Annotated in this window: 59 protein-coding genes and 2 pseudogenes (2 of these 61 running past the window's edge); 55 read left to right on the forward strand and 6 right to left on the reverse strand. The window is 41.8% G+C overall.

Annotation, left to right across the window (positions count from 1 at the left end; genetic code table 11):
* The 7 genes from V6W81_RS13745 to V6W81_RS13775 form a co-directional block, all read left to right on the forward strand.
* Nucleotides 1-126 carry the final stretch of a Sir2 silent information regulator family NAD-dependent deacetylase gene (locus V6W81_RS13745; protein ID WP_338543763.1) on the forward strand. The gene continues 720 nt to the left of window position 1, outside the view, so the window shows 126 of its 846 coding nt (coding positions 721-846); its start codon lies beyond the left edge, outside the window; the stop codon is at nucleotides 124-126.
* A 46-nt stretch (nucleotides 127-172) separates the two neighbouring features.
* Nucleotides 173-1078 carry a protein-ADP-ribose hydrolase gene (locus V6W81_RS13750; RefSeq protein ID WP_338543765.1) on the forward strand — a complete coding sequence of 302 codons (906 nt, stop codon included), beginning with the start codon at nucleotides 173-175 and terminating at the stop codon, nucleotides 1076-1078.
* Nucleotides 1079-1093: 15 nt separating this feature from the next.
* Nucleotides 1094-1921, forward strand: coding sequence for an SPL family radical SAM protein (locus tag V6W81_RS13755; RefSeq protein WP_338543767.1), 828 nt, complete (start codon nucleotides 1094-1096; stop codon nucleotides 1919-1921).
* A 202-nt stretch (nucleotides 1922-2123) separates the two neighbouring features.
* Nucleotides 2124-3527: a spore germination protein gene (locus V6W81_RS13760; protein ID WP_338543769.1), complete on the forward strand. Its 1404-nt coding sequence runs from the start codon at nucleotides 2124-2126 to the stop codon at nucleotides 3525-3527.
* Nucleotides 3528-3565: 38 nt separating this feature from the next.
* On the forward strand, nucleotides 3566-4699 hold the full coding sequence (locus V6W81_RS13765) for a GerAB/ArcD/ProY family transporter (RefSeq protein ID WP_338543771.1): 1134 nt from the start codon (nucleotides 3566-3568) through the stop codon (nucleotides 4697-4699).
* Nucleotides 4696-5871 (forward strand): Ger(x)C family spore germination protein, encoded by a 1176-nt coding sequence (locus V6W81_RS13770; protein ID WP_338543772.1) that lies wholly within the window; start codon nucleotides 4696-4698, stop codon nucleotides 5869-5871. The genes V6W81_RS13765 and V6W81_RS13770 overlap by 4 nt, the downstream gene beginning before the upstream one ends.
* Before the next feature lie 51 nt (nucleotides 5872-5922).
* Nucleotides 5923-6141: a hypothetical protein gene (locus tag V6W81_RS13775; RefSeq protein ID WP_338543773.1), complete on the forward strand. Its 219-nt coding sequence runs from the start codon at nucleotides 5923-5925 to the stop codon at nucleotides 6139-6141.
* Nucleotides 6142-6156: 15 nt separating this feature from the next.
* Here the strand turns inward: V6W81_RS13775 and V6W81_RS13780 are convergent, their stop codons facing one another.
* A complete protein-coding gene (locus V6W81_RS13780) occupies nucleotides 6157-6504 on the reverse strand; it encodes an MmcQ/YjbR family DNA-binding protein (RefSeq protein WP_338543774.1) in 348 nt (115 codons plus the stop codon).
* Between the two features lie 343 nt (nucleotides 6505-6847).
* Between V6W81_RS13780 and V6W81_RS13785 the strand changes: the two genes are divergently transcribed.
* The 13 genes and pseudogenes from V6W81_RS13785 to V6W81_RS13845 all read left to right on the forward strand — a co-directional run bounded on the left by V6W81_RS13785 (nucleotide 6848) and on the right by V6W81_RS13845 (nucleotide 19518).
* Nucleotides 6848-8431: a contractile injection system protein, VgrG/Pvc8 family gene (locus V6W81_RS13785; protein ID WP_338543775.1), complete on the forward strand. Its 1584-nt coding sequence runs from the start codon at nucleotides 6848-6850 to the stop codon at nucleotides 8429-8431.
* A 19-nt stretch (nucleotides 8432-8450) separates the two neighbouring features.
* Nucleotides 8451-9590 (forward strand): pentapeptide repeat-containing protein, encoded by a 1140-nt coding sequence (locus V6W81_RS13790; RefSeq protein WP_338543776.1) that lies wholly within the window; start codon nucleotides 8451-8453, stop codon nucleotides 9588-9590.
* Nucleotides 9591-9602: 12 nt separating this feature from the next.
* A complete protein-coding gene (locus tag V6W81_RS13795; protein ID WP_338543777.1) occupies nucleotides 9603-10145 on the forward strand; it encodes a hypothetical protein in 543 nt (180 codons plus the stop codon).
* Complete coding sequence (locus V6W81_RS13800; protein WP_338543778.1) at nucleotides 10117-10818, forward strand: PAAR-like protein; 702 nt, start codon at nucleotides 10117-10119, stop codon at nucleotides 10816-10818. Before V6W81_RS13795 ends, V6W81_RS13800 begins: the two co-directional genes overlap by 29 nt.
* 22 nt (nucleotides 10819-10840) lie before the next feature.
* Entirely contained in the window at nucleotides 10841-14164 is a 3324-nt protein-coding gene (locus tag V6W81_RS13805; RefSeq protein WP_338543779.1) for a hypothetical protein, read from the forward strand.
* A 2-nt stretch (nucleotides 14165-14166) separates the two neighbouring features.
* Complete coding sequence (locus V6W81_RS13810) at nucleotides 14167-14655, forward strand: hypothetical protein (RefSeq protein ID WP_338543781.1); 489 nt, start codon at nucleotides 14167-14169, stop codon at nucleotides 14653-14655.
* 158 nt (nucleotides 14656-14813) lie between these two features.
* Entirely contained in the window at nucleotides 14814-14969 is a 156-nt protein-coding gene (locus tag V6W81_RS13815; protein ID WP_338543782.1) for a hypothetical protein, read from the forward strand.
* Nucleotides 14970-15186: 217 nt separating this feature from the next.
* A complete protein-coding gene (locus V6W81_RS13820) occupies nucleotides 15187-15786 on the forward strand; it encodes a pentapeptide repeat-containing protein (RefSeq protein ID WP_338543784.1) in 600 nt (199 codons plus the stop codon).
* A 426-nt stretch (nucleotides 15787-16212) separates the two neighbouring features.
* Entirely contained in the window at nucleotides 16213-16545 is a 333-nt protein-coding gene (locus V6W81_RS13825; protein WP_338543786.1) for a hypothetical protein, read from the forward strand.
* Between the two features lie 210 nt (nucleotides 16546-16755).
* Nucleotides 16756-16911: pseudogene (locus tag V6W81_RS13830) on the forward strand (deaminase domain-containing protein); the annotation flags it as partial.
* Nucleotides 16908-17588 (forward strand): Imm3 family immunity protein, encoded by a 681-nt coding sequence (locus V6W81_RS13835; protein WP_338543787.1) that lies wholly within the window; start codon nucleotides 16908-16910, stop codon nucleotides 17586-17588. The pseudogene V6W81_RS13830 and the gene V6W81_RS13835, both read left to right, overlap by 4 nt.
* Nucleotides 17589-18375: 787 nt before the next feature.
* Nucleotides 18376-18891 carry a hypothetical protein gene (locus V6W81_RS13840; protein WP_338543788.1) on the forward strand — a complete coding sequence of 172 codons (516 nt, stop codon included), beginning with the start codon at nucleotides 18376-18378 and terminating at the stop codon, nucleotides 18889-18891.
* A gap of 255 nt (nucleotides 18892-19146) precedes the next feature.
* Nucleotides 19147-19518 (forward strand): DUF7674 family protein, encoded by a 372-nt coding sequence (locus V6W81_RS13845; RefSeq protein WP_338543789.1) that lies wholly within the window; start codon nucleotides 19147-19149, stop codon nucleotides 19516-19518.
* A gap of 131 nt (nucleotides 19519-19649) precedes the next feature.
* Here the strand turns inward: V6W81_RS13845 and V6W81_RS13850 are convergent, their stop codons facing one another.
* Nucleotides 19650-20924: a stalk domain-containing protein gene (locus tag V6W81_RS13850; protein ID WP_338543790.1), complete on the reverse strand. Its 1275-nt coding sequence runs from the start codon at nucleotides 20922-20924 to the stop codon at nucleotides 19650-19652.
* A gap of 286 nt (nucleotides 20925-21210) precedes the next feature.
* On the opposite strand from V6W81_RS13850, the gene V6W81_RS13855 reads away from it, so the two are divergent.
* The 7 genes from V6W81_RS13855 to V6W81_RS13885 all read left to right on the forward strand — a co-directional run bounded on the left by V6W81_RS13855 (nucleotide 21211) and on the right by V6W81_RS13885 (nucleotide 30847).
* Nucleotides 21211-22371, forward strand: a complete 1161-nt coding sequence (locus tag V6W81_RS13855; protein WP_338543791.1) for a type III polyketide synthase — start codon at nucleotides 21211-21213, stop codon at nucleotides 22369-22371.
* Nucleotides 22358-23089, forward strand: a complete 732-nt coding sequence (locus tag V6W81_RS13860; RefSeq protein ID WP_338543792.1) for a methyltransferase domain-containing protein — start codon at nucleotides 22358-22360, stop codon at nucleotides 23087-23089. Before V6W81_RS13855 ends, V6W81_RS13860 begins: the two co-directional genes overlap by 14 nt.
* Before the next feature lie 155 nt (nucleotides 23090-23244).
* Complete coding sequence (locus V6W81_RS13865; protein WP_338543793.1) at nucleotides 23245-24399, forward strand: NAD(P)/FAD-dependent oxidoreductase; 1155 nt, start codon at nucleotides 23245-23247, stop codon at nucleotides 24397-24399.
* Nucleotides 24400-24567: 168 nt separating this feature from the next.
* A complete protein-coding gene (locus V6W81_RS13870; protein WP_338543794.1) occupies nucleotides 24568-27699 on the forward strand; it encodes a GNAT family N-acetyltransferase in 3132 nt (1043 codons plus the stop codon).
* On the forward strand, nucleotides 27696-28562 hold the full coding sequence (locus tag V6W81_RS13875; RefSeq protein WP_338543795.1) for an amidohydrolase family protein: 867 nt from the start codon (nucleotides 27696-27698) through the stop codon (nucleotides 28560-28562). Before V6W81_RS13870 ends, V6W81_RS13875 begins: the two co-directional genes overlap by 4 nt.
* A gap of 243 nt (nucleotides 28563-28805) precedes the next feature.
* The gene (locus V6W81_RS13880) at nucleotides 28806-29480 is read left to right on the forward strand and encodes a response regulator transcription factor (RefSeq protein WP_056691784.1); all 675 of its coding nucleotides are present in this window, start codon (nucleotides 28806-28808) and stop codon (nucleotides 29478-29480) included.
* The gene (locus tag V6W81_RS13885) at nucleotides 29477-30847 is read left to right on the forward strand and encodes a sensor histidine kinase (protein ID WP_338543796.1); all 1371 of its coding nucleotides are present in this window, start codon (nucleotides 29477-29479) and stop codon (nucleotides 30845-30847) included. Before V6W81_RS13880 ends, V6W81_RS13885 begins: the two co-directional genes overlap by 4 nt.
* 1178 nt (nucleotides 30848-32025) lie before the next feature.
* Here the strand turns inward: V6W81_RS13885 and V6W81_RS13890 are convergent.
* Nucleotides 32026-32481, reverse strand: coding sequence for a VOC family protein (locus tag V6W81_RS13890; RefSeq protein ID WP_338543797.1), 456 nt, complete (start codon nucleotides 32479-32481; stop codon nucleotides 32026-32028).
* A 122-nt stretch (nucleotides 32482-32603) separates the two neighbouring features.
* On the opposite strand from V6W81_RS13890, the gene V6W81_RS13895 reads away from it, so the two are divergent.
* Both V6W81_RS13895 and V6W81_RS13900 read left to right on the forward strand, forming a co-directional pair.
* On the forward strand, nucleotides 32604-33545 hold the full coding sequence (locus V6W81_RS13895) for a helix-turn-helix transcriptional regulator (protein WP_338543798.1): 942 nt from the start codon (nucleotides 32604-32606) through the stop codon (nucleotides 33543-33545).
* A gap of 188 nt (nucleotides 33546-33733) precedes the next feature.
* On the forward strand, nucleotides 33734-34414 hold the full coding sequence (locus V6W81_RS13900) for a hypothetical protein (protein WP_338543799.1): 681 nt from the start codon (nucleotides 33734-33736) through the stop codon (nucleotides 34412-34414).
* A 97-nt stretch (nucleotides 34415-34511) separates the two neighbouring features.
* On the opposite strand, the gene V6W81_RS13905 is transcribed toward V6W81_RS13900, so the two are convergent.
* Complete coding sequence (locus tag V6W81_RS13905; protein ID WP_056691767.1) at nucleotides 34512-35378, reverse strand: MurR/RpiR family transcriptional regulator; 867 nt, start codon at nucleotides 35376-35378, stop codon at nucleotides 34512-34514.
* Nucleotides 35379-35558: 180 nt separating this feature from the next.
* Between V6W81_RS13905 and V6W81_RS13910 the strand changes: the two genes are divergently transcribed.
* The 14 genes from V6W81_RS13910 to V6W81_RS13975 all read left to right on the forward strand — a co-directional run bounded on the left by V6W81_RS13910 (nucleotide 35559) and on the right by V6W81_RS13975 (nucleotide 46973).
* Nucleotides 35559-36578 carry a Gfo/Idh/MocA family oxidoreductase gene (locus V6W81_RS13910; RefSeq protein ID WP_338543800.1) on the forward strand — a complete coding sequence of 340 codons (1020 nt, stop codon included), beginning with the start codon at nucleotides 35559-35561 and terminating at the stop codon, nucleotides 36576-36578.
* 1 nt (nucleotide 36579) lies between these two features.
* Complete coding sequence (locus V6W81_RS13915; RefSeq protein WP_338543801.1) at nucleotides 36580-37575, forward strand: Gfo/Idh/MocA family protein; 996 nt, start codon at nucleotides 36580-36582, stop codon at nucleotides 37573-37575.
* Nucleotides 37576-38070: 495 nt separating this feature from the next.
* Nucleotides 38071-38796 carry a DUF1361 domain-containing protein gene (locus V6W81_RS13920; protein ID WP_338543802.1) on the forward strand — a complete coding sequence of 242 codons (726 nt, stop codon included), beginning with the start codon at nucleotides 38071-38073 and terminating at the stop codon, nucleotides 38794-38796.
* A gap of 367 nt (nucleotides 38797-39163) precedes the next feature.
* Nucleotides 39164-39631, forward strand: coding sequence for a hypothetical protein (locus V6W81_RS13925; protein ID WP_338543803.1), 468 nt, complete (start codon nucleotides 39164-39166; stop codon nucleotides 39629-39631).
* A gap of 147 nt (nucleotides 39632-39778) precedes the next feature.
* On the forward strand, nucleotides 39779-41182 hold the full coding sequence (locus V6W81_RS13930) for a PQQ-binding-like beta-propeller repeat protein (RefSeq protein ID WP_338543804.1): 1404 nt from the start codon (nucleotides 39779-39781) through the stop codon (nucleotides 41180-41182).
* A gap of 33 nt (nucleotides 41183-41215) precedes the next feature.
* A complete protein-coding gene (locus V6W81_RS13935) occupies nucleotides 41216-41632 on the forward strand; it encodes a hypothetical protein (protein ID WP_338543805.1) in 417 nt (138 codons plus the stop codon).
* A 496-nt stretch (nucleotides 41633-42128) separates the two neighbouring features.
* A complete protein-coding gene (locus tag V6W81_RS13940; protein WP_338543806.1) occupies nucleotides 42129-42437 on the forward strand; it encodes a hypothetical protein in 309 nt (102 codons plus the stop codon).
* Between the two features lie 99 nt (nucleotides 42438-42536).
* Nucleotides 42537-43175: an NAD(P)-dependent oxidoreductase gene (locus V6W81_RS13945; RefSeq protein WP_338543807.1), complete on the forward strand. Its 639-nt coding sequence runs from the start codon at nucleotides 42537-42539 to the stop codon at nucleotides 43173-43175.
* 97 nt (nucleotides 43176-43272) lie between these two features.
* Nucleotides 43273-44187, forward strand: coding sequence for a hypothetical protein (locus V6W81_RS13950; RefSeq protein ID WP_338543808.1), 915 nt, complete (start codon nucleotides 43273-43275; stop codon nucleotides 44185-44187).
* The gene (locus V6W81_RS13955; RefSeq protein WP_338543809.1) at nucleotides 44184-44435 is read left to right on the forward strand and encodes a type II toxin-antitoxin system HicB family antitoxin; all 252 of its coding nucleotides are present in this window, start codon (nucleotides 44184-44186) and stop codon (nucleotides 44433-44435) included. Before V6W81_RS13950 ends, V6W81_RS13955 begins: the two co-directional genes overlap by 4 nt.
* 110 nt (nucleotides 44436-44545) lie before the next feature.
* Nucleotides 44546-44890: a YojF family protein gene (locus tag V6W81_RS13960; RefSeq protein WP_056691728.1), complete on the forward strand. Its 345-nt coding sequence runs from the start codon at nucleotides 44546-44548 to the stop codon at nucleotides 44888-44890.
* Nucleotides 44891-44909: 19 nt separating this feature from the next.
* Nucleotides 44910-45584, forward strand: coding sequence for a bacillithiol biosynthesis deacetylase BshB2 (bshB2, locus tag V6W81_RS13965; RefSeq protein ID WP_307216897.1), 675 nt, complete (start codon nucleotides 44910-44912; stop codon nucleotides 45582-45584).
* 455 nt (nucleotides 45585-46039) lie between these two features.
* On the forward strand, nucleotides 46040-46384 hold the full coding sequence (locus V6W81_RS13970; protein WP_338543810.1) for a DoxX family protein: 345 nt from the start codon (nucleotides 46040-46042) through the stop codon (nucleotides 46382-46384).
* A gap of 163 nt (nucleotides 46385-46547) precedes the next feature.
* Nucleotides 46548-46973, forward strand: coding sequence for a MarR family winged helix-turn-helix transcriptional regulator (locus V6W81_RS13975; protein WP_338543811.1), 426 nt, complete (start codon nucleotides 46548-46550; stop codon nucleotides 46971-46973).
* Between the two features lie 206 nt (nucleotides 46974-47179).
* Here V6W81_RS13975 and V6W81_RS13980 read toward each other — a convergent pair whose 3' ends face one another.
* Nucleotides 47180-47746, reverse strand: coding sequence for a cysteine hydrolase family protein (locus tag V6W81_RS13980; protein ID WP_338543812.1), 567 nt, complete (start codon nucleotides 47744-47746; stop codon nucleotides 47180-47182).
* A gap of 164 nt (nucleotides 47747-47910) precedes the next feature.
* Here V6W81_RS13980 and V6W81_RS13985 point away from each other — a divergent pair, with 164 nt between their 5' ends.
* Complete coding sequence (locus tag V6W81_RS13985) at nucleotides 47911-48438, forward strand: RNA polymerase sigma factor (protein WP_338543813.1); 528 nt, start codon at nucleotides 47911-47913, stop codon at nucleotides 48436-48438.
* Nucleotides 48425-49900: a DUF4179 domain-containing protein gene (locus V6W81_RS13990; RefSeq protein ID WP_338543814.1), complete on the forward strand. Its 1476-nt coding sequence runs from the start codon at nucleotides 48425-48427 to the stop codon at nucleotides 49898-49900. Before V6W81_RS13985 ends, V6W81_RS13990 begins: the two co-directional genes overlap by 14 nt.
* A gap of 76 nt (nucleotides 49901-49976) precedes the next feature.
* On the opposite strand, the gene V6W81_RS13995 is transcribed toward V6W81_RS13990, so the two are convergent.
* Nucleotides 49977-50429: a hypothetical protein gene (locus V6W81_RS13995; RefSeq protein ID WP_145047618.1), complete on the reverse strand. Its 453-nt coding sequence runs from the start codon at nucleotides 50427-50429 to the stop codon at nucleotides 49977-49979.
* A gap of 228 nt (nucleotides 50430-50657) precedes the next feature.
* Here V6W81_RS13995 and V6W81_RS14000 point away from each other — a divergent pair, with 228 nt between their 5' ends.
* The 10 genes and pseudogenes from V6W81_RS14000 to V6W81_RS14045 all read left to right on the forward strand — a co-directional run.
* Nucleotides 50658-51554 (forward strand): PhzF family phenazine biosynthesis isomerase, encoded by an 897-nt coding sequence (locus V6W81_RS14000; RefSeq protein ID WP_338543815.1) that lies wholly within the window; start codon nucleotides 50658-50660, stop codon nucleotides 51552-51554.
* A gap of 139 nt (nucleotides 51555-51693) precedes the next feature.
* Complete coding sequence (locus tag V6W81_RS14005) at nucleotides 51694-52611, forward strand: phosphotransferase enzyme family protein (protein ID WP_338543816.1); 918 nt, start codon at nucleotides 51694-51696, stop codon at nucleotides 52609-52611.
* A gap of 20 nt (nucleotides 52612-52631) precedes the next feature.
* A pseudogene (locus V6W81_RS14010) lies at nucleotides 52632-53093 on the forward strand (VOC family protein).
* A gap of 8 nt (nucleotides 53094-53101) precedes the next feature.
* Nucleotides 53102-53644 (forward strand): GNAT family N-acetyltransferase, encoded by a 543-nt coding sequence (locus tag V6W81_RS14015; RefSeq protein ID WP_338543817.1) that lies wholly within the window; start codon nucleotides 53102-53104, stop codon nucleotides 53642-53644.
* Between the two features lie 65 nt (nucleotides 53645-53709).
* Nucleotides 53710-54231 carry a DNA topology modulation protein gene (locus tag V6W81_RS14020; protein ID WP_338543818.1) on the forward strand — a complete coding sequence of 174 codons (522 nt, stop codon included), beginning with the start codon at nucleotides 53710-53712 and terminating at the stop codon, nucleotides 54229-54231.
* A 66-nt stretch (nucleotides 54232-54297) separates the two neighbouring features.
* A complete protein-coding gene (locus V6W81_RS14025; RefSeq protein ID WP_338543819.1) occupies nucleotides 54298-54771 on the forward strand; it encodes an NUDIX domain-containing protein in 474 nt (157 codons plus the stop codon).
* Between the two features lie 69 nt (nucleotides 54772-54840).
* Nucleotides 54841-55281 (forward strand): aminoglycoside 6'-N-acetyltransferase, encoded by a 441-nt coding sequence (gene aac(6'), locus V6W81_RS14030; protein WP_338543820.1) that lies wholly within the window; start codon nucleotides 54841-54843, stop codon nucleotides 55279-55281.
* Between the two features lie 162 nt (nucleotides 55282-55443).
* A complete protein-coding gene (locus V6W81_RS14035; RefSeq protein ID WP_145047789.1) occupies nucleotides 55444-55779 on the forward strand; it encodes an antibiotic biosynthesis monooxygenase in 336 nt (111 codons plus the stop codon).
* Between the two features lie 183 nt (nucleotides 55780-55962).
* Entirely contained in the window at nucleotides 55963-57150 is a 1188-nt protein-coding gene (locus V6W81_RS14040) for a PLP-dependent aminotransferase family protein (protein ID WP_338543821.1), read from the forward strand.
* Nucleotides 57151-57409: 259 nt separating this feature from the next.
* Nucleotides 57410-57671 carry the 5' portion of a GNAT family N-acetyltransferase gene (locus V6W81_RS14045; RefSeq protein ID WP_338543822.1) on the forward strand. 218 nt of this gene lie beyond the right edge of the window, so 262 of the gene's 480 nt are visible here — the first part of the coding sequence; the start codon lies at nucleotides 57410-57412; its stop codon lies off the right edge, out of view.

Below are 57671 nucleotides of genomic sequence, written 5' to 3' on the forward strand. Positions count from 1 at the left end.
CATAATGAGCATGCCACATTGATTCGTTTTAACCTAGATGAGCCAGCAGGATTAGCAGAGAACCAACATAAGACTATCGCCTTTACAGAGGATATGAATCAAGCATTTCAATTGATCCGTACGTAAATGTATGTTTTTCCCTATGAAGGGGACATAGGAAGAAGGAATATAGATGAATCAATTGCCTTTGAGCGCATATGCACATGAAATTCAGTTAGAAAGCACATATGTACCCTATCCTCCAACTGAAGCGTCAAAAGAGGAAATCGTCGATACGTTATTAACGCATCTTCTTGCGGAATTCAATAATCTTCAGCATGTGTCTATTCCATCCGAATATGCAGAGAAGAGGGAACTGCTCAGAGGGCTTATGAACTTAAGAAAACCAGCCCCGGTTCCAGTTGCATTCCAGAGAGAAATGGATTCCCTTTTGCAAAAGGAGCTGGGAGAGAAAGTGATTGTTCGGAGCGATCAGCTTAACCCGATATCGTATCTGTTTCCCGAGTCTTCTATCGAACATGCGGATCAACTCTTTGTTTGGCAAGGGGACATCACGCAGCTCCAGGTAGACGCTATTGTGAATGCGGCAAATGAATATATGCTGGGCTGCTTTCAGCCGTTACATGCTTGTATCGATAATGCCATTCATTCCGCGGCAGGTCCTTTGCTAAGAGAGGACTGCAATCGAATCATGACTATCCAGAATGGGACGGAAGCAACAGGTGGAGCTAAAATTACGCGAGCGTATCATTTGCCTGCAACGTACGTTCTGCACACGGTGGGTCCTATTGTTCCTCAAGGAACAACGCTGACTATACAGCAACAGGAGGAACTTGCTTCCTGCTACCTGTCCTGTCTAGAGCTTGCGCATGAAATTGATGATATCAGAACGGTAGCGTTATGCTCGATATCTACAGGAGTATTTGGATTTCCCAAAGCCGAGGCTTCCAAGATAGCCGTAACAACTGTACAGCAGTGGTTAGATGCTCATCCGGATCATCACTTTGAGCAGATCATTTTTAACGTGTTTAGTCAGGAAGATCATGAACAGTACATGCGGGTATTCCAAGCCCAATAAGGGGGTAACAGATACGTGAAAACCACGGAAATCTTAGCTAAACAGATATTGACGGAAGCAAAAGGCTACTTAAACGTGGGATTCACGCATTCACTTAATCCATATAGTGGTTGTGCCTTCTCATGTCAATATTGTTATGTTCGAGAGATGCCCATTCAGAGGTTTAAGGACATTCCTTGGGGTGAATGGGTCGATGTGAAAATAAATGCAGCTGAGAACTATGCAAAAGAATGGAAGAAGCTTCGTGCGAAGAACAAACCAATTCATTTGTTTATGTCTTCAGCAACAGATCCTTACCAGCCAATTGAACGCCAAGCCGAAATTACACGTGGTGTGCTGGAAGCGATGATGGAATGTCCACCGGATCACCTTCAGATCCAGACACGCAGTCCATTGGTTACACGTGATATTGATCTGATTAAGGAACTAACTAAGCGAAGCAATGTTATCGTTTCGATGACCGTAGAGACCGACCGAGAGGATGTAAAACAAATATTTGCACCCTATGCACCCGGGATTCGATTACGAATGAAGGCTTTGCAGGAGATGCATCAGGCAGGGATACCTACGCAGGCTTCCATCTCGCCCGTATTACCGTTCACGCCAGATTTCCCTAAGAAGCTACTAGGTATCGTTGATCATATCTGGATTGATACGTTAAACATTGGCGATGGTGCAAGCGGTAGACGTTCCAAGTCGCTCGGTATGCCTGAACTTTTTAAAGAACACGATCTGGAGAAATGGTATCGTCCGAACATTCATCGGAGTGTGGAGAAGTATTTCAAAACCGTTTTCCCAGAAGAGATGGTTCGTGTTTCGAAGGAAGAAGCCTTCTTAGGTTAGTCGAGTTTTATAGATTAAACAGCCGCCATAGGGCGGCTTTTTTCTGTTATGCATTAGGAAGAACGTATAGCAATTATCAACATCTCACTCGAACATAGAGAGTGCAGTGAGCAGAAATAGAAGCGTATAAATGTGTTTTCAGAAGGACATGCTGTCGTTAACTATGAATATTTGAATACGTCACGCATCTGGAGGACACACCATGAGCACGTTAGAGAAAACATTACTGACCGGTAAATTAATAGAAGATGAAGCTACTCTGCGCACCACATTTGCAGGTTGTTCCGATGTTATATTTCATTCGTTCCGTACGGCCTGTCAGACTGCTGCGTTATGTGTGTACTGTGTCGGGTTATGTGATACGGATCGGCTAGAACGTCATGTGTTAGGGCCACTTATGGAAATGAAAAGAAATGCAGAGCCTACGCAAGTTCCAATGGCTTCATCTAAGACCATTCTTGCCTTAAGCCAAGCTGTCCAGGCGGTGATGGAAGGACAAGCGCTTATCCTGATGGATGGCGAAGTACCGGGCACACTTTACCCCTTGTACCAAGTTCCCAGCCGAACGCCGGAGGAGCCAGCAGCGGAATCTACGGTGCGAGGTTCACGGGATGGTTTTACCGAATCTTTGAGTACGAATCTATCTTTGCTTCGAATGAGAATCAAAACACCAGCACTTAAGCTACAGATGCGAACCATGGGGGAGTATACAGGCACGCAGGTTACGCTTGCTTACTTGGAAGGCATCATAGATCCTAAATTGTTACAAGAAGTAGAAGCTCGTTTGGCACAGTTGAAAGTACAAGACGTGTTAGAAAGCCAATACATAGAGGAGGGAATCATCGATCAGCGATTCTCGCCCTTTCCACAGATGATTGCAACGGAGCGGCCGGATGTGGTCACTGCTAATCTGTTAGAAGGAAAGTTTGCACTGCTTATCGATGGCACTCCATTTAGTTTAATAGCCCCGGTCACTTTGTTTTCCATGCTGCAGTCCCCTGAGGATTATTATCAAAATATGTTCATGAGTGTATTTGTTCGCTGGCTGCGCTACATCTTCTATGCACTGTCTCTGCTGCTTCCTTCGGCTTATGTAGCAATAACCACATTTCATCAGGAAATGGTTCCAACCGTGCTGCTGCTTAGTATTGCAAAAGCAAGAGAAGAGATTCCTTTTCCCGCACTTGTCGAAGCACTCATTATGGAAATATCGTTCGAAGCATTAAGGGAGGCTGGCATCCGGCTGCCTAAACAGGTGGGTGCGGCTGTGAGTATCGTTGGGGCGTTAATTATCGGCCAAGCGGCTACAACTGCGGGTATTGTCTCAGCTCCAATGATCATTATCGTCGCGATTACAGGAATTGCGTCGTTTATGATCCCTAGATATGCTGCCAGTATTGCGGCGCGTCTATTGCGCTTTCCGATTATGCTGATGGCGGGCACACTTGGCTTAATCGGTGTAATGCTTGGGGTGATCCTAATTGTGATTCACTTAAGCAGTTTACGCTCCTTTGGTACACCGTATCTATCTCCTGCAACACCAACGTCAGCCCAGAAGCTCAAGGATGTATGGTGGCGACCAACGCAAGAGAACAAATCCCGGTAGACTGGAATGGATTACATAACAGGTGGAGGCGACGTTCAATGTTGACCGAGAAGGGGAAAATATCTGTTACTCAATTAGCATTCATGATCTTTCCCGCCATTCTGGCCACATCCATCTTATCCGTCCCTGGAATAACGATGCATTATGCAGGACATGACATGTGGATCTCGCCCATCTGGGGATCACTCGTTGGCCTTGCAACTATAGGGATATCGCTTGGACTTGAACGGCTATATCCCGGTAAAACAATCATGCAGTCTTCTACGCTCATCATAGGATGGTTCCCAGGCAAATTATTCGGGCTGATGTATCTTGGTTTTCTGCCACACTTAACAGGCTTAATTATTCGTGGATATGGTGAGTTTATTGCAAGTAACGCTCTGCCTAAGACACCCTTGTTCGTAATTATGGGTACGATGGTTGTGGTCTGTATGATCAATGTTAGATTGGGTATCGAAGTGGTGGGTCGTACCTCGCAAGTATTTGTAACGTTGGTTGTTGTGCTATTATGCCTGATCTTTGTCCTGCTGACCAAGGAACTGAGGCCGGAAGAAATGTTGCCTTTTATGGAAAGAGGAATAGTGCCAAGTCTAAAAGGAGCTGTCGCGCCTGCTGCCTGGTTCAGTGAATATATTGTATTGGCGTTTATGTTACCTTACGTGAATCGTAAAAAGGGTTTAACCAGAACGATGTTGTTCTCGCTTCTGTTTACAACGGTTGCTATGACGGTGACCAATCTCATCTGCTTATTTCTGATCGGAGACTTAACCGATAGTTTTGCTTATCCTGTCATGGTTGCTGCACGATATATTACGATTGCTGACTTTCTCCAGCATATTGAGTCCATTATTATTGCGATATGGATCTTTGGGATTTTCGTCAAAATCTCTGTCTTTCTCTATATTTTTGCGACATCCACTGCAGAGTGGTTTGGGTTGAATGACTATAAACCTGTTGTAGCACCACTCGCATTTTTATGTATGGTTTTTGCTTATTGGATTGTATCCGACAGTGCAAGTGCTGCCAATCTTGTCAGCTCTTCAGCGAATGTATATACCTTGGTACTATTATTGGTTTTTCCAGCGATCTTGTATGGTATTGCCTTGCTTAAAAAGCTGTGGAAACGCAACCGCGGAGATGGAGCTAAGGCAGATTCGGGGGGAAGAGAATGAGGAAAGTGATATCTATAATCACGATATTACTTAGCAGTATCGTGCTGTCCGGATGCTGGGATCGGATTGAAGTTAACGATTTGGCGATTGTGCTCGCGACAGGCATCGACTATGAGGATGAGCGGTATCAACTAACTTCCCAGATATTTATTCCACGAAAGGCGGGCGGGGGATCATCGGGAGGCAGTGAGGCAAGCCCAAGCGGAGTGACAATGATTCGAACAGCAGAAGGACGTACAGTGGCCGAAGCTCTAAATCGATTACAAAGGAAAGTGCCTCGTAATATGTTCTGGGGACATTGCGAGGTCATTGTTATTAGTGAACATGCCGGCAAACAGGGCTTACGCCAATACATCGATTTTCTACTTCGATATCCTCAATTCCGCGAACATGCCTATGTCTTTTCCACTAGCGATTCTGCTAAGGATATTCTAGCTTTGCTTGATCCCCTCGAGAGAAGCTCGGCAGAATCCTTGCGTGAAATGGCCAATATGAAGCTGGGTACACGGGTGACGGTACTTGAACTCGCCCAGTCCATTGAAGGCCCAAGCCGTTCTGCTACACTGTCGCGAATGTTAATGTTACCACCAGATCCGGGGAAAGATCGATATGATTCTACTCCGTATATCAAAGGGTTAAGCCTATATAAAAATGATCATTATATTAAAACCGTCACGGAACCGATGAGTGTGGGCGTTCTGTTACTTGCTAACGAGCTGGAGAATATTATTATGCCAGTCCAGCTAAAGAATATGGAGGGTTCCTTCTCCATCATGCCGATTGAAATGCATACAGCCTTAACCCCTCAAATTATCAATAATGAATGGCGTATGCAGGTTCAAGTGAAGTCCAAAGGAGAAGTCGTACTTAATACTACCGATGCGAATTTAACTGATCCGACGATGTTAAAAGAACTGGATCGAGCTTGGTCAGAGCATTTGAAAGAGCTTGCGGAGAAAGCTTTAGTCATGGCACAGAAACAGCTAAAGACGGATTTTTTTCAGTTTGCTACTGAATTCCGCAGACATTATCCCAAGCAATGGAACGCGCAGCAAAAGAACTGGGACGAGCTTTTTTCTACCATGGATGTACAGGTGAAGGTGGAGGCACTCGTGACGCGTACAGGAAAGTCCGTAGGTCCTCAAGGTATACCGGAGCAGGGCACAGACTAGCCGTGGATGAACTGTTTATACTGATAAGAAGTGTAGGGAGGAATAGAGCGCATGAAGTTCATATCTGTCGTAGGAATCTGTCTACTGACAGCAGCTATGGTGTATGGGGAGTGGCGCAGTAGCGCACAGAAAAAAGCAAGAATCGTCGCAGGAGGCATTACACTACTGTCAGCGATGCTTGCTCTAACTTTGTTGTTTCTGCCCAGTCTGCCTGGCCCGACGCAGTGGATCAAACTTTTGTTCGGGAAGGTAGACAAGTTCATGAAATGAACTTCGCAGCGAGGACTAAATCCTCATCATGATCGCTTCTCGGGTACTTTTGGGAAGTTTACCGAAGACCAGATCATAAGAATGATCAATCATAGGAAATACATCGGACTCATCCATAGATTCATTGATCAGAACGGTGTTCCAGTGTTTTTTGTTCATATGATATCCTGGCTGTATATTCTCATGCTGTTCTCTCAAATTTTCCGCAATAACCGGATCACATTTAAGGTTTATCGTATGTCTGCTTTCAAAAATGAGTGCAAACATTTTCCCAGCAACCTTGATTACTAGGATGTCTGGTCCAAAAGGAAAGTCTTTTTCTGCACCTTTTTTCGTAAGGCAGTATTTAATGATATTGTTCATGCAAAAGTAGATCTCCTTTATAGGCATCATATATTAGGTTCAAGCTAAAACTCATTAACCATAGTATAACAGATGCTCATCTACTATGAATTAATGGGTGGAAAGACTGGGATAAAAGTGCTAAGTAGGCTGGTTAAAGACGAAAATAATTAAATGGGCAAGAAGAAGGGGCAGTAGTGATACTGCTTCATTTTTGTGCGTGGATACGAATACATCATATGTACATAAAGTCTTATTTTTATCCTTTTTAATGAAAATTAACAAAATCCATTAAATATTTTACTTATAAAGTCGATAAATAGAAAATTAATACAACTAAGAAAATAGGTGGTGAGTGAGGAATATGTCTCTAGTAACAGTTAGTTATGAACAATTGCAGATTCAGCCGTTTGATATCCGAATCCATGAAGTAACTTTACTCATGAAAGTTCATGATCATGGCAAGCTTACTTTCACTGGAGTGATTCCGGAAGAGAAGGAAGAACAGTACGTACGAATGGCGGACGAGAGTACGCCAGTTGAATTGTTCTATACGGACGAGCAGGGTCAAAAGCAACGTTTATTTCACGGAATTATTTTGAAGCTACATGTGAAGGTGGAGAACAAGGTGTACTGGCTTGAAGCGGAAGCTGTGTCCCATTCGCATGCTATGGATCTTCGGCGCAAAACACGTTCCTATCAAAATATAAGTATGTTGATTCCTGACGTTATGCAGAAGATTAGTGGGTCCTATCCGGATGGACAAGTCTTCAACACCTTCATTGAGAAAAAAAAGCTGGGTGCGTATACACTGCAATATCAAGAAACGGATTGGGAATTCCTGAAGAGACTTGCGTCACATTATCATACGGTTCTTGTTCCCGTATCTACGGAGGAACGCATTCGTATCTATCTTGGGCTGCCTGAACAACGGGATGCCGGCAAGCTGGAAGCGACACACTACCGAATGTATAAAGATATGCTCGCTTATCAGAAAGAAGCTAAGTTAGGGACGAGTGATATCAACGAAAAGGATTATATCCGTTATGAAGTACAGGTACGTGATCGGGTGCTCCAGCTTGGGGATCAAGTGCAGTTCAAAGGACATTCACTATATGTGTTCGAAATTCGGACTGAGATGAAAAAGGGGTTGCTTTTACATCATTATGTGCTTGGCCACAAAGCATCTGCATATCGCCGCAAGCGTTACAACTCCCGTTTGGTGGGTGCGTCCATCTCCGGAAATATCATGGGTGTGGTGAGAGACGAGGTTCAGGTTCATCTTGATAGCGATCAGGAGTGGAGCCTGGCGACAGCCTATCTGTTCCCATACTCCACGATGTATGCATCGGATGATCAGACTGGCTGGTATTGCATGCCTGAGAAAGGTGATAGTATCCGGCTCTATTTTCCCAATGCGAGAGAAAACGAAGGCATTGCATTAAGCTCTGTTCGTCAAAAACTACCTGCGGAGAAAGATATGGCAAGTGCGGTGTCCTCAGGATCGGGGGCATCCTCGCATACAGGTGGGAGCGGAAGTGGAAATAGCAGTGGGGCAGGTGGTGGAACGACAACGATTGTACAGCAGCAACAGCTGCAGCCAGTTGTGAATTTTGATAAGGATCTGAAAGAAGATCTGATGGCGAATCCCAATACGAAGTTCCTTCTAACACCGACGGGTCAGAAGATTACTTTTGAAGAGGATCGCATCACGATTACCGGCTCGACCGGAGGGGCAACGCTGACCTTGACCAGTGCTGGAACGATTATTCTTAATTGCGAGAACAAAATCACGCTACAGGCCAGTAAACAAGTGGAATTAGTAGCAGAGACGGTGACCCTTCAGGCGAATCAGATTGATATGTCTACCAAAGACGGTAATGGCGGTTTAACCATTGATCAAGGACAGGTCGTGATCAAAGGAATCGAAATATTAATGAATCAGTAAAAATGCGGAGGATGGACCCATGCATCAGATGGAACTATGGCAGCAGTTTCTGGAACAAGAGGCATTGCCGCTGCGAAACGCCAAAGTACATAAGCTTCATGAATATTACAATGCGAATAAATCAGAGATCGTGAAAGGTTTCGTTCCGCTATTCGGTGCGCTATGCGAACAAATTTTGCTGCAGCAAGAGCGCGGGGAGCTTCAGTCGTGCAGCACCATACACGTATCGTTGATGCGGACAAGGCTCATTCAAGGCGATCCTGCCTACATGCTGCACGCGAGTGACAGACGTCAAGAAGGTGAAGTGCCTGTCAATGGATTTTTATATGATGCGAGCTGGATCTACAGCTTTATGGATCAATGGATTGAGGAATGCGAGGATGGTCGCAGACGGTATATGAATCGGATTGATCAGGCCGCATTAGAGGCATGGCAAGCAAATCAGCTCTATCCTTTTCACGTTTATATGGTTCTTGCTGTTCGTCATGCTATGGATACGATCCGTACAATGGATTCATTTGAAGCAATCAGAAAAGAGGTACAGTTCGAAGTTCGTGTGGGAGAGTATCAGGATCACGAAGTAACGGAATCGGTATATCGTTTCAACGGATTACAGAGAAGCTCTATTGCGTGCAAAGGTTGGCTGGAAAGCAGGCTACCGAATGAATATATCTATGAACATATCGCTGATGTTAATCTCTGTAACGGAAATTATGCAGAACTAGATTTCAATCATGCGAGATTCGAGGAAGTGGATTTGAGTGGAAGCAGCTTTGAAGGTGCAAGCTTACTAGGCACACGATTTGAACGTTGTCAATGTGCACAGTCCAACTACGGGCAAACACTACTTCTTGATACAGACTTTCGAGATTGTAACCTTACAGGTGCCAACTTCGATGGCGCATGGAGTGAACGGGATACATTCATAGAGACGCATGGACTGATCTACGGTATTCATGGACTTCGATTTCAGGGAGCGAATCTAAGCCATGCCACATTTAGGTACGCTAGGATTGCTGGTGATTTTACGGGCGCAGAACTAGAGCAGGTGAATTTTACAGGAGCAGATCTCTCAGGTAGCCGGATGCTTGTACAGGATCGGTTTCGGGTTGAACTGACCTCTGAGCAACGAGCTTCCGTAGAATGGGTTGAGGCTTAGGAGGCTAGCGTTATGGAGTACTATATCATCGAATATGACCGCCGACTCCCGCAGCAAGGGGCTATTCAATGGCCGGAACGGATGCTTCGGGGGTATGAACAGACAGCAGATGAAGAAATGGTGTATGTAAAACAAGGTGAGGTGTTTACATCCCCATGTATCGTGAACCACTATCCTATACAACTGTATGTGGAAGAGCTATCTCGCATCATGCTCAAAATGGAATCAGATCTTCATCGCAAACGCATAGTGGTCATGAATCTGGAGCAGCAGAACCAGACGTTCTATGAATGGATCGAGTTACCTCAAGTGAGCTGGATGGCACCCGAGGCAGTTCAGGTTCAAGCCGGACAAGTGAACGGTATAGATCTTGGACATCAAGGCTTGAGCGAAAGCTCCATATGGTGCGTCCCGTATTACCGTTCATATCTGACGATCGTAGGACTTGAAGTAGCCGAGAAGTTATTAAAAGCAGGAATATACGGGTTAATCGTGAGACCGATTCAGATAACAGGAGGAGAACTAGATGGGGATTATAGATACGGTACTAGATAAAGGTACGCTAGGTGAGTTGCTAAGCTCACCTTGGAGAAGTGAGGATACCTATGTAACCGCAGGTGCTTATATGTATTGTACATTTGGAACACATGAGGATGTGCTTAACAAGCTGGAGCCTAATGGTGTTTATATCAATGGGAGTCCAATGCTAACAGTGGACGACTGCGTGACGTCAACATCGGAGCCAAGAGTTATGCACGGCGTGCCTTGTACCAAGATGGGAGAAAACATTGATGGGAATCTGTATTCTTTCGGATACTGTAGAAGTGAGCTACATCCCATGAAGACAGCGGAAAAGCTAATTGGAGATTACGCTGCCCTTCCACATATCATTGATCCAGATCCACTAGAGCTAACATTCGGTAAGGCTGTATTCCCATGTGCACCAGATTTGATGCCTACAGCTTCAGCATCTGCACCAGCACAAGCCCCGTTTACCGCTCAAGCTACAGCCCAACTTAGCGCTATGGTCTCACTACCCATGTCTAATTCATTATTGGATGCATTGACTGGAGCAACGACAAAGTGGACAAATGGGAGTTCCAATGTATCTATTCAAGGGGTACCCGCATTAACGAGCAAATCTTGCTTGTATTGCAAATGCGGTGGGAAAATCAGCTTACTTACCAATGGCATGGATCCAGCTCCCCCTCAATTTTCAGCTAGGTAGTTTCTAAAGGGGGAGATGAGATATGGAATTAACTTATCAAGGAGATGGCTATGAATTAACATGGCCATATAACATCAAGGAGCTGCGTAGTTTTCGAATTGAGAGAGCCTTTAACACGCATGCCAAATGTGTATTTATAGCTCGCATGAGCGAAGAGGAAGCAGAGCAATGCTTGATACATAGCAGCTTTGAGGATAGTTTGGTTATACAAAAGATTACGGATGCAAGACCGGAAAGCTGGTTTGCTGGGGGGATTATCAAGGTAGACATCCAGATGGAGGATGGCATCCCGCTTGTTGAGGTGCATGCACTTTCGCGTAGCTACGTGATGGATATGACACCCCAGAGCCGTTCCTATCAGAACAAACGTCTGACATATACTGATGCTGTGCGCCAGTTGGCTGGAAAGTACCATGGAGGAGATGCCCAGAACATGGCGACCAGTGATCAGGCATCGATCGGAGCCTTGCTTGTGCAATATGAGGAGACGGACTGGCAATTCATGAAGCGACTCGCAGCCCGTGTGGGTACCGTCATCTTGCCGGATGTTACAATGGATGCCCCTCGTATATTCTTCGGAGTCCCGGATTTATCGTGGGGGCAGGAGATCAAGGCTATTCGGTACACGGCGATGAAAGATCGAGCACAGTATGAGCAACTGAAGGCACATGCGGAAGGTGATGATGCGAAGAAGGTAACTGAGTCTGACTTTGTCCGTTACCGCGTGACAAGTGAACAATTCTGCCAAGTAGGCGATGATGTCTCTTTCAAAGGTCAGATCTGGGTCGTGTCCGAATCCGTCATTAGCTATAACGCTGGCAGAGTTAGATATGAATACTTGTTCGTCCAAAGACGAAGCCTACGACGCAAATCCCGACGGAATGAGCAACTTCAGGGTAGATCGCTGGAAGGGCGTGTCGTGAAACGGGCGAATAACATGGTGAAAGTGCATCTGGACATCGACGACCAACATGATGAGCAAGGCAACTGGTGGTTTCCGTATTCAGGGGAAGGCAACAACATCTTTCACTGTTTGCCAGATGAAGGGGCACGCATCAAAGTATATTTCCCCAGTGGGACAGAGAAACAGTCTATGGCTATCAATTCTGTTCGCGGTGGTAGCGACGATATGAAAAGCCGGACTGTATTCCATAAGCCAGCAACCAAAGTGTTCGAGATGCCAGGCGAAGCGCGTATGCAGCTTGGCGACGATGGCGTATTGTTCAAGAAAGGAAGCGTCAGTCTGCATCTGGATGCGGGAAACATTAGCCTGAACGCGACGGAAGATCTGCTCGTGGTGGCGAGTAGTCAGATTGAGGCGGGTTCAGGTAACGACAAAGGCATGCTGGAATCATTCAAAATTCAAGCAGAGCAGCAGATTGTCTTGCAGACGAATGTGGATCAATATGTCGTCCTTAGTGGCAACCGGGTGGGCATTCAGAGCAAAAAGGTGGATTTCCAGAAGATCGAAGTCGATTTTGCGGAATTGCTGACCGATGAAGAACTGGAAGAGCTGTATCTGGATATGCTGGCAGATGGCGAAATTATGAAGCAGGAAATCGATCTGTCGATGAATTTGAAAACGGCAGTTCAGTTAACAGATGCACAGCGCGCTGATATTCGCAGTCAGGTTGCACAGACAGCTCAGAGTGATCCTGGACTAGCGAATCAGGCGAAGGACTGGATGAGCAGTAAAACGCCGGATGAACAGAAAACGGTCTATCAGAACAAGTACGTGAATCAACCTGCCGCTGAACCCGAAAAGAAAAGCAAAGAGCAAAAACAAGTGGAACTGGCGCAGCAGCAACAGGAATACAAGGAGATGAATCAGAACCGTACGAAGATTTACAATTGGCAGCAACAATCGAAAGAGATTCGGGCAACAGGAGAAAGGGCAGGGAAAACGGAAGCCCAAATCCAAGCGATGCTACCCGCACCTCCGGTACTAAGTGGACAGCGCTCTTCTGGGCAAGGATCTTCAAGTGGGAAAAAGAGTCTGGGTGAGCAGTTCATGGAGTCCACCGGTCTTGGAGATGCCTTTAAATCTATCCGTCCATGGCTCGATCAGATGGAGCTGGAACATGTCATTCCGCAAAAACCGGATTATTTAAGCAAACAAACGCAAAAAACGGTATACTTATCCAGATACACGTTCCAAGTGTTGATAGTAGATCCCCAGATGATGATTGCCCAATTCAATATTATTTTTGGCGTGGTGGCCATCATATCCGCGATCCCATCAGGCGGGCTCTCTCTGTATGTCCTAGCTGCTGCAGATGCAGCTATAGGTGCAACGATGATTGTTGTGAATGTCCAGAAACTGAATGACCTGAAAAACGGAAACGCGTACACCAATCCTACGTTTCTTGGAATGGATCAGAAGATTCTGGATGATCTCGGAGTCGCTCTGATGTTCGTCAATCTGGCGATCTTGGCCAAACATGGGTTGAATAAAGCCGCGGATAAGCTGATCAATAGCAAGAACATGTCGGCACTAGATAGTAACTGGACGGCGTGGAAACAACAAGCGAAGACGAACTTGAATAAAACAGCGGGTAACATCACGGATGTTGCTTCTGATGCGCTGAATCGTGCGAAGAATCGCCTTCCCGGCTCTAAGCTCGCCATGGATGGCTCACCTCATGTATCCTTCAGTAAACCTACCAAGCCTTTGCCGCAAAATAGCCGACAGCAGAACTTCTGGAAAGAGACGGAGGCAGGTAAGGGGGATTTAGCGAGGAAACTGGATGGGGGAACGGGTGAAGATTTAGTTAATATTCCAAAGGTTGATTGGAGTAAATACACTCGTGTAGATAATTACGAACCGACCTTTGGAACTATACCTGATAAAGCAAATTATTTGCTTGCCTCTAAGCACTATGATGAGATTAGAAGTGTGGGTATGGAAGATGTTCAACAGGTTGCAAGAAATACTGGCTTTTCACTAGAGGAAATCAAACTAGTGAAGCAACATATCTTTTTTGATTCACATAAAATACCATTGGATGATAAGAGCTATAGAGTAGGACAGTTTACACCCGATGCGGATTTTGGTTACGCATGGAAGCAAGCACAAAAAGAGAAAGAATTAACACAGTCACAGAAAGAGTGGTTGCAGCAAATGATTAGGCATGAACTTACGGAAATTGAACATATGAAGCAGGGGCATGCATATAAGAATCCAGGTGCATACAATCCTGACGAAAATAGATTTGGATCTTTTCCTCCAGGAGCACACGACGCAGCTGACCCGCAACCTAAAGGTGAGTTTGATGGAGCGTTTAGCTATAATTTAAAAGAACAAGGTAAGATAGAAAAACAACTAGAAAGAGAAAAAGGAGAATAAATGTGAAATATTTAAATCAAGCCATTAAACGTATATCCGTAATAGATTGGAGCTGTCTTGGGGAACAGGAATCTAAGTCACAAAGTTATTTGTGTCGCGAGTATTTGAGAAGAGCAACTATATTTCTAAAAAATCATCCAGGTACTTGTGTACCTCCTTTTATTATGATTTCCAATTCGATCACTGAGCCACAAGAAAACATTGAGATGATTGAAGTAGTCAGTGAAATAGATAACTCTTACCATAGAGCACTAATTACAAGTTATCTCGAATTATGTGCTCTTATTGATGAAAAGAATCCAATTGCTATGAATAATAAGGATTTGTTTGAACCAGTAATGAAGCTCTATGAACGAGGTGGCTATTTCTATAGAAGGGAAGGATTTATTTATATAAACGGTACTTCTATTAAAATTGCAGATGTTGCTTGGGAGGAACAGAAGCCACTAGATATTAGTGATGAAACCTTGGATGCACTAGATAATGGTTGAGCGCAAAATAGTCGACAACAAAACTTCTGGAAAGAGACGAAGGCAGGTAAAGGAGATTTAGCAAGGAAACTGGATGAACGGGTGAATATAATAAATCTGAGCTTTATGATAATAACGGAAAATATACTGGAGGAAGAACTCAAGAAGAGTTAGATGACTTGGCTACAGATCCAGATAGTGGACATATTTTAGATGACCAAGGGAGAAAGGAAAGAGAAGTAGGTTTAGCTGTAGCAGAAAGAGGAGATCTAGGCAGAATAAAAAGTGACTCTGGTGGCACTAAATTTTATGACGAATTATCACCTAAGTTATGATTCCTTCCCTAATGGTTACACCGATCCCAATAAGTGAGCATTTAGCGTAAAAACTACACTAGAGAATATGTATAAAAAATTGAATAAATATATCTATATAATAATTGATTCCAGAGAACTAATCGCAGAGCATATAGAGCAACGAAAAGAGGCTATTGTCAAGGGAGGGTTAGTTGATAAAGTAATTTGGTATCCTTAAATTAAGGTGAGGGATAGAATGGAAATTGAAAAAAATATAATCGCAAAGTTAGAGTCACATCAAATATGGTTGGAATCAGCAGGCGAAGACGGAAAGAAGTTAATACTTGACGAAATAAATTTAGAGTTTATTGATTTGTCAAAGTTCTCCCTGAAGGAAGCTAGATTGATTGGCTGTTCATTTGATAGCGTGAACTTTGAAGTGGGTAATTTCATTTTAACATGGGTTTGTTCTTCAACGTTTAGAAATGCTTGGTTAAAGGATGCTAATTTCTATAAAGCAAATGTATCTTATGCCGATTTTAGTAATAGTAATCTTAAAAATGCTAGATTTACAGATTGTGAGAGCGAAGAGACGGTCTTTTTTGGCGCTGATCTATCAAACGCTGAATTAAATATTTGTTATTTTAGTAGTGTAGACTTTAGAGATTCAGTACTAGATAATGCTAATATTGAAGATTCCTTTTTTGAAGATGTTTTAGTTAATGGAGCAAGTTTTAGAAATGTAAAGGGGATTGAGAAAGCTAATATTATTAGCATAAATATTGGATCTCCCGAGCATCCTTTAACTTTAGAAAAAGAACAAGCTAAAAGATGGATTTTTGAAAATTGTATGTGATGCTCTACTTCACACAATCGATGAGCTAATCCATTTTGCTTTTACTCACATCAAATATTTTATTCTATTAACTAAACCTCGGTTCTCCGTTTCATCAAACAGGTTGATCATGGTCAGACACCACCATGATCAACCTGTTTCTTATGTCTTTATTTCCCATAAAAGTACGCCAATTGGCTGGGAATTATATTGGCGGAGATGCCCAGAACATGGTGACAAGTGATCAGGTAACCATCGGAGCCTCTACTACTGCAATACGAGGAGACGGACTGGCAATTGTATGGAGCGGCCTGCTGGGTGTGGGTACCGTTATTTTGCCAGATGACACAATGGATGCCCCTCGTATATTCTTCGGAGTTCCCGACTTATCGTTGGGGAGGAGATCAAGACTATTAGGTTATCCAATTCAATATTATTTTTGGAGTGGTGGCTATCATATCTGCGATCCCATCAGGCGGGCTCTCTCTGTATGTCTTCGCTGCTGCAGATGCAGCTATAGGTGCAACGATGATTGTTGTGAATGTCCAGAAACTGAATGACCTGAAGAACGGAAACGCGTACACCAATCCTAGGTTTCTTGGAATGGATCAGAAGATGCTGGATGATCTGGGTGTCGCTCTGATGTTCGTCAATCTGGCGATCTTGGCCAAACATGGGTTGAATAAAGCCGCGGATAAGCTGATTAATAGCAAGAACATGTCGGCATTAGATAGTAACTGGACGGCGTGGAAACAACAAGCGAAGACAAAACCTGAATAAAACAGCGGATAACATCACGGATGTTGCTTCTGATACGCTGAATCGTGCGAAAAATCGCCTTCCCGGTTCAAAGCTCGCGATGGATGGCTCACCTCATGTATCGTTCAGTAAACCTACCAAGCCTTTGCCTCAAAATAGCCGATAGCAGAACTTCTGGAAAGAGACGGAGGCAGGGAAAGGTGATTGGATTAATTACCTGACCCTTTAAAGGCTAGTGGAAAAATAAAATTATATACGTGTGCAAGCTGTAGTAGAGTTATTGAGAGGTTTCATAAAGATTACTCAAATATTGATATTGAAGTAATTCATAACGGCGGTGAATTAGTAATTCCAAAGAAAGAATTCTTAAAGGGGACCAAAATATGAAACGAAATTATGAGGCATTATTCGGTGCATTTTATGAAAGATATTTTGATTTCAAGAGTCAGGGAATAAGCAATGCTGAAGCACTCGTCTGTACATCTGAGGCATACTTCGGTGTACAAAAAAGAGGCGAAATGGAGAAAGCGGTAGTTGTCATTGCAGAAGGAAGGATTTATTTAACACATTCAAAAATTTTTATAAATTCAAAAGAGAGGATAGTTAATCTGCTGAAGGACTTAGATTTAGAAAAGTTACAACTTGAAACAACCTCTGATGAGTATCAAGACATATTAGAACGAAGAGATATGGTGCTTGATGGGATAGAAAGTATTCCTGTTGATCATAGTCCGTTTGCAAGATGGTATTACAATGAAATGGAAAAGGAAGTAAAGAACTACTTTATAGAAATTTTTGTTAACACGAACGATGCAAGTGAGATAATTGAGAAAATAGAGGAAAGGTTTGAGCGTGAATGTAGGAGTACGTGGAGCGAGAATATTGTTGTTAAAACAACACTCGCCGAACTGCTCATTAGACATAGCATTAAAACAGAGAATAAATTTTTGAGTTTGAAAATCGAATTAGAGCGGTTTGATATGAACGAAATAGGTCAACTATTAACAGAATCCGAGAAGTTTGATCTTTCTATCCGGATTAAGGAAGTGTTAAGTAAAGTTTAGGAGTTTAAGAACAAAATTTTGGTTCTTAAGAAGAACTTCTCAATTTTATGATTTTTAAATCAAAAACCCAGAACAGGATTGGCAATTTTTAGCGCTGCAGATATGTATGGCATAAAAATACCAATTGATATTTATGCTTACTGCAGAAATGAGTGCGGTGGAGTCAGAAGATATTAGTGATGCTACTTTGGATTACTAGATAATGATTGGTTTGAGACAACTTTACAGTTAACGTCACAATTCAAGCTAACCAACAGGTATGGTTTCATTTTATCCACCGCTAATACTATAAAACGCAAGTTTCGGCTATTAAAATATCTCACCCTCTGCCGAATGAACCTGATATTTAATTATTTTGGTTGTATGCGCATCAATCCTTTAGTATCAAAACCTCAATAAGGTTATTCCGTTGCACTGGTTAGGTCGATCATGGTCAGATACCACCATAATTGATCTGTTTTTCGCGATCTTTTCTCAATATCTTTCGAACCGTATAATCTCCCTATGAACTTAAGATATTGGACATAAAGGTAATATACTAAATACCTGTGTCATTCTATGAAATTGCTACCGTTTTAAGAAACTAAAAGTTTTAGAAAACTAGCCGATAATGAGTTAACAAAAAATAAGCTAATGCAAGAAGGAATACCTCTTCGTAAAATTGAGTCAATTAAGAATAGTAAACCATTAGATGGAGAACCTTCTGGTGTCCATGATTTAACATATCCTCAACCAGGTGACTTTTGAGGGGGATAAGAGAAAGTTTTAGATAGTATGGAGGGAAAAGATGAATAAGGTATTTGAAGAAGCTAAATGTATTATTCAAAATATTGATTGGAGCCATATTGAGTTTAAAAGACCTTCGTATTATGCGTTATTATCTGAGCACCTGAGAAGAAGCTCATTATTTTATGATTATCTTCACAAAGATTCGATGAGAACAATAGTATTTAATGCTATGGAATTAATCGATATGCAATTACCTGAAAAAGTATTAGAAAAATGTATGGAATCACTCCAAAATGTAGAAGGTATTTTTGTCAGAGAAGTGTGTAAACATTATTTAGAATGGGCTTATTTAATAGGGGAGGGTGTACCAATTGCTGTTCAGTTCAAGGAGCTATACTTACCCATAATAAAGCTATTTGAAAGAGGGGGCAGAATACAATATGATAAGGGACTGTTGATTATTGGGGGATTAACTTGTTCGCGATTTGTATCTTCGGAGTCTAGTTTGTTTGAACCAGAGGATATTAGTGAGAGTTATCTAGATGTGATTGATAAAGATGTTTTGAATAGGTGATTATTGTAAAAAAATCATATAATTATCTTTCAATACAATCAATAAAATTCACAATACGAGCTATCCGCCGTATTGTTGTTTCTTTTTTGTACATCACAATAAGCTAAAAATAAAATTATATTAACAAAAATACACCATCCTGTGCCGAATTAACCTAAAATTCGACCCAGAAGATAAACGTTCTTTTACTCTCGTATCAACGCCCAGCAAATGCTTAAGTGTCATCCTACTATTTTAGTAAAGGAATTGGTAACTATGAGTGAAAAATCAGAAGAATTTTTTAGAAAAATCATAGATTTCTTACCGTCAACAGATGCTGCATATAGAGAATCAATTTCTACATACGGTGAAGTACTTGAAACTATAATTATTGAGGATATCTTCATGCCCGAGATTATAAAACTGCTAAGCGAAGAAAGTAACATCAGTTTGTTAGAACGAATTTTTGACTATTTTGAAGAAGTATCTACTTGTGGAGATGCTCACTTGATAAATCTTTTATCAATTACGGCATTAGAGGTACTCGGTAATGATAGATCGATTCTATCAACCGCACAGCAATACATGGGACCTGCAACGACACAACTTCAAATCGAAGCTGATAGAGCCATAGGTAGGAACGTCTAAGGTCGATAGATGCTTCTATGAAATCCACTAACTCTACAAAGTTAATAATACAAAAAAAGAGCATCCCCTCGTAAACAAGAGATGCCCACCGATATTCAATATTACAATCTGTTTACAAGTACCCAAGGCTCTTATTCTTTAACAACAGAAGCACCCACAGCATCTTCCATCTGATCGTTGTAGAGACGGAACAAACCTAGACGCCAGAAGGCTGCGCCTTTCAGGTCATAACGTTTTGCGAGTCCGAGCTTATCATCAACAGAAGATGGGGTTTCACTATTTAAGCTGATACCTAGCAACAGTTTTTCCTTCGGGACACCTGCTTGCAGCGCTAACTCAATTGCTTTCTGCACAAGGCTGTTAGGTTCAGGTACTTGGGCGTCGGTACCAACAGGGTTGAACTGATAAGCCATGATGATCAGATCATCGGCTGTGGCAGCGAGTGTTTTGTAATCATAACCCTTGTATGCACTATTTAATGGAGGCACCGCTAATGATAGGGAGATGTCTGCTCCTAGGGAAGCCTTCAATTCTTTAACATAATTATTCAGCAACTTCTGCTGCTGCACCGGATCTAATTTGAAGCCCAATCCTTCAAAGTCAAGGACAACTCCGCCGAATCCATTCTCCACAACCGCCGTACTAATCCCTTCAATCGACTTCTTCCGCAAACTACTGTCGCTTAATACCTTCGTTAATTCACCGTTACCATCAAGAGCATAAACCATGAGATAAGGTTTAATATCTTGATCTGCCGCATCTGCAACAATGGATTGTGGTGTAATGTCACCGGCTGCAGCAGGGAAGTTGTATTCATCTCCCTGAAGGGTGAATTGTCCTTCACGATCAATCCGACTCCAGCCAAACACAACGGAGTTCATGGTAGACACAAGATCTATTTCATGGAAAGCTCTCACCGCATAGAACGCTCTTAAATGCATCTCGCGCTGCGGCGAGACAAGAGATACGGTTCGTGTGGATTGATCCCATTTTACACCAACCCCGAATTGACTGCTGAATGAGCTTAACGGGATGAGTACACGACCTTCTCTTTGAACGGGTGCAGCAGCGAGTTTAACTTTTTTGCCATTAACCGTTGCCGTGGAACTACCTACCTGAAGCAATACCTCGGTTGTCTGTCCTTTTACCTTGCCAACGGCTTTGACCGTCTGTGACTTACTATTCCACTGAATACCAATACCTAGCGATTCCCCGACTGTCCGGAACGGAACGTAGGTGACGCCTTTTTCTATGCGGGGTGCTGCATCAAATTTCAGAGCGATGTTATCTAGTTTGACGGTGATTGCCGGTGCAGCCGAAATGTTTGATAGATTGGGAAGAGTACCAAGTAACGAGAAGGCAAGCACGGTTGCCGCGGTTGTTTTCATTATTTTCTTATAAAGCATGATTGATTATAACCTCCAACTCTCACATTATTCGTGACAACATACATTAACAAAATCTAGAAATCTAGTTTACCGTAGTATAGCAAAAATTGCATAGAGTTCCAATTCCATACGAGTCAATATTTGGCGTAATTCATATAACTCCAGATGATTCATTATAGAAACGGAATGGAATATGAGGAAAAGGAATAAAGTAGCTGGTATAGGTTCAAGATTACGGCACCTAGGGATTGGGTAATAGGTATTCATAAAAGGATGTATTTCTTCCAATAGAAGGGGGTTCCTCATGAATCATTCCATGAACTTATCCAGTGCAGCTATCCTGGGAATGGGAACGGCATTGCCCGTTCATTCTGTATCACAGACTGATATTGCTGAGCTTATTGCTTCTTCTCTTCATGATCGGCCAGATCTTGCTCGTTTTGCGAAACGGGTATTTAAATCTTGCGGGGTAGACACGCGTTACACCGTTGAACCCAGCTACCTCGGCACACTCGAACATTGTCGTTATCTTCCCTCCACCGATGAATCGGATATTCCCACAACCAAAGAACGAATGAATACATATAAACAGGAAGCTCTTCCGTTAGGCATTGAAGCTGCCCAGAAAGCATTGCAGGATGCGAATATGTCTCCAGATAAAATCACACATCTGATCACAGTCAGTTGTACAGGACAGTATTCACCTGGTCTGGACGTTTTGCTGATTCCACAACTGGGATTATCACCTCGTGTTAATCGGATGCCTCTCATTTTTCATGGATGTGCAGCTGGTTTGAAAGCGATTCAAATGGCTCGGGATATCGTGCAAGGTGCACCCGGATCACAAGTATTAATCGTCTGTGTGGAATTGTGTACTCTACATTTTCAGCCGGTGAAAGAAAGAGAATCGTTGTTCTCAGCATCGTTATTCGGTGACGGAGCATCAGCCTGTATCGTAGGTGCACCACAGTCCCAGGACTTACACTATCTTGATCTAGGAACAGGATATTCTGTTCTTCTGCCAGACTCCACGGAGGATATGACTTGGGAGGTAGGTAACCACGGATATGATCTGTATTTGTCCCCTCGCATCCCTAAACTATTAGGCGTTCATCTCGAGGAAGAACTTAGACAGCTACTTCAGAGCGAAGAATTACCTGAACTCTGGGCTATTCACCCGGGAGGAAGAGGCATCGTGGATGCTGTGCAGAATGTGATGAATCTGGAAGATGAACAAACGAAGTATAGCCGGGAAATTCTTAGAACGGTCGGTAATCTGTCTTCCAACACAATTCTGTTTGTGCTAAAAGCAATGCGCGCAGAGATGGCTGCCGGGCAGAAGCCTTCTACCGAGGGTGTTGCAATGGCATTTGGACCAGGTCTAACCGCCGAGCTTATGAAGTTCACCTACGTACCTGCGTTCTCTCCAGCCGTTAAGGAGGAAAAGGATCATGCCCTTCTTTAGAACATTGTCCATCAGAGCACGTGAGGATGAACTTATGGATGATTTCTCTATGGGTGGTGACGATTTAAGGGAAGCACTCAAACACTTGAGGCGACTGAACAAAATATTCGCTGCTCCTGGTCCCACCCTATTTGGTGTCGAGAAACTATGGAAAGAGATCGGTTGCCCTGATGAGCTTCACATTATGGATGTTGGCGCTGGTTCAGGAGATGTGAATGAGAAGTTACTCCGTTGGTCTGACAAAAAAGGCGTTAAACTGCACATTACACTCATCGATATGACAGAAGAGGCATGTGTGGAGGCAAGGCGACTATTTCAAAATGAACCGAGAGTCATTGTGCAACGTGCAGATGTCATGGATTTACCTGATGGCTCCGCTGACATTGTAACAGGATCTCAATTTGTACATCATTTTGATGGTCAACAATTGATTGATATCGTCTCCCAGATGCTGCGTATCTCCAGATACGGTGTGGTCATTAATGATATACATCGCCATCCGGTGTCCTATACGGCTGTGTGGATTACAACACGCTTAATCTCACGCAATCGCTACATTCGGCATGATGGCCCACTATCCGTTGCTAAAGGTTTCACAGGCAAGGACTGGCAGGAACTGAAGCAGAAGCTCAACCATCATACGATGAGTTACAGTTGGAAACCTCTGTTTCGTTATTCTGTTGTTATTCCGAATGATGCGGTCAAGACACTATCCTAGACAAATTAAAAATGCAAATTATACTGCAAAAACTTGTCCGAAAAGTGTACTCTTTAAATCTTTTGAATGGATGCACATGGATAATACTCTCTACATTTCAGTCATTAATCAAATTAGAGGAAGTGGAACTCTAAGTAGGAAGGGCAGGTGTAATCGTGTCCAAACAAGTTGACGTCATTATCATTGGAGCAGGCATTGCTGGCAGTACGTGCGCACTGCAGCTTGCGAAGCAAGGGCATGAAGTGATTTTGATGGATAGTCAAGAATTTCCCCGTCACAAAACATGTGGTGAATTCATGTCTCCTGAGACCAAGGAGATGTTGGAATACCTGGATATTCATCTTCTAGAACAGAAGCTACAGCCAACAATGATGGATCATGCGCAGATTATTATGCCTGACGGAGGAGAGATCGAAGCGCCTTTACCAGGCAATGCTTATGGCATTAGTCGTTATGAGCTAGATCGTATCTTGCATCAAGCAGCATTGGAAGCAGGAGCGACGATATTAACCAAATCAACCGTAACGAAGATTCAACAGCCGCAAGATGGCTTTTACGAAGTCCAGTTCAAGCAAGCAGGAGAGCTTGTTCAATATCGTGCTAAAGCGGTTATCGGGGCACATGGAACCAAGAAGCCACGGGGAGTTGTTCCGTCTGCAGAGGATCTACGGGATGAAACCGTCTATGTAGGAATAAAATCTCATTTTACTGGCATCACGATCCCACCTAGAGTGGAGTTGTACTTTTGCGAAGGTGGATATGTTGGCATCTCTCCGATTGAAAATGGGAAAACCAATGTGGCGGCTTTGTTGACACTGGAAACGGTACAAGGAAGCGGGACATCTGTGCCTGATATATTACATGCAGCATCGCAAACCAACAACAGATTAGCGGAGCGGCTCGCTGAAGGAGAGGCTGTTCCCGGTACGCAAGTATCCATAGCACCGCTGAACCTCTCTAACATACCAGAGCCATGGTCACAATATCCTCATATCGGTGATGCAATGATGATGATTCCGCCTCTAAGTGGAGATGGCATGTCAATCGCACTTCGTTCTTCATTGTTGTGCGCGCAGTACACAGACCGTTATCTCCGAGGTGAGCTGGATGATAAAGCGTGGGCAAGTGAGTATATTTTGGCAGCCAATCAAGAATTCACTCAACTGCTTAAACGAACAAGAACCATTCAGAAACTGGCTTTTGCTAAAGTTAACGTATACTATCCTAAACTTGTGCAGATGATGCCTAGCTTGGCATCCTATATCGTGCAAGCCACACGTTTACCGCATATGAATACGACGAACAGATAATAGTCATTAACATGAGGGTGGCCTGAGCCAGCCTCTTTTTTCATATTCTTCAAGACATTATGCGAATCTCGTAAATTGAACACGATAACCATAAATGATAGAATACAACAGAATATATAGCAAATAATTCTAGTTTTTCAGACATGTGGATCATGGAGGGGAATACTGATGAGCAAAATGGAAGAGTTTACGATATCCATCGTAGAATATGAGCCACGATATGCCCGTTCTATCGCGGATATGTGGAATGCTAGTCACGAGAGTTGGGGTGGTGATAATTCTCTCCAGACGGAACAGACTATCCTCCAAGAGCATCATCACAGCACACATCTTCATGTGTTTCTGGCACTTGATGGTGAAGAGGTCGTTGGGTACTGCAGCTTCTCTCATTATAAAGAGGATCAAGGTGCGTTGTATATTCCACTACTTAATGTTAGACCCGATTATCATGGATACAAAATTGGAAAGAGACTTGTGTTACGTGCGATTGAACAGACGTTGAAGCTGGGATATCCAAGGCTGGATCTGTATACGTGGCCGGGAAATATCAAAGCAGTTCCTACCTATAAGAAGAGTGGCTTTTTCTGGGAGAAAAGAGACGACACCACACATCTAATGAACCTGATCCCATCGGTCTTACAAACCGAGGCTGTGAAGCCATATTTTGAGCAACTCGATTGGTACGTAGATAGCGTACGTGAGATTCTGGTTGAGCCAGATGGAAGACAAGAGCGTGGTTTTGATTATTTTACATATGAATGGCGTAAGGCAGATGTGAGTTTGAAAATGGAGTATGAACGCACAGGACGAGGCTTAAGACGTATTGAAACAAATGACTATCTAATCCAAGCAACGATTCTGCATGAACATAAACTTCCGTTTGGTGCGACATATAATATTAGGTATGAGGCTGTAAATAAAAGCGGAAAGCCCCTTACGATTGAAGTGAAGGGCGTGAGCAATACCGATATTCAGTTTGATTTACAGGAAGCACGATCTGTAGTTGGAGAAGAACACATTGAGGGTAGTTTTCTGGTTCATCCGATCCAACGAGAACAGGATGCATTTCAGACACACCCTGTGGTTGAAGCGGAAGTGCTCATCAATGGACAAGCAGCTACCTTCAAGCTAGGGATTGAACCGAAGTTCCCTGTCAAGGTTAAGGCGTATGCTCCGGAACGATCATTATATATCGGTGATGGGTTCGAGCTAGATTTCACGGTGGAAAATGAGTATGACGAGGATACGGTATTTGCATTTCAAATACCAAGTGATGATGTCCTATCATTTAGCCAACCCGATGTTCAAATTCAGGTTCCGGCGAAGTGTCGTCTTACAGTTCCCCTCACTGCTCAATTGTTGAGCTATGGGATCTGGCATCATCATTTTGACGTATATCACGTATCTGGAGAGGAACGTTCTATCGTCCTTTCACAAGAGACGAGTCTTGTGTTCACTGGAATTCAATCCGCTTTTGGAGGGGAAACAGAAAATGACTGGGTGATTTCCAATGGGAGATATTCGGTTCATCTTAACAAAATAAACAATAATGTATCGATCTATGAGTGGAAAGAAAGTACATTTACTCTGAATTTTCCTCAATTAGGTCTACCATATGTCTCTGAATTTAAGAAGACGCGTGCAACACGAGTAACCTGCCGTCAAGAACAGGGGATGGTGCTCGAAGCTGAGTATGAACTTGCATCTAGTGAGGTGAAACTAGTTCAGATCATCCAATTATATAGCAATGGAACGATAAGTCGTCATCACATCGTAGAGAACAAGTCCAAGACCGCTCGTGACGAACCTATATTTCTGAAAGAAGGATTTCATCTCGGATTTGGGATTAGTGTTATTCCTTATGAGGATCAATTCGTCGATGTAAGACAAGGACCAGACGCATCAAACGCGGATTACTGGCAACTGGACAACGTGACCGAAAATTGGATTTTCACCGATGTTGGAGAATCTACGCGGGGCATCACTTGGCCAAAAGATAAGCAGCTTATTGTGGATGGCAGATCCTTTGCTATTGAGCACGAGCTTCATTTCCCCCAAGGAGGCCGGATTGAGACTAAGCCCATTCGTATCGCTCTAGGGACATGGAATAATTGGCGTGATTTCCGTGCCTTTGCCCAAAGTAATGAAGCTGTGGAAGAGCTAGAGTCCATTCCTCAACTTCAGACGAAGGTGAATCAAGGAAATCCCTTTTTACATGGGACGTTAGAGGTCGAGATCTCAGAGCAAAAGAATGCATTTTTGGAAGGCGAGATTACACTCTCTACTGAAAAAGCTAGTACATCAACGCAGAAACAGTATGTGTCTATAGACCAAGCGTTGAATCGCATTGTAACACCAATGACCTGGCAGTATGGACAAGAAGCAGACTTGATGTCAATGCACTTGAATATGGAAACGTATGAGATCACTCGAGCTCGGTTGGTATTTCCCGGTTTGAACCACCCCGTTAATTATCAGTTGGATGAGACAGAGTATGGTGACGTTCTTACGGTAAGCAACGGTGTTCTCCAATTTCAAGCGAGCAATACCTTTGCACCAACCGTATTTTCTCTGAAGCATCATGGTGTAGAATGGCTAGATTCCTCTTATCCTGAACCTGGGCCAAAATCATGGTGGAACCCTTGGCTTGGTGGCATCTCTAGCGAAATACATGGGTTATCAACGACAAGTATCCTTGGAGAAGAACGTGAAGCAAACTTTATAGCGCTTGAGGATAACCTAGGCAATGCTTGGTCAGGAATTAGAATGAGTGTCAGGATTCAAAAGAATGCAAAATTAAGAGGTCTCGTGCTTCATCATTACTATTTAACCCTGCCAGGTGTACCTGTACTTGCTACGACCATTCGTATAGAGCAGAATATGGGTGTGCCGCTGAAACCTTTCAGTTATATTAATCAATCCTTCTACCGGGCAAGCAATGAACTTACGGATACGAGGATAGATGTGAAAAATGATGCTGGCGAACCCATTACGTACAAGGCTGGAAGGGTGCAATACGGAATCGATGTATCAAGCGGAATGATTCAATATAGCTCACAAGAACGCATAGAACGTCTCACCTTCGTGGCACATCCGGAAATGGACGGAGTTTACTTACGAGTTAATAACCATATTGCTTCGTCAGTAGTAGAGGAAGAACTTGAGCTGCGAGATGGTGAGCAGCATTTCAGTAGACCACAGTTCTATATCATTTCAGATCTGATGGCTCCTGAGGAAGCGTATCAGGACTTACGCAATATTCGTTTTGATCCTATGAAGGTAGAAAGGATAATTCCATGAAGATTATAGATGCACATGTTCATTATTCTAATATTGCAGCTTTCAAAGAGACTGCGGAGACTTTAGCAGCGATTGATTATAGTGAAAAAGGTCTGCTACAAGAATTCGATAAGGCAGGTGTTATTGCTGGGGTGGGCATGGGTGTTACCGAGACTGTTCCAGACGCTTTTCCTGATAGCCATGCGCTTAACCCAATGCTGCTTGATCTGAGTGCAGAGCTTCCTAATCATCTCTATACCTGTATAGGAATTAATCCATTAACTCTACATCTAGAGGGTCAGGTTGAGGCAATAGAACAATCGCTGCGTTCAGAGCATGTGGTGGGTATCAAACTATACGCAGGCTATTATCACTTTAATGTTGGCGACGAGATATATGATCCTATATACAAGCTGGCTTCAGCGTACCAGATGCCTATTGTGATTCACGGAGGACTGACATATTCAGATCGAGGGCTCTTGAAGTATTCACACCCGCTCTCGATGGAAGAGACGTTTCTGAAGCACCGTAATCTGACGTTTATGTTATGTCATTTGGGTGATCCTTGGGTGATGGACACAGCTGCATTGCTGGAGAAAAACCCTAATCTCTACACGGATCTATCCGGATGGATTGTGGGAGATGCGGCGAAGGTTGAGCGGCTTTTACAGGAGCAGACCTATACAGATCATTTCCGCCGTGCCATTGTATTTGCTGAGAAATATGATCGGCTGGTGTTTGGAACCGATTGGCCGCTGGTTCAATTGGAGCCGTATATACAATTTGTAAAGCATCTGATTCCTGAGGCTCATTGGGAGGATGTATTTTATAACAATGCACTGCGTGTGTTTCCAAAGCTTGCGAAGATGATGGAAGAGCTGTAGCAATTAGGTATTTCAGGTATAGTGATCTAAAATGACGAGGAGTACCAAGAAGAAGGAATACAAAGCAGAGGAAGTAGAGAGAGTAAGCCGCCTGAAGGCGGCTTTTTATTATACATATGTGAATTTAAATCAGATAAGAAATTGTGTTCGGTAATGTCGAGGTTTGTCGAGGTCAACAATGTTAGGTATAGTATAATCATATTTAATTGAATTATAAGATGTTACATAAGGAGATAGAGAACGATGCCTACAATATTGGTTGCGGATGATGATGCGAATATCCGCGAACTTGTCTGTTTATTTTTACGGAATGACGGTTTCACGACACTTGAAGCAGAAGATGGCCAACAAGCCCTGAAGGTGTACGGCTCAGCACAAGTAGATCTTGTCGTGCTTGATATTATGATGCCGATCATGGATGGCTGGACACTGTGCAAGGAGCTTCGAAGAGCCAATCCGGATCTTCCGTTATTAATGCTTACCGCAAGAGGAGAGACATGGGAGAAGGTGAAGGGATTTGAACTTGGAACGGATGATTATCTAACCAAACCATTTGACCCCCTGGAGCTCACTGTTCGTGTGAGAGCATTGCTGAAACGTTATAAGATTGGTTCAACACAGATGATTCAGTTTGGCAATGTCATATTAGACCGGCAGACGTATAAAGTGACACGAGGTACAGAATCACTAACATTGCCACTCAAGGAATTCGAATTGTTATATAAGCTCGCGGGAACACCGGGACAAGTCTACACACGAGAGCAGTTAATTGATCAGATCTGGGGCATTGATTATGTCGGAGATGATCGGACGATAGATGTACATATTAAACGATTGCGTGAACGATTCGCGACGACAACTGATTTTCGGATTGAAACGGTGCGTGGGCTAGGATACCGACTTGAGGTCAACGAATGATTCGTTCCTTGTACATACGTGTAGTTCTTACCTTTCTCATCTCAGTCATTGCAGGCACAGTTATCTCGTTTTTTGTATCAATATGGATCTTCCAGGAGCAACTTAATGAGAATGCAAATATTAATTTGCGTAACTTTGGTCAAGATGTCGTGCAGATCTATGAGAGGCTACCGTCATCTGAAGCTGACTTATTCGTTAGTCAAATGAAGCAGCTCGAATCCTATTATATACGGATATATGAAGCCACAGGCGAGTTTACGTCATATGGACATTCTGACCGACATAAGTCGGCTAAGATAACGTCAGAGCAACTACAGACCGTGTTAAATGGAGGCGCCGTGCAAGATACACGAAATGGAATTGCTACGGCTCTCATCGGTTTGCCAGTGAAAACGGACATGGGAACCAAGGCGCTGTTCTTTGAAACACTTGCACCGCCTTCGGCTGCTTTTGTCATATCATGGGGATTAATCTTCGCGACCACTTCCTTAATAACGGGCAGCTTGTTGATACTGATTGCTTCCGTATTTCTAGTTAGACCGATTAAAAAGCTGACCCAAGCTACAAAACGGATTGCAGCAGGAGATTTCAATCTCAAGCTGAACATTAAGCAAAGTGGTGAGCTCGGTACACTGGCGCGTAGTTTTGAAGAAATGACGCATGACCTCCAGCAGCTGGAACAGATGCGGAGGGAGTTTGTCGCGAACGTCTCACATGAGGTTCAATCCCCGCTCACTTCAATTTCTGGCTACGCACAAGCACTTAAGAATGTAAGCCTCGAAGAGCATGAACGCACGCGGTACCTGAATATTATTATTTCGGAAGCGAAGCGGATGTCCAAAATGAGTGATAGCTTGCTTAAGCTGAGTATGCTTGAATCACAGTCGCAGCATATGCGACTTCGTACGCTTAGTCTTGATGAACAGATCCGCAGGGTAATTGTGGCGCTTCAACCTCAGTGGTCAGCTCGTAATATTCATTTTGAACTCAAATTAGAGCCTGTCCAAGTCATGGCTGATCATGATCAATTAGATCAAGTATGGACAAATATCATTGGTAATGGCATCAAATTCTCTAGTGATGGCGGCGCAATCCATGTTCATATGCAACAAGAAAGTGATCAAGTGACTGTGCGCATATCCGATGCGGGAATTGGCATTTCTCTTGAAGACCAAAAACGTATATTCGAACGCTTCTTCAAAGCAGATCGCTCCCATAGTCGTAAATATGAAGGTAGTGGTATGGGACTCGCGATCACCAAGCAGATTGTATCGCTTCATCAAGGTGACATTCGAGTTGAAAGTGTACCTGATCAAGGAACGACTTTCATTGTTACACTGCCAGTGGCAACCACTGCAGATCATTAGATTTGTTTTCATATACAAGTGAACTGCATATCGTTCAGCCAATAGAGGACAGATTTGTACATGTTATGGCTCCTATACAAGCATACTTGCGTGGGAGTTGTAGCATTTCATGCGCCCAATAAATCTGAAATCGTGAACTTAATTGGTGAGCAACCCTACGCTCAAGCTTATATTAAAGAGTATTTAAGTGGTGCCTCGTTTTTGTTTGAAAGGGTTGAACCGGTGAGTATAGAGGAATGTAAATCTAGTTAAGTTGCAGGTATATAGTAGGTTGAATATCTGTAATACGAAAAAATCGCCGCATGGGCGATTTTTCTGCTTATTCGCTATGAATCACAGCTGCTAGCATTTTAGTTATTAGCTATTACTGTTTTTGCAGTCTAATTGAGGTTCGTCTGATCTAGAGATTTCTTCTACGATCTATTAGATCTAATATACTCATTACTGCGAAGACAGCCACTATCGTCAAAATATAAACTAAAAATTCAATCCAGTTTACGTTGTCAAGTGTACCTCGGAACAAGTGATACAACACTTTGGTTGTAGTAACCGCAATAATGCAAAGGACGAGAGTAGTTAATTTTTTCTTCATCAACGATACCTAATAGCCCATTTGGCTCTCTTCAAGCCGCACATGTACTACCTTTCTTTGTTATCTTGTGTCTTTTATTCAATGGATCGACTTAGCCAACTCTACGAGTCTACCAGTATAACACAAGATATGGAAGATAGAGGGGGTGATGAATGAATTTCTGATTGAATAATTTTACAATTTGTCTTAAAACGAATAGATTAATGTCCATTAATCTGAAATATGACGAATGAGCAACAAGCATCCATTCCGATGAATGACATCATTGTTTCAGGCCATTCACTGGATCGTCAGAAGCAGTGTAGTCGTTGCTGAACGAATCTGAGAAAGCTTATTCACCCGTATCTCAAACGGATGGACAACATAACGAATCTCAGACACGTTACAGTATGAAAAACCACAGAAAAAATCCGATTCTTATGCCCAAAAGGCATATTAGCGTGTCAACGATTCGTTAGTATTTCCGGAATGCAATTTTCCTGCAAATAAGGCTGACTGAGTTCGTTAGAAACGCCGGATCATATAGTGTCGTGATGGGGAATTCGAATCTTACGCTTACTAAAGGGCATCGACCAACCTCACTGGTTTACAAGGATTTCAATCGATCATCATACATCAGTTGAATCTGAATGCCGAAGGGATCTTCCACAACGCCATATGCCTTGCTAAATACATTACTGGATAACGGGGCAATGATTTTCACCCGCTGATCAGATACAAGGCTATGGTAGAAACGTTCGATTTCTTCTATATCAGCACTTTGAATACATAATGAAGTGTTATTTCCAACGTGGTATGGCTCATTGATATTCATGGGATCTTCCGCAATCATAATTTTGGTGCTGCCAAGCTGTAAGACGGAATGGGAGATATAATTTCTGTTGTCATCCGTAAGTTGTATCGCGTGATCGCGTTCCGCCATGTCTTGATACGTTACCCGGAATCGTTCTTCTGCGCCAAAATGTGTTTTGTAGAAGTGAATGGCCTCCTTTGCCTTCCCGTTCATGGATAGAAAAATGGCTACCTCTAATGTTGCACTCATCGTATGCATCTCCTTATATATCAGTTAACTCAGGTAGATATGATCTAATCGATTTGATATATCTCCTTGAACTCATTATGCTTGATAAAGGTGTCAAAACATGAAACCTTTATAGGGAGATAATGATGAAAAAATCAGAACGATTAAATGACATGCTTAGATTCTTAAACGATCGTGAGTTTTTTAATTTGCATGATCTGATGGAGAAATATGATATTTCCAAGAGCACAGCCCTACGGGACATTGATTCCTTGGAGCAATTAGGTGTGCCGATCTATGCCGAGTATGGCAGGTATGGGCGGTATGGAATACTGCAGCATCAATTGTTAGCACCGATCCTATTCACCATGGATGAGGTGTATGCACTTTATTTTGCGATGCTCACACTAGACTCCTATCAATCCACACCCTTTCATCTAAGTGTTAAGCAGCTGAACGAGAAGTTCGAAGCCTGTCTATCTCAGAAGCAACTACAGCAGATTCAATTGATGAAAAAAGTCCTGCAATTCGAAGTGAGCCAGCATCACCATGTAAGTTACTATTTGGATCGAATTCTGAAGAGTATTCTTCATGAGAATACTTGTGTGATCCAATATGTGAAAGATCAGCAGAAAACGAGCTACCAAGTTCAATTTTACAAAATATCAGCAAAATTTGGGCAATGGTACGCTAGTGGCATCGACATAAAGGCTCATCAGACGAAGGTATTTCGCTGTGATCGAATCACTTCACTCCAAGAAGAGAATAGTGAAACACAGTACTCTATTGATGATTTACTTCACCGTTCGTTAAACGCATACAAGTCCGATAATAGCATTCAGTATGAGGTTGAGATTACAGAACAGGCTAAAGATCTGTTTTATAAAGAGAATTATCCATCCATGAGTATAGAGCTTGGGGAGAGGACGATCATTAGAGGATATTATAACTCTGGGGAAGAGAGCTTTATCACGAATTATTTCATGAGGTTTGGAAGTTCCATCATTGCGGTGAAGCCGAACTCGTTCAAACAGATGATGGTACAACATATGGAGAATCTTGTGAGCCACTACCTCAAACTTTAATGAGTAGTCGGAGTAGTTACATGTGTCTAGATAACATTTTTCTCATATACTTGTAACTTTGGTAATCTAACTTCCGTCATATAGATTGAGGTGAGAGAATGAGGTCGTTTAAATATGGAGTGAAACTGGTTTGTATATTTCTTGTATCCATAATGTTAACCAGCTGTAGCACTGAGGATGATGGAGAAATGTCGTCATTAGGCGCTTCAGACAGTTCAAGCACTTCATCGCCGTGTGTAACAGGAAACATTAATATGGCGGATTTCCTAATGATTAATGATATTACTTACACATTAAATGATCGAGAGTCAGATGCAACTCCAATTGAGCCTGAGCTCATTGGGGACAAGGTTGGTGAAGTTACATTTACACTGAGTGAACAAGCTTGTTCAGATCATGTTGTGCAAAATGGAGACGCTGCATTCCTTTCAGTCGGTACGTCTATATATGAATTAAATGGTTATCGGCCGCAATTTCGTGTAGTTGCCAATGACAGAATGTATCAGGTGAGTGACAATCCTAAGGCAGAAACGATGGGCGATCTGATGGACATCGAATCTAAAGTAGAGAAGATCAGCTTGGAAAGTGGGAATGATGGAAGTGTAATCGGTGATTTCCCTCAAGAAGCAACATCAGAATTTGTAAACGAGTTATTGCCTTTACCCTATGTTGGCTTTGACGAAGTATATAAAAAAGCAAAACATGACTATGGTATCTTCCTGCGTGTGTATCTTCAAGATGGTACATCTATGCGTATGGTGTATTATCCTAAAGCGAATGCATTCTCGGCAGGAGCGTTTGGAACAGCGCGGTTAAATGAACTAATTGTTACGCAAAGACAACGGATCAAATCCGCGGCAGGCATGTAATGGAGCATATGTAAAAGAGGCTATCTCGATCAACGGGATAGCCTTTTTTTTTAATATTTCCTCAATTAGTCGAGTCAGATTAGCGAAGTTTTGGGAATTAAATATCCTTCATCACATTGTTCATTTGGAACTTCTTAAGTGACTCCGTTGTTGTATGCATATTCTTCAAGTAATCAATTTTGTAGATGCAAGAGTAGAGAACGTTCAATACGTATTCAAAAGCAATCTGTGACGAGAATGTACCAATCTTAGCGAGCTTTTCCTCATCATTAGGTACTCGAATGCAATACGTACTGAGTTTGGCTAACTCACTCTGGTTACTTGCTGTAATGGTGATGAACGGGATATTCTCACGGTTGAAGTGCTGCGCCACTTGAACATAATTCGGTGAGATCCCATGATACGTTAGGAAAATAGCACAATCCTTCGAAGTTAAATTAATGGTGTGATAAATCCATTCAGATAACTCTGTCGCAATGACGACATACTTATTAATTTTAAAACATTTATTTTGAAAACTTTTTGCCCGAATTTGTGAATCCCCCTGTGCATAGATGAAGATCCGATTGGCATTATTCAGCAGATGTGCTGTCTGTGATAGGAGCTCGTCGTCCATATATGCAACGTTCTTTTCAATGGTTTCCTTCATCAGCTCTGCAATCTCTTGTGCCACCTGAAGTGAAGATTCACCTGAGCCAAATGGATAGTTAGGATTCACGTTGGAGATGGACTGTGTACTTTGCTGAAACTCTCGGGCAAGCGTAATGGTAAACTCTTTGAATCCCGTAAGACCTAACTTTTGCGTTAGGCGATGGATGGCCGAGTGAGATGTATATGTTGCTTTGGCGAGCTCTTGAATACTTAGTTGGAGAACATGCTCTTTGTGCTTCAATATGTAGGATGCGATGCTTTGTTCATTCGGTGTAAAGTTCTGCATTTCGGATAACTGCATTAGGATGTTCAACAGGATCACTCCAGCTTCTGTAAATTAACGTGGATCAAAGATTAGAGAATAAACATTTTGTTCAGAAATATACCCGTGTAGCTTGTACATAATGATCGAAAGTACCGTTATCGCGTCAAAGTCTTTACGCAAGACCGTCTTATTCTATAATAAATGAAAAGACTCTGAGGAGGAAACCTTATGTTGAACATTGGATACATCGGTAATGGAAAAAGCACGAATCGATATCATCTTCCGTTCTCACTGAACCGGGATGAGCTGAACGTCAAAACCATTTATGCACGCAGCTTGGAGAAAGCAGAATGGGAGAGAGTACCAGGTGTTCAGTATACGGATGACATTTCATCTCTGATGAACGATCAAGACATTCAATTAATTGTCATCTGTACCCATACAGAGTCACATTACAATTATGCCAAGATGGCACTGGATCATGGCAAACATGTACTCGTTGAGAAGCCTTTTATGTTAACAAAAGAAGAAGCCGTGTCTATTTTCCAATATGCAAAAGAAAAGAATCTGGTCATTCAATGTTATCAAAATAGACGGTATGACTCTGACTTCCTGACAACTAAGAAAGTGATTGAATCCGGCAAGCTTGGGGATCTCCTGGAAGTTGAAATGCATTACGATTATTATCGACCTGAAATACCTAACGCAGTCTCCCAGTTCTCCAAATACAATAGTTATCTATATGGACATGGTGTGCACACGATTGATCAAGTCCTCTCTTATTTCGGTAAACCAGACCGTATCCATTATGATGTTCGTCAGTTGTTAGGCCCCGGCAGAATGAATGATTATTTTGATCTGGACTTCTATTACAATTCACTCAAAGTATCTGTAAAATCAAGCTTTTTCCGTCTGAAGCCAAGGCCAAGCTTTGTGGTATATGGTAAAAAGGGTGTTTTTGTGAAGCAAACAGAGGATCGCCAAGAGGAGCATTTGAAATTATTTTATCTTCCTAAAGGGCATGATGATTTTGGGATTGATCTGCCTCAGCACTATGGCGTGCTTACGTATGTGGATGATGATGGAACGTACCATGAGGAAAAAGTAATTTCCGAAAAAGGCGATTATGCTCGGGTGTATGACGATATTTATCAAGCCATCGTAAATGGCCGAGATAAAGTAATCCGTGACGAAGAAACCATATTAGCCATGGAAATCTTAGAGAATGGCATGAAAGGATGTAGCTAAGATGAAACTAGGAATCGTTGGAGCAGGTATGATTGTTCAGGATCTATTGAGTTTTATTAAGGACATTCCTACTATAACGTTGCAAGCAATAAGCTCTAGACCAAGTCATGAGGAAAAATTACGTTTGCTGCAACAACAATATAGCATTGAGCAAGTGTATTCCAATTATAGTGAGATGTTAAACGATCATGACGTAGATACGGTGTATATCGGACTGCCGAATCACCTTCATTACGATTATGCCAAAGAAGCGTTGTCACACGGCAAACATGTCATTTGCGAGAAACCTTTTACATCGAATCTGTCCGAGTTCCTGGAACTGAAAGAGTTAGCTGAGCAGAAACAGTTAATTCTGGTCGAAGCGATAACCAATCAATATTCAAAAAACTACCTGTCCATGAAGGATCACATCCCTCAATTAGGAGATATCAAAATTGTCGAATGTAATTACTCACAATACTCATCACGTTATGCTGCTTTCCAAGCAGGCGAGGTCTTGCCAGCATTTAATCCAGAGATGTCTGGTGGGGCATTAATGGATATTAACTTATATAACATTCACCTCGTTGTAGGTCTGTTCGGCAGTCCTGAGAGAGTAGAATACTGGCCTAACATGGAGCGAGACATTGATACATCAGGCATTTTGTTCCTAGATTACGGTGATTTCAAGTGTGTCTGCATAGGTTCTAAAGATAGCACAGCTCCCAATTCCGTAAACATTCAAGGAAACAAAGGGTATATTCATATGGCAAGTTCTGCGAATATCGTCGATAGCTATAATTATGTCCTTAATAAGCAAGAGCCGATCCGTGTAGATCAAAAAGATCATGCTCATCGTATGTATGATGAATTCGTGGAATTTGATCGAATGATTCGTGAGCTGGATTGGAACAAAGCAGCTCAAATGCTTGAGCATAGTGAAAAAGTAATGCAGGTTGTAGAGCAGGCCAAGCAATCAGCCAATCTTGTTTTTGGTTCGGATCGATTACGCCACTAATAAAGAGCAACAGAGTTGACAATAGATTCAGACGACTTGACCGTATCCTGGTATGTTACCGGGAGCGGTCTTTGTTTTTTTGAAAGTAACAGTGTAAACAGAGGAGTGGAAGTATGATAACTGATCCATATTTCCCTTCGCAAACCTACATCTCTGGGTTATATTAGAGGTTGTATAATATTGGAAAGGTGCCGATTTAGATCTCTTAAGGTGAAACAGACTTACGAACAATAATTAAAGAGGGTGGATTATCTTGAAGATATATCTAGTAAGACATGGCGCGGATGAGGAAGGATATCGCGGTGGCTGGAGCCAACGTGGGTTAGTTGAAAAGGGGATCATACAAGTATCCATACTGTAACGAAAGCAAATGAAGGTTGGAAAATGAGTGAAATGAATATAAGAAATCATTTGAATGGAATGTAAATTTTCAATGTTATAGCGTTCTATCTCACACTACACAGAGTTTCAAGCAACCTTGGTTAAGGAGTATTTATGAATAATAATAAGACAGCTGTTGAAGATCTAAGATTAATTAGTGTGTTGGTGCTTGCAACGCTATGTTGTCTTGGGTTGGCTCATTATTTACGTGTCCAGTCAGACAAGAACATGTTCAACTTCCTGAGCTGGGATGTGTTCTTAGCATGGGTTCCTTTCATTTTATCGACTATTATCAGATATATATCCAGTAAAAAGATAACTAAGCTCAGCCTTATTGGCATAGGACTGCTGAGTGTTGTTTGGCTTTTCTTCCTTCCGAATTCTGCGTATCTGTTCACGGAAATAATACATTCATTTCGATATTTGGATGCACAAGGGGAAGCAAGATTTTGGTTCCAAATGGACTTCTGGTATAGTCTGACGGTAACCTTTGGAGTAGCTATCATTGGTCTATTCCTCTCCATATGTTCAATACATCAAGTTCACCGATTGTTAAATCGAATGATGAGCAGAGTGAGTAGCATGTTGATTATTGCTGTTATTATTCTGCTGAGTAGTTTAGGTGTATATATTGGGCGATTCAATCGATGGAACAGTTGGGATTTATTATCTCAACCTGAACAGATTCTGAGAGATCTCATGACGGATATAAGCTCGGGACGAGGTATATTAATAGAATTTGTTGCTATTCTGTTTACAATCCAAGTTTTTGGATACGTGATTATAGGTTTGTTGACTGCGAGATCGAGTAAGCAAGAAGAGAGATCTAATAATCACTAGAATAATATTTGGCAAACAGTATTGCAGTAACTGATAAACTTGAATTAGGAGCGTGAGTAGATGACGAACGATTTTTATTGTGACGAGGTATTGAACGGTAAAACAAAAGTAACGACCGTAATGGAAACCGAAATCATTAATTAGTCTAATGAAAGAGCAGGATCATATGTTGTTAATTGAGATGATGGAAGTTGTTTCACAGGTTTCTGCAAGATTAATCTCCGAATACGGGGCGAGCAAAATTGTCACGAATATAGGAAAGTATCAAGATTCCAAGCATCTACATTGGCATGTTGTGTACGGAGAAACAATAAGAAATTAATAGAGATAACAGAGGATGATCCAGTGTTGTGGAGGTGAGGGATAGATGTATGCTAAGGATTACCGATATATTGGGATGAAGATCATCGCAGTTTTCGTCTCGACACTAATCTTGAGTTTGTATGGATCTTGGAGAGCCTATACACCCGAATCTGATCGAGTATCTGACGTAGGCTATTATTCCTTCGGTGGAATATTTGCCATCCAAGTCGTTCCGTTATTCTTTGTGTTTATCATTATAGGCTTAATGGTGTCTCCATTTATTGATACAATGATATTTAATAAATTCCATTCTAAAGGTGTAAAAGGGTTATTAACGTTCGTAATCGCTTATCTATTGCTTGGTGTAGTCAGTGGAATAATGATCTCCATTTTCTTTCGTAGAGTGGATTCAATTCTATTTTTCAGTACCCTTTCAATTACTGGTGCAATGATTTTTCTCGTCGTTCAATTAGTATTGCAAGGCATGTTTCATAACCGCAGAGCTATGGATGATCCAAAGCAAAACGTCTAAACAACTTATGGATTTAAAAAGTCACCCAACGGTGGCTTTTTTAGTGTTTTATTTGTTAATTACAAAATTTGCAACTTTATCATTGATCATCGCGTTATGTTTATGTGGTCATATATGCAAGTATTTAGACTAGGAGGTATATCTATCATGTCCAATAAACAGAATCACCGTATGAACTCATTTCGCCAAACACGATTAATTAAGCCTGTCATGGCAGGCGTTACGGCTGCTATGTTTGCAGCTTATGGAGTCCTCGGCGTATTACCAACTCAAGCCCATGCAGAAGCTTCTGATATTTCGGTGCGCAACTGGCATTCATATAATAGCTACTCCGTACCTGAGGTTAAAGCATCATGGAGTGCCAAAGCAGATAATTATCTTAAGATGAACGAAGCTTACTTAGATGGTAGTGCTATTGCCGAAGAGGGTAAGGTATTTACATTTGTAGGCTCGAAGTTGGTTACACTCGATGCCAAAACAGGGAAACAGTTATGGACGTATGGCAAAAAACTAATACCATTCATCACTTACAAGGATGGGACTCTCTACGGATTAAGTGCTGATCATAAACCATACGCACTGACTGCTAAGACAGGTAAGGTAAAGTGGCAGTCTGGCACATCCACGAGTATTGATGCAATGCTGCGTACCGAAGCTTTAATTCCTAAGACGGATACATTCTATGTGATTAATGGAAGTACAACTTTTGCATTTGATATGAAGTCAGGGAAGCTACGCTGGAAGGCGAATGAACCGTTGGGTGAAGGGAATGGTACAGCGTATTTAGAGGAGTCTAATGGGGTTGTGCTGCGAACTTTCAATGTACAAGGTGCACTTTCATCGATTCAACTCAATGCGTATGACAAGAAAACAGGCAAGAAGCTATGGAGTGAATTTGGTCAAGGGGAAGCTCTGCAAATTAAAAATGGTCTTGTGTATTCGATCGACTATTACTCGCCAATGCTGGAAGAATACGATTCAAACCCTAATCGAACCTGGAAGGTCAATGTGTACAATCTGAAGACGGGTGTGTTGAAAGGCAGTCAGGAGTATTCCTGGAAAATGGCTGGAGAACCACCGTATGCGAATGGTCGAGGCAGTATATTGGCGAACCAAGATAAATTGTACATTGAACAGGGGGATAAAATAGCAGAGTATTCGCTAAACGCCTACAAAAAAGGAGAAGCTCCTTTGCGAACATTACAGCGACCTCATGGTGACAATCTAGAGTTGATCGGCATCGTTCAAGAACGGCTGATCTATAAGAACTATACGACAGGAGAACTGACTGGTATTAAGCTGGCGAATGGTCAGGAGGTCAAATGGTTAGGGGATGCACCTATTTCCCAGATTGATGTCTATGGTAAAGGCATGTATCGAGCACAGCGCAACGGTTCCTTGCTTGGCATCGATATGCTGTCAGCGAAGCCTCTTTTCCGGGTAGCAACCGGAGGAGATCTGCATCATAAAACGCTAAAAACGGATGGGATGCTCATTATTCAGACCGAAGGCAAGATTCTCGGCGTGAAATTACCAGCAGTTCTGAAATAAGCTCTCCGAGCCCAATGAAGGTGGATATTTGTATTGAATCGAACCAGTGATGGAATACAGTCTTTTTCACGTTTTCTAATCTCTAATGTAATCGTCACGCTAATCGCTGTTGGCATATATGGTGGAGTCATGTTCACTGACCCTCACGCCGGCGTGGATATGAGTGACCGAGCGAGCATCCTATTTTATCTGGCTTATATCAGCATACCTGTGTTTATCGTATTCGTATTGCTCACCACAGTCCTAGTTTGGTTCAGAGAACGATTACCAAAGAAAAGACACACTTCGAATGTCATCGTGAACGATGTTATAATCGCCGGGATCGTAAGTGTTTTATTTTACCTTGCGCTTAGTGCATTTTATGAAACTGGATTTGTGCTAGCCATATCGCCATTTATATCTACGCTGACCTTTAGTGTTTTATATGAAACATATATTACTAAAACTTAGTCTACGTTCTTGCTCGTCTAAATGTGATGTAAATAACTAAACCGTGGCTCTGAAGTATTCAGTGCTGCGGTTTTTATTCATCGATAAGTAGTAGCGAAGATTGTACCAATATTTAGAAATTGTATTTGCCTTTTCGAATCCAATTTGATTCCAAACATCAAAGTGCAGTCACCTATCCGAATATCTACCATTCCGAAGCTGTGATGACTCAGCTATCTTACTTTGCGCTCCACACCTGGGTCACTAGGACGTTGATGTTTGAGTATGTGGATGATCGCTGGAAGATTAGCCAAATTGATTTTAAATACACATATTTCTAATAAAATGAGAAGCTTACTCAACGAACACGACTGCATTTGCCAGAACTTTGGCTTATACAGTCGTTTTTTTGACTTTAGATTCAGAGAATGAGAAAATGTTGTGTTGTGAGAAATGGATATGGGGGAACAGTCCCTAAATAACCTAAATAAGAAAGCTATATATAGGAGGTCTATAAATGAATCAACGATATCGTATTACAAGAACCATGCAGGAGAATAACGCGGAACAAGCAATCACTTTGGAGGAATGCAAGCAGTATTTTGCGAACAAAGATGAATTTGCGTACTCTGCCGTTTTACATGTAAAAGGGCCTGAGAGTATCATGTCGATTGACGGAGATTTTTTCATGTGGTCGCATGAGGGTAACGAAATTCCATTTCGTTTATTCTCGGGAGATCTGTATGTGGCAATCTCCAATGAAGCAGTCGTTCCGAAGATGATTGAGATCGCAACGGATCTGCGTGCTGATATTGTTGAAGGATAGGACAGTGATTGAACAACATATTAGTTAAGAAGATAACGAGACCACGATGAGATTGAAGAGGATAGAAGGTAGTTATTTTGCAGGGACAGGAGTAAGGTTATGAACATTATTGTTTTTGGAGCCACTGGTAAAACCGGTCGCGAAATCGTCGCAGGAGCACTGAAGAAGGGGCATCAGGTTACCGCCTTTGTTCGCAATCCGTCTAAGCTTAACATGACTCATCCCAATCTTCATGTCCATACCGGCGAGATCACGAATCTTAAAGACGTTGACAGTGTGCTTAAAGCCCAACATTATGATGTAGCTTATTCAGCGATAGGCTCCAAAGGGATGTTTAAACGCGAACCCTTACTCATTCAAGCCATGCATAACATGGTCAAAGCATCAGAGCAGAACGATGTAGGCAAATTCGTTCATATCTCCTTCGCTGGTGTGAGATCAGATGCTGGTAAGTTAGGTTTGTTGTATAAGCTAATTGTCCCTAATGTGATGAGAAATCTGCTTCATGACCATCGAGAGAAGGATGCGGTAATCAAACAAAGTAGTCTAAACTGGGTGCTGGTTCAGCCGCCGATTCTAACTGTGGAGCCATATTCAGGGAAGTATGTGCATGAGGTGCAAATTCAACCCGATAAGTCACGTAAGTTGAAAATGTCACGAGCCAATCTGGCTGACTTTATGCTGAAGCTAGCGAATGATTCTACTTATGATCGTAAAGAGGTTTTTGTCACCGAGTAAGTATTACCCGCGTTAAATCGAACGACCTATATGGCAATGTGATTCTTGCATAATACATGAAACGAAGTTGAGGTGTGAAGTGAGAAGAATAAGTGTAGTGTTATTATGCATTTGTATCATCTATGGATTTTCTCCGCCAGCCCTAACAGAAGCGGCTAAGGCTCCTACAACAATTAAAACAGCGGTACATATGTACAAAGGTCAGCCTTATATCCAGATTAGCGGTGGCAACCCAGCAGTAGCCAAGTCCATTAATAAAATTTTAAAGAAACATACGGTAAAGGTCGTTGACGATAACCGAGCACTGCAACAACACAATCGTGTAGCCTGGTCTAAAACAAGTGTTAAAACGATGTACAATAACCAAAAGTTATTGTCGGTCGTGTATACAGATGGGATAAATTACACGGATGATAACGTAGGAACCTACATATCTTCGACGTACAATTTTGATCTTACAACAGGTAAACGTATGACCCTAAACGATGTTGTTGATACAGAATTCAAAAGAACTAATCTGATGTCGATCATTTCTCAGAGTCTTCAGTTGAAGTATGATAAAGGTGTTCAGATTATGGAGAAGCGTATTTATGAAATTCCGACATATTATGTGTCTGAATTTTATTATTTCAATAAAGGCATTGTCGTCCGTTTCCATCCGACTATTGTGGCAGAAGCATCCGAAGGATTCATTGATGTTACCGTGCCATATGACCAATTAAGCGATCGGAGCATTAGTCAAACTGTACCTAAATATCTAGACTATCTACGTACTCATGTGAGTGATTATATCGAAACTGAGATGCAATACTTTGATGGATACAAAATAGGCAATATTTATGCTTTAAGTAATGGTGAATATTGGAGACAAGTTGAACCCAGATTTTATTCAATACCATCTGACTTGCTATCTGCTAAGGTGAAGATCTATAAAGATCGAACACGGTACTACATGTGGGTTGACGGCACAGATGATGCAGTCGAGGTCGAGAGGCTGGTTTATCCTGAATGAAAACATACAGAGCCTATGCGATATTTAATTTTGCTGCTGATGGGATCAATGTTACCTTTCCTGAACTACCTGGATGTTTGACGTGTGGTTTTACATTAGATGAAGCTTTATATATGGCAAAAGAAGCGCTTGAGTTGTATATCAAAGGTGAGCCTATCGCGGAACTCCCAGCACTAGCTAGCGAGATGCCCAAGTTAACTGACGCTAATGATAGAGTGTATCTGATTGAAGCAAATCATACGGATTGATGCGCCAGACAGAGTCACATCAGGGTTCTACGTCATTTTATGTATATTCTCGCGCAACATATGTTAAAATGGGATTTGTACTATCATTTTTATTAAATAAGGAGGCCAATATGGAGCCGATACAGCCTCAAGACATTCAAAATAGAATCAGCGAACTTGCTGATCAAGATGTATACGTACATCTTGAATTAACGACAGGTGCGTATGCTCAGCACTTGGACAGCACAAGACATCCGGCGTCGGCATTTATTTCCAATGCGGTCATTCGATATACGCAGGGATCAATCTCCGCGACGAGTCCATACCGAGTTGGCTTAAAGACAACTCAAGGATGGATCTATGCTGAAGGACTTACACATGTTGATGAGCAGGACAAAGATCGCTTAATTTTGGCTGGACATGATACTCAAGGAAAGTTAGTTGTAGCGTTACAACTCAGCAGAGAGATGTTCTGATGGAAGTGGAGGAGCAAGCATGAATAATGAACAATACAAACATCAGCGCATTTTAGTTGTATTCCCTCATCCAGATGATGAGGCATTCGGAGTTTCGGGAACATTGGCTAAATACATAGAAGACGGTGCTCACGTCACGTATGCTTGCCTAACCCTTGGGGAAATGGGACGAAATATGGGAATACCCCCATTTGCCAATCGAGTAACGTTACCAGCCATCCGTAAGCAGGAATTGATTGAATCCGCCCACGCGATTGGTATCCAAGACTTAAGAATGCTAGGTTTCCACGATAAAATGATTGAATTTGAAGACCCGGATCTGTTGGATGGCCGGCTTATGGAGCTGATTGATGAGTTGAATCCGTCGCTCGTCATTACGTTCTATCCAGGTTATAGTGTGCATCCCGATCATGATGCGACGGGTGCTGCTGTTATCCGCACAATTAGCCGAATGCCAGCACAGAACCGTCCGGTTGTACATTGTATCGCATTCGCCAAAAACTATGAGCAGGCTATTGGGAAACCTGACGTTCTCATGGATGTGAAGGCGTTACTGGCGAAGAAAATGGCATCGATTCGCGCACACCGTTCGCAGTTCCAAGCGGCTGAGCTTGTCGGTAAAAGCGAACTGAATGATAAGGAAATTCAGAAACGCTTCGGAACCGAAGTGTTCTGGACCTATCGATTTGAATAAACGCTGTGGATCAGGCGGTAAAATTATATTTTAATATTAGATATGTCCCACATAACAGATCTGTGTGGTCATAAAAGTCGCCTTCGAGGCGACTTTTATGTTTTATAGCGAGATAACGTTGAGGGACAAGAACGTAATACAATGCACACGAGCTACTTTAATCAAATAATACAATAATAATGAACTAAATCTCATGGGAGTCAGATGTATAGGAAGTGAGTCTAGCTCGTTATTATTATGAAACAGTGAAAATTACCTACAAAGTTTTCTATAGAGGTTGACAAAGTTATTAAAATCAAACAAACTATATGCTATAGCATATAGTAATGAAACATAAGTTTGAGTTGTAAGCGAAATGTATAGTTTTTTGCAATTACACACCGTTGCAGCCCAAATACATGGTATAGCATGTTGTTTTAATCCTATATGCAATACGATATGAAAGAAGGGTAGATATGTTGATTTTTATTACGGTTTTACAGGTTTTATTAGGTCTCTTTTTCTTGTTTACAGGTAGCAAAATTATTTCGGGTAAAATGGCCGAAGAATTCAAACGCTTTGGATTGCCCTCTTTTTTTAATGTCTTGACCGGTTCGTTTGAGATTGTGGGAGCCATCGGTATGATCGTTGGGATATGGATACCTATTGTTGCATTTTGGGCGGGATTACTTCTGGGAGGAACGATGCTTGCTGGAGCATTCACTTTGTTGGTTTTAGCTAAAGATCCAATACAAAAAGCTATTCCAGCAATCGTATTGTTTGTTCTTAGCTTGATTGTGTCAATGTATCATTTCTTCTAAAACTTGCTAAAGCCATGTGGGGGTTATGATATCATTTTATATTCCTTTGGGAAGCCCTCGAATAATAGTCTTTAGATGTCTCATTCTTCGGTGAATGTAGTTTGTAACATTCATTCAGATCACCTATAATTGGTGTAAGAAAATGACGAATGAGGGTACTACAATGGACTTATACAATGTGACTGGCTTTTTGATCCATAGGACAGATGTCAAGCTTACCAACTATTTTACCAAACAGTTGAAACCTTATGAGGTCACACCTGAACAATGGAGTATTATTTCCTATCTGGATATAGACAAAGCTATGACACAAAAAGAGTTGGCCGAGGCAATTGATCGGGATCAAACCACTGTCGTGAGAATGATACATTCATTAGAACGTAAAGGAATGGTTCGACGTATCGTTAATGATCAAGATAAGCGTTCCCATCATTTATATTTGTCTCCTAAAGGAGAAGAAGTAAAACAAGGGTTGTTGTTAACGGTCAAAGAAGCTCATAACTACGTTACACGAGGTTTAGAGCCGGAGGAACTTGATCAGTTAAAAGTCATATTAGAGAAACTATATACGAATGTGCAAGGAGATTAGTTGGATTGTAGGTGAGCATGAAACTCATCAAATACATGCTATAGCATTTACTTTTCTATATCGAGGAAGACGCATCACAGGATGTAGAAAGTTTTATCTCAACTTCATAAAGCCATAAACTAATAAAAGCAAAATAAGTCGGTTATTCCGATTTATTTTGCTTTCTGTTGTTGTAAACTGAAATATTGTCCTTCTGTAAATATACTCTAACTAATTCCATTCATGATGTCTAATAACTCATCTGTCGTTAGAATCGTGGCGAATTCGTGATGTAACGTTGCAAGCGAGATCTCATGAATTGTCTCGGCAGTATGATAGGTGCCATGTTGGTCATATAAACCAAATGCGGCTACTGCATCTGAAATAAGAGTTGTATTAAATCCTAAGTTACCGCTCATTCGAGTCGTTGTAGACACGCAATGAGGGGTGGTCAACCCTGTTATTACAACATGTGTGATATGATTTTGTCTCAGATGTTCTTCTAGAGGTGTGCCGATAAAACTACTATTCACCTTCTTCGTTAGAACGATTTCCCCTTCGATCGGTGTAACAACTTCTTTAATACGGAAACCTTCATTTGTAGGATGAAATAGAGAATGAGGATTGTCGGACGTATGTTGGATATGTATGATATGCCACCCTTTGTCTCTCCATGTCCCAAGTATTCTACTGATATTTTCTTCTGCTGATGGATTGTTCCTTTCACCCCACTTTGGATCATCAAAAGCCTTTTGAACATCGACTATAATTAGAGCTGTATTTTGATTCTCCAATGACAATTCCTCCAATCCTAATTTTGGGATTAAATCACTTTTATTCTAATCTCTGATTCTGTTTTGCGCAAATTCATTCGATAATAAATATCGGTACTTGTGAACCAAACAAGGTCTTCGATGATCTAATGAATAGATGAACCTAAGAGAAAGGGGAGCCATGTGTGGATTTATCTGAGAAAGTGACACTTGCAAGGCAAGGAGACCAAGAAGCTTTTGTATATGTAATACGAGCTATTCAGCAAAGCTTATTTGCCATAGCCAGATCCATTGTGAAGAACAACGAAGACTGTGCTGATGCCATGCAGGAGACCATTGCCAAAGCGTATTCTAATATACATACACTGAAGGAGCCTACGTATTTTAAAACGTGGATTATTCGTATTTTGATTAATGAATGTAATCGGATTATTAAGAAAAGGCAACGAGTAAGCCCAGTGCCATATGATACAAGACAGACATCCTATACGGGAGATTATGAACAGATCGAATTGTTTGAAGTGATTGATCAGCTGGATGAACAGCTCCAGACTATCGTGATGTTATTTTACATTGAGGACATATCGGTCAAGGAAATAGCAAAATTACTTCATGTTTCGGAAGGAACAGTTAAATCACGTTTGTATAGAGCCAGGCAGCAACTATCTGAGCTTGTACTAGGGAAAGGAGAGGACAAATATGAATCATCCTGATGCAGTTGATCGCGAACTCAAATCATTGTTGAAGTCCAAAGCAGAAGACGTGGCTATTCCTGAGCCAGTTCAGAATGCTGTCGAAAATGTATTATCTTCTCTACCTAAACAGAAGAGGAAGAAGAGATTTCCTAGTACCCGGTGGAGATGGTTAGCTGCGGCTGTTGTCTTTTTTGTTCTTCTCAGTGCAATTTCGGTTTCAACTGTGCCGATATTTTCTGAGATGCTGCGATCTTTATTCGCCAAAGATAATCCGGATATCGGACTGTTGCGAGCACAAGAGTTAGGGTTGGTTCATAATCCTCATATTAAAGTAAAAGACAAAGGTTACACGCTCGTAATCAATGAAGCTGTGGCGGATCCGACACGGGTGACAATTGCTCTACAGCTATTTGATCCCAAAGGGAAGCATAATCGTGACAAATTGGTCATTGGCTATGAGAACCAAATTACGATTATGGATAGTGAAGGAAATCAGATAGACACCATGTACGATATGGGATACACGAATGATTTTTATTACTTAGTCGCCTTTTTCAAGGAGCCTTTACAGACAGATCGGATTACCGTTGAAGGACATGTTCAGAAACTGGGTCAGCGGAATGAAACACCCATTGAAGGGGATTGGAACTTTAGTTTCGATATGGATATGAAAGAGGCAAATAGCAAGACTACCATCGAAGAGTTGTCCGGAAGTTATACAACACCACATGGAATGACGGTGACGTTGAAGCGGCTGACGAGAATGGTACAGGGTGTGCGTCTAGAACTGGAGACAGAGCTTAGTGATGAAGCCATGGCTAGATCACCCGGAGATTTATGGGAAAACCAGATGCTGAGCTTCCATTTTGAGACGATGGATAAGGAAGAGATTCATGCTGTGAATCCGAGAAAACAGGGTTTTATGGATAGTTTGATGACATCTGATCATACGGTCATTGGTAATGGGAAAATGCACTGGAGTTACACATTTAAGTACTTACCAGAAGAAGAATCTTACCGTTTTGTCTTAGATGCCTACTCCGTTGCAGAGCAGGATGGAAGCCAGATTGCGTTTAAACCCGCTGAATTAGTAGAGCCAAAAGGGTATCAAGTATTGAATGATCACTTTGAGTTGAACGGGACAGCTCTTGAGGAATCCGATATGGAACAAGACACAGATGAAATGGTCATTTCTTTCTATGCAGAGTTAGAAAATGAATTTGACAACAATGTATGGAAGGCAGTCGATGTATTAGGCAATGAGTACGAAGTAGACCGCCGCGGTGTATCGTTTTTAGCTAATACTTTGCCTGACAATTGGCGTGAAGGATTGATTAGTATGGGAGATCGTGGGATGAAGCAACCATATCATTTTGAAATTAAGGGATTGAGTCATATTCCTGAGCAGCTTACTCTCATTAGAGAAGTCGTTGATAAACGTTATCAAGACCCCAATTGGTCTGTTCTTCTCAATCCATAGAGCGAGAATGAAACGAACAGCCGAACACGCAGCATATGACTGGGACGTTCCTATTCTCGCCTTGCTCTATAGATTTTTATGAAGTCCCTGCTTGAGCAGAGCCATTAAAGGATACAGGGCCAATAACAGTTACAGGGTCTACTGATGTGCTTCCAACAAACATCGTATATCGAATTTGACCAGTTGCAACATTAATTGCCGGAGGGAAATCACCAGCAGCAAAACTAAATAATCTACCGCCAGGACCGGAGGATAAGTCGATTGTTGAATTGAAGATAATGATACCTGAACCGAAAGCTCCGGTACCTCCTCGGACAACATAAATATTGACTACGTTTGAAGCAGATCTAAAAACACCAACTGTTCCCCAGAGTTGAATGCGTACGTCACTTTGATTGGGAGTTCCTATAGCTGCAACCGTTTGAAGACCGATATCGCCTACTAACACAGGCGTTGTTGATAGTATTTCAGTACCAGAGCTAAAGGTGTTATGAAGGGACAATCGTGAATCTAGGAATTGAATCGGCATGTTTATCACCTCGCTTTCAATCTATTCACATTTTATGCAAGGAGCCATAGAATGCTTGGACAAGAATCAAAAGAGGCATTCCATCATACAGGAAGCTGGAGAAAGATTGGTACGTCAATTGGGAAAAAGTTCGCTCATGATATTGGTAGAAAAAGCACAGCTCAAGTATAATTATGGAATTCAAAGAACTTTTCGTTAATCAAAGAAACTTTGAAAGTGGGAATAGTCATGCCTACAATACAAGTTCTACATTACGATGCATTCTCTTCAGAACCTAATATGGGAAACCCGGCGGGAGTTGTTTTGGATGCGGATCACTTGTCTGAAAAGGAAATGCAGTCCATTGCACGTTCTGTTGGATTTAACGAAACGGCATTTGTTCTAAGATCAAGACAAGCGGATTATAAACTACGATATTTTACACCAGGACACGAGATTAATTTATGTGGACATGCAACGATGGCTTCGATGTATTGTTTGAAGACACGAGGACATATTGAAGCATCCCTGAATGCTGTAACGATTGAAACGAATGTCGGAATCCTACCTATAACGTTTGATTACATCAATAATGAACTGATGGTAACGATGAAGCAGGATCATCCTCAATTCGTTCCATTCCAAGGGTCAGTTAAGAAGCTGGCAGAGAGCCTAGGCTTATTGGAAGAAGAGATTGATCCCACTATGCCCATCGTGTATGGAAGTACAGGAACATGGACGTTGTTGGTGCCTATTAGAAATTTAGAGAGCTTCAGTAGAATGAAGTCTAATAATGATATGTTCCCAGAGATCTTGGTCGAGAATCCAAGGTCTTCTGTGCATCCTTTTGGATTAGTAACAGTTAAGCAAGAGGCACTGATGCATGCTAGACACTTTTCTTCACCGTATTCAGGTACGATCGAAGATGCGATAACAGGAACCGCATCTGGCGTGATGGGAGCTTATTATTTGACATACCTTGATCAAGAAGCGTCTAACATAGAGTTCATCGTGGAACAGGGTACAGAAGTGCACAAAGATGGACAAGTGTTGGTAAATGTAAACCGTGAACAGGATCGTATGGATGTGTACATCTCGGGAACAGGCGTCTATGTTCGTGAGATTCATGTTGAATATGATGGTTAATTGATGACTCTCTAAAATGCAATGCAGCGAATTGGAAAGCGACTCCTATTTAGAAGGGCGTGACATACATTTGGTCAATCAAGACATACTATCTCAAGCGGCAATAGCTTTTGGAATTAACCCTATTTCATTGGAGTTTGTGAGTAATTCAACGAACGAAGTCTATAAATACATTAACAATAATCAGATGTACTATCTACGATTATCCGAAAAATCCATTGAATACGAGATGAGCATTCAGGCTGAGGTTCACTGGGTTCGTTTCTTGGCTATGAACGGTATTCGTGTTTCTTTACCTCTATTAACAGTAGAAGGAAGCTTGACGGCCGTATGTAGAGATCATGAGAAATGTTATATTGCTACTGTGTTTGAAGGAGTTTCGGGTAAGTTTTTTGATTCAGATCCACAAGCATGGGACTCACCCTTATTTAAACGATGGGGTGCGACAATGGGACAAATGCACAAGTTAACTAGCTCATTATACGAGCCTATGGATTCACAACATACGAGAGTGAAGTGGAGCACGCTAGACATTGATAACCCGCATTTACATAAAGGCAACTACGCTGTGCTTGTAAATAAACTTAGAGCAATTGAGCAGGAATTGATGTCGTTACCTACAAACCCTGAAGCATATGGGCTAATCCATTATGACTTTCATCCTTATAATTTTCTAATTGAACATGGAGAAATCAATGTATTTGATTTTGATGATTCATTGTACGGTTGGTACGCGATGGATATTGGTGTAGCAGCTACACACGCTGTATGGTGGGGCTCAGATCATCCGAAGTGGCGTTCCAAAAACGAATTCTCCAAGTATTTCTTAACATCGTTTCTAGAAGGTTATCTGGAGGAAAATCATCTTGATTACGAATGGATCAAAAGAATTCCTTTATTTATGGAATATAGAAATATCAGCTCTTTCTTCTGGTGGCTGAAGGATTGGGATGGGGATGAAGGAAAACTGACGGAGTCTCAGAAAAATGCCATTACTGACGCAGTTGCGTTGATTCAGGCGAATAAAGCATTTGATGGATGCGATTTGCAGTTATAACGTTGAAGGAGTTGAGTTGAATGATTCTAGGTCTGTATGAAGCTCATTTACCCATAAGTAACAAAAATAGATCAATCGATTTTTATTCAAAACTAGGACTGGAGCTTGCCTGGGAAGATGAAGACACAGCCTTTTTCTGGATTGAGAAAGAGAAGAGCTGGCTAGGTCTTTGGGAAGGTGAGGAACATCGGCTGCCATATCATCCTTCCATAAGACATATTGCATTTAGAGTAAGTTATGAGGAACTGTAACATAGTGTGGATTGGCTAAAAACGATTGGTGTTGAACCCGTTCCTTTTGGGAGAAGAGGTTCAGTTGAACCTTTTGTACGTGCAAACCAAGGGAATGCCTCCGTATACTTTAACGATCCAGATGGGAATAGTTTGGAGTTGATGTGTTTTGTTTCTGTACCTGAAAAGTTCAAATCAATAACAGATAAATTGTCATTTGAAGAATGGGAGAATTTAATTAAGGAGGAGTAGGGATGATCATGTTTCCTTTTCATGTTAATGAATCAATCTCAATCAATATAATACAACCGAGAGATCGGGATGATTTATACACATTAATCGATAATAATAGAGCGCATCTCCGAAAATGGCTACTGTGGGTTGATAAACGTCAATCCCCATCCGACTTAGATTCTGTTATAGCGATGTGGGCGCAAAATGTTGAAGAGAGAAACGGATTTGATGCAGGAATATGGTACAAACATAAGTTGGTTGGAATGATCGGTCTGCATTATATTGATTGGAAGAACAAAGAAACAAGTATTGGATATCTATTATCGGAGTCATTCGAAGGCCGCGGAATTATATCAACATCGATTAAGGCACTATTAGATTATTTGTTTGCTGAGTTAAAGTTAAATCGTGTAATTATTCAATGTGCAGAAACCAATCTAAGAAGTCGATCTATTCCAGAACGTATTGGTTTTGTAGAGGAAGGCATTTCAAGAGAAGCTCAGTGGCTGTACGATCATTATGAGAACATTGTGACTTATAGTGTGTTATCGAGTGAATGGAATAAGTAACATCACTACTATTTTTCTGAAGAAACCCGTCGCTTAACAATCAATTTGCTGCGAAGGAGAACAAAATGAATCGAATTTTGGTGATTGGATCAGGTGGATCTGGCAAATCAACGCTTTCCCAAAAGCTAAGTAACATTCTTAATCTGCCTGTTATTCATTTAGATGCTTACTTCTGGAATCCAAACTGGGTTCCTAAACCGAATGATGAGTGGGATCAGATAATTGATAAGTTTACTAATCAAGATCAATGGATTATGGACGGCAACTATTCAAGAACAATGAATACTAGGATCGAGAGAGCGGATGTCATTATCTTTTTGGATATGCCCAGGCTCTTATGCTGCTATCGGATCATCAAACGGCGTTTCATGTACCATAACAAGAGTAGACCCGATATGAATGAAGGGTGTAATGAAAAGTTAGATTGGGAATTCGTGAACTGGGTGTGGAATTATAAGAAAAGAAGTGGAATGAACGTTCTGAAGAAGCTCAAACACATACAGCGAGATAAACAAGTCATCATTTTAAATACTAGAAAACAAGTAGATGAATTTATAAGCAGAATAGAAAATAATAGAAGCCTTTAATGATGAAGCAATTATTCGGTATATCGACTATGGAGAACAGAAATAAACATAAAGAAGAAGGATAGCATGAGCTATTGGTATGATATTAATGAGATTATGCATGATGAAATACAGTTTGCCATTATGCTCACAACCTTTAACGATAAGTTCATTATTATCCATAACAGCAAACGGGGAGGTTGGGAGATCCCAGGGGGCAATAGAGAACCAGGAGAAACGATGTTAGAAACTGCAAGTCGAGAGTTGTATGAGGAGACAGGAGCGGTTGAATTCGAACTCACTCCCTACGGTATTTATAAATGGAACGGGAGTTTGGGCATGGTTTTTCACGCTAAGGTAGAGGTGTTAGACGAATTGCCTGATTCGGAAATTTCGGAGATCAAATTCGAAGATAATTTACCCGCAGGAATGAACTTTGGAGATATGTTCTATCTCTTCTCAGAGAAATGGGATGAATGTGCAGATAAGCAAATGAAAAAATACACGGTAACGATCAAGAATTCGAGTTTACCCCGTGTAATAACAATTGCAGCGAGTTAAGAGCAAATCATATGTAACAAGGCTTACATTGATGACTAGAAACTAATTTTAAGCAGAGGAAGTGCATGGATGGAGATTGTACAGGCAGATGAGACAACCCTAGATGAAGTGACACAATTAGCCTTAAAATTATGGCCCGAAAATTCGTGGCAACACCTCAGAGCTGACTTTGAAGATCTATTACAATCAGAGAAAGACAGACTCTATCTAGCCAAATCTCAACAAAGTTACGTTGGATTTATTCACTTATCGATAAGAACTGATTATGTTGAAGGATCTAATTCCTCGCCTGTTGGTTATGTTGAGGGCATTTACGTCGAGCAAGAGTACAGGAATCAAGGTATTTCAAAACGATTAGTTGAAGCAGTAGAGAAATGGGCGAAGTCTGCAGGTTGTACCCAAATTGCATCAGATACGGAGCTCACGAACCATACAAGCCAAGCATTTCATGCGAAGATAGGATTCACAGAAGCGAATCGAATTGTTGCTTTCATTAAAGACTTGAAGTGAGTAACCTGAAATCAGCTTAAGCTTCACATCTTTACATCGATTATCATTGATAATCATTTTCAATTGAATTAGAATAGAAGTTGAGGGTATCCAAGCCAGAAGAGCAAGGTGACATGGATACCTCATTAATTTCAATAATCTGATACGATGTAGGAGGTAATGATGTTAATCCAAACTCGAAGCATGATTATACAAAAAGGGTATAGTGATCAGGTCGTAGAACGATGGAGTGGTCCTTCTCCGATTGTGGAGATGCCAGGTCTTATTGATTTTAGTGTCATGGTCAACAAGCGAAACAAAGAGCAAGAAGAAGTTCTTGTCATCATTCGCTGGGAATCAGAAGAAGCGTGGAAAAACTGGGAGAAAAGCGATGTACATATCAAAGGCCACCGTGAGAAAAAATCGCAAGAGAAGCCAGAATATCTGATCAGTACAACTGTTAACATGTATGAGGTACAGACAGTGAAGTCAGGCAGCGGTTCTTTCAGTAATTCATAATACTCTAAGCACGACTGACCATAAGCCGGTTAGTCGTGTTTCTTTTATTTTATGGATGAACGGATGAATTCACTTATGATACAATCAACGAATGTAAGTGGTACAAGCAATGCGAGACAATAGAGGTTAAGCATAAACACAAACACCAATAGATGTACCGACAAATAGGGAGGTATTATTACGATGGACTACTCATTTTCTAACAGGATTGCTGCATTACAGCCATCCATCATTCGTGAAATTTTAAAAGCAACTTCTGGTCAGAACGTTATTCCGTTCTCGGCAGGCAATCCTGCACCAGAGACGTTTCCGATTGAGGCGATACGTACGTTCACACAATCCATACTGGAACATGATCCGGTGACGGCTCTTCAATACGGAATTACAGAAGGGTATGCCCCGCTAAGACAAGCACTAACGACACATTTAAAAACAGGCTTCAATACAGGCCAAGAATCGGATGAATTGTTCATCGTATCTGGAGCGCAGCAGGGCATCGAGCTTGCTTGTAAAGTATTTTGTAATGAAGGTGACACTATAATCTGTGAGAGCCCAAGCTTCATCGGTTCCTTGAATACGTTTCGAGCAGCGGGGGCTAAGTTAGTTGGTGTGCCTATGGAGACTGACGGGATGGATATTGAGAAGCTAGAGCAAGCTCTGCAAACAGAGCAGAACGTGAAGCTAATTTACGTGATCCCAAGCTTCCAGAATCCAACGGGTATTACGACAAGTGAAGAGAAGCGTAAGGCAATCTATGATTTGGCGAAAAAGTATGGTGTCATGATTCTTGAAGATAATCCGTACGGTGAACTTCGATTCAAGGGACAAGATGTTCCCACCATTAAATCGATGGATGATGAAGGTCTTGTCATTTATGTAGGTTCCTTCTCCAAAATTCTATCTGCGGGTTTGCGTGTGGGTTACGTGCTTGCACCGTATGAGGTTGTTCAGAAGATGGTTGTGGCTAAGCAAGGTGAGGATGTACATACCGCTATGCTTCCACAGATTTTGGCGTACAAGTTCATGGCAGAGTATGACTACGATAGTCATATCGACAGCATTCGAACCATCTACCATAGAAAATCAGCGTTAATGATTGAACAGTTGAATCAGCATATGGGCGAGCGTATTACCTTCACTCAACCCGAAGGAGGACTGTTCCTCTGGTGTGATCTACCACATCAAGTTCCGATGCTCGAATATGCCAAGACTGCTGCTGCTCAAGGTGTTGCGGTCGTTCCTGGTACAGCTTTCCTCGTGGATGAGAGTGAGCCGTGTAATGCCATTAGGCTGAATTTCTCAACACCATCGGATGAGCAGATTGTAAAAGGAATTCAAATTTTGGGTCAGGTGTTAGACTCCTATAAGTAAGGACAATATAATATGGATTCAACGAGTACTCGTATTACCGAATAGCTTGGAGAACCGCCAACCTGGCGGTTTTTTTATTCAACGTTCTAGCAATAGCTCTCTATTCGGCGAGTAATCTCGATAATTCCTTGAACCTAATCCATGGATGTCTTATCAAAAGATTCTATAGATGAAGCAATTGACGCTCAGGGTGGTTCATGATAATTTAGATTAATCACAAAATAAGCCAATAAATCCAATGAGATAAAGGGGGATTCGCATGTCGTCGACAATCGTGCTTGCTGCCGCCGAAGATGTAAGAAGTGAGGATTCAGTACAATTAATGAAGGAGCTGAGCGAGGAGCTCGGATTGTTGTACGGAGGTGACGGAACGGCAGGATTCCAACTCTCTGACGTGGAGGTTCCGCGATCAGCGTTTATTGTAGCTCGGTTAGACGGACATCCTGTTGGCTGTGGAGCCATTAGACCCCTCGATGAAAATTCCGTGGAAGTGAAGCGCATGTATACACGCTCTGACTATA

Source organism: Paenibacillus tundrae (assembly GCF_036884255.1).
GTDB lineage: Bacteria > Bacillota > Bacilli > Paenibacillales > Paenibacillaceae > Paenibacillus.

Bases quoted from the DNA above. Each gene is read 5' to 3' on its own strand.
- V6W81_RS13750 (WP_338543765.1), top strand. From the start codon at position 173: ATGAATCAATTGCCTTTGAGCGCATATGCACATGAAATTCAGTTAGAA.
- V6W81_RS13760 (WP_338543769.1), top strand. From the start codon at position 2,124: ATGAGCACGTTAGAGAAAACATTACTGACCGGTAAATTAATAGAAGAT.
- V6W81_RS13765 (WP_338543771.1), top strand. From the start codon at position 3,566: ATGTTGACCGAGAAGGGGAAAATATCTGTTACTCAATTAGCATTCATG.
- V6W81_RS13770 (WP_338543772.1), top strand. From the start codon at position 4,696: ATGAGGAAAGTGATATCTATAATCACGATATTACTTAGCAGTATCGTG.
- V6W81_RS13775 (WP_338543773.1), top strand. From the start codon at position 5,923: ATGAAGTTCATATCTGTCGTAGGAATCTGTCTACTGACAGCAGCTATG.
- V6W81_RS13780 (WP_338543774.1), bottom strand. From the start codon at position 6,504: ATGAACAATATCATTAAATACTGCCTTACGAAAAAAGGTGCAGAAAAA.
- V6W81_RS13785 (WP_338543775.1), top strand. From the start codon at position 6,848: ATGTCTCTAGTAACAGTTAGTTATGAACAATTGCAGATTCAGCCGTTT.
- V6W81_RS13790 (WP_338543776.1), top strand. From the start codon at position 8,451: ATGCATCAGATGGAACTATGGCAGCAGTTTCTGGAACAAGAGGCATTG.
- V6W81_RS13795 (WP_338543777.1), top strand. From the start codon at position 9,603: ATGGAGTACTATATCATCGAATATGACCGCCGACTCCCGCAGCAAGGG.
- V6W81_RS13800 (WP_338543778.1), top strand. From the start codon at position 10,117: ATGGGGATTATAGATACGGTACTAGATAAAGGTACGCTAGGTGAGTTG.
- V6W81_RS13805 (WP_338543779.1), top strand. From the start codon at position 10,841: ATGGAATTAACTTATCAAGGAGATGGCTATGAATTAACATGGCCATAT.
- V6W81_RS13820 (WP_338543784.1), top strand. From the start codon at position 15,187: ATGGAAATTGAAAAAAATATAATCGCAAAGTTAGAGTCACATCAAATA.
- V6W81_RS13835 (WP_338543787.1), top strand. From the start codon at position 16,908: ATGAAACGAAATTATGAGGCATTATTCGGTGCATTTTATGAAAGATAT.
- V6W81_RS13840 (WP_338543788.1), top strand. From the start codon at position 18,376: ATGAATAAGGTATTTGAAGAAGCTAAATGTATTATTCAAAATATTGAT.
- V6W81_RS13845 (WP_338543789.1), top strand. From the start codon at position 19,147: ATGAGTGAAAAATCAGAAGAATTTTTTAGAAAAATCATAGATTTCTTA.
- V6W81_RS13850 (WP_338543790.1), bottom strand. From the start codon at position 20,924: ATGCTTTATAAGAAAATAATGAAAACAACCGCGGCAACCGTGCTTGCC.
- V6W81_RS13855 (WP_338543791.1), top strand. From the start codon at position 21,211: ATGAATCATTCCATGAACTTATCCAGTGCAGCTATCCTGGGAATGGGA.
- V6W81_RS13860 (WP_338543792.1), top strand. From the start codon at position 22,358: ATGCCCTTCTTTAGAACATTGTCCATCAGAGCACGTGAGGATGAACTT.
- V6W81_RS13870 (WP_338543794.1), top strand. From the start codon at position 24,568: ATGAGCAAAATGGAAGAGTTTACGATATCCATCGTAGAATATGAGCCA.
- V6W81_RS13875 (WP_338543795.1), top strand. From the start codon at position 27,696: ATGAAGATTATAGATGCACATGTTCATTATTCTAATATTGCAGCTTTC.
- V6W81_RS13880 (WP_056691784.1), top strand. From the start codon at position 28,806: ATGCCTACAATATTGGTTGCGGATGATGATGCGAATATCCGCGAACTT.
- V6W81_RS13885 (WP_338543796.1), top strand. From the start codon at position 29,477: ATGATTCGTTCCTTGTACATACGTGTAGTTCTTACCTTTCTCATCTCA.
- V6W81_RS13890 (WP_338543797.1), bottom strand. From the start codon at position 32,481: ATGAGTGCAACATTAGAGGTAGCCATTTTTCTATCCATGAACGGGAAG.
- V6W81_RS13895 (WP_338543798.1), top strand. From the start codon at position 32,604: ATGATGAAAAAATCAGAACGATTAAATGACATGCTTAGATTCTTAAAC.
- V6W81_RS13900 (WP_338543799.1), top strand. From the start codon at position 33,734: ATGTCGTCATTAGGCGCTTCAGACAGTTCAAGCACTTCATCGCCGTGT.
- V6W81_RS13910 (WP_338543800.1), top strand. From the start codon at position 35,559: ATGTTGAACATTGGATACATCGGTAATGGAAAAAGCACGAATCGATAT.
- V6W81_RS13915 (WP_338543801.1), top strand. From the start codon at position 36,580: ATGAAACTAGGAATCGTTGGAGCAGGTATGATTGTTCAGGATCTATTG.
- V6W81_RS13920 (WP_338543802.1), top strand. From the start codon at position 38,071: ATGAATAATAATAAGACAGCTGTTGAAGATCTAAGATTAATTAGTGTG.
- V6W81_RS13925 (WP_338543803.1), top strand. From the start codon at position 39,164: ATGTATGCTAAGGATTACCGATATATTGGGATGAAGATCATCGCAGTT.
- V6W81_RS13930 (WP_338543804.1), top strand. From the start codon at position 39,779: ATGTCCAATAAACAGAATCACCGTATGAACTCATTTCGCCAAACACGA.
- V6W81_RS13940 (WP_338543806.1), top strand. From the start codon at position 42,129: ATGAATCAACGATATCGTATTACAAGAACCATGCAGGAGAATAACGCG.
- V6W81_RS13945 (WP_338543807.1), top strand. From the start codon at position 42,537: ATGAACATTATTGTTTTTGGAGCCACTGGTAAAACCGGTCGCGAAATC.
- V6W81_RS13955 (WP_338543809.1), top strand. From the start codon at position 44,184: ATGAAAACATACAGAGCCTATGCGATATTTAATTTTGCTGCTGATGGG.
- V6W81_RS13960 (WP_056691728.1), top strand. From the start codon at position 44,546: ATGGAGCCGATACAGCCTCAAGACATTCAAAATAGAATCAGCGAACTT.
- bshB2 (WP_307216897.1), top strand. From the start codon at position 44,910: ATGAATAATGAACAATACAAACATCAGCGCATTTTAGTTGTATTCCCT.
- V6W81_RS13970 (WP_338543810.1), top strand. From the start codon at position 46,040: ATGTTGATTTTTATTACGGTTTTACAGGTTTTATTAGGTCTCTTTTTC.
- V6W81_RS13975 (WP_338543811.1), top strand. From the start codon at position 46,548: ATGGACTTATACAATGTGACTGGCTTTTTGATCCATAGGACAGATGTC.
- V6W81_RS13990 (WP_338543814.1), top strand. From the start codon at position 48,425: ATGAATCATCCTGATGCAGTTGATCGCGAACTCAAATCATTGTTGAAG.
- V6W81_RS13995 (WP_145047618.1), bottom strand. From the start codon at position 50,429: ATGCCGATTCAATTCCTAGATTCACGATTGTCCCTTCATAACACCTTT.
- V6W81_RS14000 (WP_338543815.1), top strand. From the start codon at position 50,658: ATGCCTACAATACAAGTTCTACATTACGATGCATTCTCTTCAGAACCT.
- V6W81_RS14015 (WP_338543817.1), top strand. From the start codon at position 53,102: ATGTTTCCTTTTCATGTTAATGAATCAATCTCAATCAATATAATACAA.
- V6W81_RS14020 (WP_338543818.1), top strand. From the start codon at position 53,710: ATGAATCGAATTTTGGTGATTGGATCAGGTGGATCTGGCAAATCAACG.
- V6W81_RS14025 (WP_338543819.1), top strand. From the start codon at position 54,298: ATGAGCTATTGGTATGATATTAATGAGATTATGCATGATGAAATACAG.
- V6W81_RS14035 (WP_145047789.1), top strand. From the start codon at position 55,444: ATGTTAATCCAAACTCGAAGCATGATTATACAAAAAGGGTATAGTGAT.
- V6W81_RS14040 (WP_338543821.1), top strand. From the start codon at position 55,963: ATGGACTACTCATTTTCTAACAGGATTGCTGCATTACAGCCATCCATC.